This window comes from Shewanella sp. SP2S2-4, assembly GCF_031932025.1.
Classification (GTDB): domain Bacteria; phylum Pseudomonadota; class Gammaproteobacteria; order Enterobacterales; family Shewanellaceae; genus Shewanella; species Shewanella baltica.
The window spans coordinates 1-57,671 of sequence record NZ_JAUOER010000030.1 but is presented as its reverse complement, the minus strand read 5'-3'; the positions used below and the strand labels follow the sequence as shown (position 1 = coordinate 57,671).

The 57,671-nt window shown below is 45.5% G+C and carries 46 protein-coding genes (1 of these 46 running past the window's edge); 25 read left to right on the top strand and 21 right to left on the bottom strand.

Annotation, left to right across the window (positions count from 1 at the left end; all coding sequences use genetic code 11):
* Together Q4Q54_RS19245 and Q4Q54_RS19240 are read right to left on the bottom strand one after the other, a co-directional pair.
* Positions 1-132, bottom strand: the 5' end (the start) of a protein-coding gene (locus Q4Q54_RS19245) for a DUF3413 domain-containing protein (protein ID WP_311989284.1). 1,656 nt of this gene lie to the left of the window's left edge; only the first 132 of its 1,788 coding nucleotides appear in the window; the start codon lies at positions 130-132; its stop codon lies beyond the left edge, outside the window.
* Between the two features lie 66 nt (positions 133-198).
* Entirely contained in the window at positions 199-417 is a 219-nt protein-coding gene (locus Q4Q54_RS19240) for a YejL family protein (protein ID WP_011847036.1), read from the bottom strand.
* A gap of 77 nt (positions 418-494) precedes the next feature.
* Between Q4Q54_RS19240 and yejK the strand changes: the two genes are divergently transcribed.
* Positions 495-1,523, top strand: coding sequence for a nucleoid-associated protein YejK (gene yejK, locus Q4Q54_RS19235; protein ID WP_006081997.1), 1,029 nt, complete (start codon positions 495-497; stop codon positions 1,521-1,523).
* Between the two features lie 156 nt (positions 1,524-1,679).
* On the opposite strand, the gene Q4Q54_RS19230 is transcribed toward yejK, so the two are convergent.
* On the bottom strand, positions 1,680-2,678 hold the full coding sequence (locus Q4Q54_RS19230) for a cytochrome-c peroxidase (protein WP_311989283.1): 999 nt from the start codon (positions 2,676-2,678) through the stop codon (positions 1,680-1,682).
* A gap of 482 nt (positions 2,679-3,160) precedes the next feature.
* On the opposite strand from Q4Q54_RS19230, the gene Q4Q54_RS19225 reads away from it, so the two are divergent.
* Both Q4Q54_RS19225 and Q4Q54_RS19220 read left to right on the top strand, forming a co-directional pair.
* Complete coding sequence (locus Q4Q54_RS19225; protein WP_311989282.1) at positions 3,161-4,033, top strand: 6-carboxytetrahydropterin synthase; 873 nt, start codon at positions 3,161-3,163, stop codon at positions 4,031-4,033.
* 445 nt (positions 4,034-4,478) lie between these two features.
* Entirely contained in the window at positions 4,479-5,342 is an 864-nt protein-coding gene (locus Q4Q54_RS19220; RefSeq protein WP_311989281.1) for a M23 family metallopeptidase, read from the top strand.
* Between the two features lie 151 nt (positions 5,343-5,493).
* Here the strand turns inward: Q4Q54_RS19220 and Q4Q54_RS19215 are convergent, their stop codons facing one another.
* From Q4Q54_RS19215 to Q4Q54_RS19205, 3 genes are all read right to left on the bottom strand, one after another.
* Entirely contained in the window at positions 5,494-5,754 is a 261-nt protein-coding gene (locus Q4Q54_RS19215) for a DUF5062 family protein (protein WP_106650770.1), read from the bottom strand.
* Positions 5,755-6,061: 307 nt separating this feature from the next.
* Positions 6,062-6,742: a VOC family protein gene (locus tag Q4Q54_RS19210; RefSeq protein ID WP_311989280.1), complete on the bottom strand. Its 681-nt coding sequence runs from the start codon at positions 6,740-6,742 to the stop codon at positions 6,062-6,064.
* A gap of 175 nt (positions 6,743-6,917) precedes the next feature.
* Positions 6,918-7,430 carry a murein L,D-transpeptidase family protein gene (locus Q4Q54_RS19205; protein ID WP_106651838.1) on the bottom strand — a complete coding sequence of 171 codons (513 nt, stop codon included), beginning with the start codon at positions 7,428-7,430 and terminating at the stop codon, positions 6,918-6,920.
* A gap of 172 nt (positions 7,431-7,602) precedes the next feature.
* On the opposite strand from Q4Q54_RS19205, the gene Q4Q54_RS19200 reads away from it, so the two are divergent.
* A complete protein-coding gene (locus Q4Q54_RS19200; protein ID WP_311989279.1) occupies positions 7,603-8,457 on the top strand; it encodes an ion transporter in 855 nt (284 codons plus the stop codon).
* Between the two features lie 48 nt (positions 8,458-8,505).
* Positions 8,506-10,053 (top strand): MATE family efflux transporter, encoded by a 1,548-nt coding sequence (locus Q4Q54_RS19195; protein WP_311989278.1) that lies wholly within the window; start codon positions 8,506-8,508, stop codon positions 10,051-10,053.
* A 232-nt stretch (positions 10,054-10,285) separates the two neighbouring features.
* Here Q4Q54_RS19195 and Q4Q54_RS19190 read toward each other — a convergent pair whose 3' ends face one another.
* Positions 10,286-10,483 (bottom strand): DUF2986 domain-containing protein, encoded by a 198-nt coding sequence (locus Q4Q54_RS19190; RefSeq protein ID WP_106650766.1) that lies wholly within the window; start codon positions 10,481-10,483, stop codon positions 10,286-10,288.
* 365 nt (positions 10,484-10,848) lie between these two features.
* Here Q4Q54_RS19190 and yqfB point away from each other — a divergent pair, with 365 nt between their 5' ends.
* Complete coding sequence (gene yqfB / locus Q4Q54_RS19185; RefSeq protein ID WP_311989277.1) at positions 10,849-11,166, top strand: N(4)-acetylcytidine aminohydrolase; 318 nt, start codon at positions 10,849-10,851, stop codon at positions 11,164-11,166.
* A 142-nt stretch (positions 11,167-11,308) separates the two neighbouring features.
* Here yqfB and Q4Q54_RS19180 read toward each other — a convergent pair whose 3' ends face one another.
* The 4 genes from Q4Q54_RS19180 to Q4Q54_RS19165 all read right to left on the bottom strand — a co-directional run bounded on the left by Q4Q54_RS19180 (position 11,309) and on the right by Q4Q54_RS19165 (position 20,272).
* The gene (locus Q4Q54_RS19180; protein ID WP_311989276.1) at positions 11,309-14,356 is read right to left on the bottom strand and encodes an efflux RND transporter permease subunit; all 3,048 of its coding nucleotides are present in this window, start codon (positions 14,354-14,356) and stop codon (positions 11,309-11,311) included.
* Entirely contained in the window at positions 14,353-17,610 is a 3,258-nt protein-coding gene (locus Q4Q54_RS19175) for an efflux RND transporter permease subunit (protein WP_311989275.1), read from the bottom strand. The genes Q4Q54_RS19180 and Q4Q54_RS19175 overlap by 4 nt, the downstream gene beginning before the upstream one ends.
* 12 nt (positions 17,611-17,622) lie before the next feature.
* Positions 17,623-18,687 carry an efflux RND transporter periplasmic adaptor subunit gene (locus Q4Q54_RS19170; protein ID WP_006081984.1) on the bottom strand — a complete coding sequence of 355 codons (1,065 nt, stop codon included), beginning with the start codon at positions 18,685-18,687 and terminating at the stop codon, positions 17,623-17,625.
* Positions 18,688-18,985: 298 nt separating this feature from the next.
* Complete coding sequence (locus tag Q4Q54_RS19165) at positions 18,986-20,272, bottom strand: citrate synthase (RefSeq protein ID WP_006081983.1); 1,287 nt, start codon at positions 20,270-20,272, stop codon at positions 18,986-18,988.
* Between the two features lie 415 nt (positions 20,273-20,687).
* Here Q4Q54_RS19165 and sdhC point away from each other — a divergent pair, with 415 nt between their 5' ends.
* The 10 genes from sdhC (at position 20,688) to Q4Q54_RS19115 (ending at position 31,711) form a co-directional block, all read left to right on the top strand.
* On the top strand, positions 20,688-21,083 hold the full coding sequence (gene sdhC, locus Q4Q54_RS19160; protein WP_012089416.1) for a succinate dehydrogenase, cytochrome b556 subunit: 396 nt from the start codon (positions 20,688-20,690) through the stop codon (positions 21,081-21,083).
* Entirely contained in the window at positions 21,077-21,424 is a 348-nt protein-coding gene (gene sdhD, locus Q4Q54_RS19155) for a succinate dehydrogenase, hydrophobic membrane anchor protein (protein WP_220590444.1), read from the top strand. Before sdhC ends, sdhD begins: the two co-directional genes overlap by 7 nt.
* Positions 21,425-23,191 (top strand): succinate dehydrogenase flavoprotein subunit, encoded by a 1,767-nt coding sequence (sdhA, locus tag Q4Q54_RS19150; protein WP_106650760.1) that lies wholly within the window; start codon positions 21,425-21,427, stop codon positions 23,189-23,191.
* An 11-nt stretch (positions 23,192-23,202) separates the two neighbouring features.
* Complete coding sequence (locus Q4Q54_RS19145; protein WP_106650759.1) at positions 23,203-23,910, top strand: succinate dehydrogenase iron-sulfur subunit; 708 nt, start codon at positions 23,203-23,205, stop codon at positions 23,908-23,910.
* A gap of 214 nt (positions 23,911-24,124) precedes the next feature.
* Positions 24,125-26,956 carry a 2-oxoglutarate dehydrogenase E1 component gene (locus tag Q4Q54_RS19140; RefSeq protein WP_220590443.1) on the top strand — a complete coding sequence of 944 codons (2,832 nt, stop codon included), beginning with the start codon at positions 24,125-24,127 and terminating at the stop codon, positions 26,954-26,956.
* A gap of 31 nt (positions 26,957-26,987) precedes the next feature.
* Positions 26,988-28,178, top strand: coding sequence for a 2-oxoglutarate dehydrogenase complex dihydrolipoyllysine-residue succinyltransferase (gene odhB, locus Q4Q54_RS19135; RefSeq protein WP_311989274.1), 1,191 nt, complete (start codon positions 26,988-26,990; stop codon positions 28,176-28,178).
* A gap of 105 nt (positions 28,179-28,283) precedes the next feature.
* Positions 28,284-29,450 (top strand): ADP-forming succinate--CoA ligase subunit beta, encoded by a 1,167-nt coding sequence (gene sucC, locus Q4Q54_RS19130; protein WP_107947894.1) that lies wholly within the window; start codon positions 28,284-28,286, stop codon positions 29,448-29,450.
* A complete protein-coding gene (gene sucD / locus Q4Q54_RS19125) occupies positions 29,450-30,322 on the top strand; it encodes a succinate--CoA ligase subunit alpha (RefSeq protein ID WP_220590441.1) in 873 nt (290 codons plus the stop codon). Before sucC ends, sucD begins: the two co-directional genes overlap by 1 nt.
* 380 nt (positions 30,323-30,702) lie before the next feature.
* On the top strand, positions 30,703-31,110 hold the full coding sequence (gene rnk / locus Q4Q54_RS19120; protein ID WP_220590440.1) for a nucleoside diphosphate kinase regulator: 408 nt from the start codon (positions 30,703-30,705) through the stop codon (positions 31,108-31,110).
* A 103-nt stretch (positions 31,111-31,213) separates the two neighbouring features.
* On the top strand, positions 31,214-31,711 hold the full coding sequence (locus tag Q4Q54_RS19115) for a GNAT family N-acetyltransferase (RefSeq protein ID WP_311989273.1): 498 nt from the start codon (positions 31,214-31,216) through the stop codon (positions 31,709-31,711).
* Positions 31,712-31,792: 81 nt separating this feature from the next.
* On the opposite strand, the gene fur is transcribed toward Q4Q54_RS19115, so the two are convergent.
* Complete coding sequence (fur, locus tag Q4Q54_RS19110) at positions 31,793-32,224, bottom strand: ferric iron uptake transcriptional regulator (RefSeq protein ID WP_106650752.1); 432 nt, start codon at positions 32,222-32,224, stop codon at positions 31,793-31,795.
* A gap of 257 nt (positions 32,225-32,481) precedes the next feature.
* On the opposite strand from fur, the gene cobB reads away from it, so the two are divergent.
* The 4 genes from cobB to corA all read left to right on the top strand — a co-directional run bounded on the left by cobB (position 32,482) and on the right by corA (position 35,477).
* Positions 32,482-33,213 carry a Sir2 family NAD+-dependent deacetylase gene (gene cobB / locus Q4Q54_RS19105; RefSeq protein WP_220590439.1) on the top strand — a complete coding sequence of 244 codons (732 nt, stop codon included), beginning with the start codon at positions 32,482-32,484 and terminating at the stop codon, positions 33,211-33,213.
* Entirely contained in the window at positions 33,210-33,659 is a 450-nt protein-coding gene (locus tag Q4Q54_RS19100) for an ATP-binding protein (protein ID WP_220590438.1), read from the top strand. The genes cobB and Q4Q54_RS19100 overlap by 4 nt, the downstream gene beginning before the upstream one ends.
* A gap of 372 nt (positions 33,660-34,031) precedes the next feature.
* A complete protein-coding gene (locus Q4Q54_RS19095) occupies positions 34,032-34,403 on the top strand; it encodes a hypothetical protein (RefSeq protein WP_283628672.1) in 372 nt (123 codons plus the stop codon).
* 126 nt (positions 34,404-34,529) lie between these two features.
* On the top strand, positions 34,530-35,477 hold the full coding sequence (gene corA / locus Q4Q54_RS19090; RefSeq protein ID WP_311989272.1) for a magnesium/cobalt transporter CorA: 948 nt from the start codon (positions 34,530-34,532) through the stop codon (positions 35,475-35,477).
* Positions 35,478-35,673: 196 nt separating this feature from the next.
* Here the strand turns inward: corA and Q4Q54_RS19085 are convergent, their stop codons facing one another.
* On the bottom strand, positions 35,674-36,936 hold the full coding sequence (locus Q4Q54_RS19085) for a DUF3391 domain-containing protein (RefSeq protein WP_311989270.1): 1,263 nt from the start codon (positions 36,934-36,936) through the stop codon (positions 35,674-35,676).
* 117 nt (positions 36,937-37,053) lie between these two features.
* Between Q4Q54_RS19085 and Q4Q54_RS19080 the strand changes: the two genes are divergently transcribed.
* On the top strand, positions 37,054-37,749 hold the full coding sequence (locus tag Q4Q54_RS19080) for a 2OG-Fe(II) oxygenase (RefSeq protein WP_107404380.1): 696 nt from the start codon (positions 37,054-37,056) through the stop codon (positions 37,747-37,749).
* A gap of 81 nt (positions 37,750-37,830) precedes the next feature.
* Here the strand turns inward: Q4Q54_RS19080 and Q4Q54_RS19075 are convergent, their stop codons facing one another.
* The 4 genes from Q4Q54_RS19075 to Q4Q54_RS19060 all read right to left on the bottom strand — a co-directional run bounded on the left by Q4Q54_RS19075 (position 37,831) and on the right by Q4Q54_RS19060 (position 41,922).
* A complete protein-coding gene (locus Q4Q54_RS19075) occupies positions 37,831-39,180 on the bottom strand; it encodes a sensor histidine kinase (protein ID WP_311890337.1) in 1,350 nt (449 codons plus the stop codon).
* Positions 39,171-39,845 (bottom strand): response regulator, encoded by a 675-nt coding sequence (locus Q4Q54_RS19070; protein WP_106650745.1) that lies wholly within the window; start codon positions 39,843-39,845, stop codon positions 39,171-39,173. The genes Q4Q54_RS19075 and Q4Q54_RS19070 overlap by 10 nt, the downstream gene beginning before the upstream one ends.
* A 184-nt stretch (positions 39,846-40,029) precedes the next feature.
* Complete coding sequence (locus tag Q4Q54_RS19065) at positions 40,030-40,389, bottom strand: hypothetical protein (RefSeq protein ID WP_311989269.1); 360 nt, start codon at positions 40,387-40,389, stop codon at positions 40,030-40,032.
* 210 nt (positions 40,390-40,599) lie between these two features.
* Positions 40,600-41,922: a dicarboxylate/amino acid:cation symporter gene (locus Q4Q54_RS19060; RefSeq protein ID WP_259510517.1), complete on the bottom strand. Its 1,323-nt coding sequence runs from the start codon at positions 41,920-41,922 to the stop codon at positions 40,600-40,602.
* A gap of 222 nt (positions 41,923-42,144) precedes the next feature.
* Between Q4Q54_RS19060 and Q4Q54_RS19055 the strand changes: the two genes are divergently transcribed.
* Positions 42,145-45,774: an invasin gene (locus Q4Q54_RS19055; RefSeq protein ID WP_311989268.1), complete on the top strand. Its 3,630-nt coding sequence runs from the start codon at positions 42,145-42,147 to the stop codon at positions 45,772-45,774.
* A gap of 100 nt (positions 45,775-45,874) precedes the next feature.
* Here Q4Q54_RS19055 and astB read toward each other — a convergent pair whose 3' ends face one another.
* A complete protein-coding gene (gene astB, locus Q4Q54_RS19050) occupies positions 45,875-47,209 on the bottom strand; it encodes an N-succinylarginine dihydrolase (RefSeq protein ID WP_311989267.1) in 1,335 nt (444 codons plus the stop codon).
* A gap of 330 nt (positions 47,210-47,539) precedes the next feature.
* Between astB and topA the strand changes: the two genes are divergently transcribed.
* Positions 47,540-50,182 carry a type I DNA topoisomerase gene (topA, locus tag Q4Q54_RS19045; protein ID WP_006086246.1) on the top strand — a complete coding sequence of 881 codons (2,643 nt, stop codon included), beginning with the start codon at positions 47,540-47,542 and terminating at the stop codon, positions 50,180-50,182.
* A gap of 222 nt (positions 50,183-50,404) precedes the next feature.
* On the opposite strand, the gene zomB is transcribed toward topA, so the two are convergent.
* Entirely contained in the window at positions 50,405-51,184 is a 780-nt protein-coding gene (gene zomB, locus Q4Q54_RS19040; RefSeq protein WP_311989266.1) for a flagellar motor control protein ZomB, read from the bottom strand.
* Between the two features lie 228 nt (positions 51,185-51,412).
* Here zomB and cysB point away from each other — a divergent pair, with 228 nt between their 5' ends.
* On the top strand, positions 51,413-52,396 hold the full coding sequence (gene cysB, locus Q4Q54_RS19035) for an HTH-type transcriptional regulator CysB (RefSeq protein WP_106650738.1): 984 nt from the start codon (positions 51,413-51,415) through the stop codon (positions 52,394-52,396).
* 64 nt (positions 52,397-52,460) lie between these two features.
* Here cysB and Q4Q54_RS19030 read toward each other — a convergent pair whose 3' ends face one another.
* The gene (locus Q4Q54_RS19030) at positions 52,461-53,123 is read right to left on the bottom strand and encodes a response regulator transcription factor (protein WP_106650737.1); all 663 of its coding nucleotides are present in this window, start codon (positions 53,121-53,123) and stop codon (positions 52,461-52,463) included.
* A 219-nt stretch (positions 53,124-53,342) separates the two neighbouring features.
* Positions 53,343-53,807, bottom strand: a complete 465-nt coding sequence (locus tag Q4Q54_RS19025; protein ID WP_011847014.1) for an acyl-CoA thioesterase — start codon at positions 53,805-53,807, stop codon at positions 53,343-53,345.
* Positions 53,808-54,174: 367 nt separating this feature from the next.
* On the opposite strand from Q4Q54_RS19025, the gene Q4Q54_RS19020 reads away from it, so the two are divergent.
* Positions 54,175-57,558 (top strand): chitinase C-terminal domain-containing protein, encoded by a 3,384-nt coding sequence (locus tag Q4Q54_RS19020; protein WP_311989265.1) that lies wholly within the window; start codon positions 54,175-54,177, stop codon positions 57,556-57,558.
* Positions 57,559-57,671: the final 113 nt, after the last annotated feature.

Below are 57,671 nucleotides of genomic sequence, written 5' to 3'. Positions count from 1 at the left end.
ATAACCCACGCTGCCAAGATATCGGCTGCCGACTATCATGGCTAATAGGCCATTGAAGAAGGCGAACCAATGTCCCCAGTTGATGAGCCGGGAAACCCGATCGCGGCTCATTTGCTTTTTTCGCTCGACCATAGTGATCCGCTTATTCCTAAAAGACCTTGTATCTTATATTCTTTTGACGATTATTACCCAGTTAACTTACTGGGATTTAACCGATTGTGCGAGTGCTTTTGCAAATTGTTCGGCCACGGCTTGGCGCGATTCGCTTGGCACTTTACGTTCTAGCAGGTTTGTCACGCAGTTACCCAATGCCATCAGGCTCAGGTCAGTCGGTGCTTTATGCTTTTCTAACACAGCCAATATTTCGGCGATTAATGATTCAACTTGGGTGTTTGAGTATTTCGATTGGATTGCCATAATCAAAAAATGTTTCACTTTGGAATGGATTAGCGGCATATAATAGCGGATTTATCCCAGTATCACTATCAGGGCTTATGAGTATTAACATCGAACACGCAATTATTCACGAGATTTCTCAGGACAGTCAGGGGCAATTACGCTGCCGTTTGCGTCCTCAACCTCTGCTGAACGGTCAGGCGGTCGAGGTGATGCTCGACGAGTTGCATCAAACTTATACGGGAAAGGCCGGTAAAGGTTTTGGCTATTTTGGTATCCATGGCGACGACGGTGAGGCCAATCCTGCTTTTGCCAATGCGTTAACTCAATACCGTGGCGGCGATTTAGGGTTTGTGGAATTTTCTGGCCAAGCCAGTAAATTGCTGCAAGAAGAATTGTCGAAATACGATTTCAGCCAAGGCGGTTTTTTGCTGATGTCATGCTACACCAGCATCACCAGCGATTACCTGTTTGTTGCTTTATTAAGTGCTAAGTCATCGATGACTGTGCTAGACGATATGGAACTGTCGCAAAATAATCATTTGGATTTGAACAATATCCAACTGGCGGCGCGCATCGATTTAACCGAGTGGCAAGCCGATAAAGACTCGCGTAAATACATTTCCTTTATCCGCGGCCGTGCGGGACGCAAAGTTGCCGACTTTTTCCTCGACTTTATGGGCTGCGTCGAAGGCGTTAACACTAAGGCGCAAAACAAAACCTTAATGAATGCGGTTGAAGATTTTGTTGCCAGCAGTGAGCTGACGAAAGACGAGCGTCAGCAGTGCCGTAATAAAGTGTTTGAATATTGCAGTGAGCGCTTCGATGAAGGCGCTGACATCGAGATCAAAGACTTGGCCGATGAGTTAGCCGACCAAGGTATGGACTCTTTCTACGATTTTGCCCGTGGCGGCAGTTATGATCTCGATGAAGAGTTTCCGGCCGACAAATCAACCCTGCGCCAATTGAAGAAGTTTTCAGGTACTGGCGGCGGCGTGACGTTAAGTTTTGATGGCGGCCACTTAGGTCAACGGGTGATTTACGATCCCATCTCGGACACGATTTTAATCAAAGGCGTGCCAGCTAACTTGAAAGATCAGCTCGATCGTCGTCTTAAAGGCGAATAGCACTTAATTAATCCATCGTTTTTTAAGCGAACGAATAACCCAAGGCCGAGAGTTTTTACTCTCGGCCTTTTTGCTAACTAAATCACCAAATCACTAAGTGTCGCGCTGACTCAGTTTCTAAGTGAGAACTTATTAGTCAGTGACTCGTTGCCTATGTTAATTATTGGAGCTAAATGGCACTGGACGTGGCGTATCTTTATTCGATGGTGGCAAAATAGGTAGCGTGATTTGCGGCTGATCGCCCGTTAAGGACTCAAGGAAGGCGACCATTTCTTTCACTTCTTGGTCAGAGAGTTTTTGCCCTAATTGAATGTCTGCCATGGTATTCACCGCTTCTTCTAAGGTCCAGACGCTGCCATCATGGAAGTAGGGGTAGGTGAGCTCAATATTGCGTAGTGTCGGCACTTTAAACACATATTTATCAGCGTCTTTACCAGTGACGCCCTTACGACCTTCTGCTGGGTTATTGGTGTGGAACGGTTTGATGAGTCCCATTTTCATATACATGGTTCCACCGACAGCGGGGCCGTTATGGCAACTCACGCAACCTTTATCCTTGAAGAGTTGGTAACCCGCTTTGGCATTTGCGCTGATGGCATCTTGCTTGCCCAGAAGATATTGATCGAAGGGGCTATTAGGGGTGACTAAGGTTTTTTCAAAGGTGGCAATTGCATCGGTTAAACGGTCAATTGTGACTTTGTCATCGCCATAGACCTTGGCGAAGTGCGCTCTGTAGGCTGGCATAGAGGCGATAGTTTCAGTTGCGAGTTTATGGGTAAAGCCCATCTCTTTCGGGTTGGCGATAGGGCCCGCGGCTTGCTCTTTCAAATCACTGGCACGACCATCCCAAAATTGAGCCAGCATAAAGTCGGCATTTAGCACTGTGGGGGAGTTAATTGGACCTTCCTGCCAATGGTGACCAATGGATGTGGGTAGAGCATCGACACCACCAGTGGATAAATTATGGCAAGAGTTACAAGAGATAAAGCCAGATTTAGACAGTCTGGGTTCGAAGAACAGCATTTTACCTAATTCAACTTTTTCAGGTTCAGTGATCTTGGCTGCTGTGATCACTTCGATGGGTTCTGCACTGATAGCATGGGCACTGGCTAACATACCTGCGATGAAAATGGCGATAGATGTAAGTTTGGTCATCTTATTTCTCCCTATATAACCTTGGTATTTGTATGGTTTAATTGGGATGCTAGCGGTTAATAAGGCTGAGTGATAATGCTTTGTTTCGATTGGGTCTATCGCTGTTGCGGATTAAGCTTTTGCGATCTAATTCTCTGTTTTTATTCTGTTATTTTGCTAGGTTGAACTGTGTTCCTGTTAAGGCTTTATCTGTTAATCGACAAGGTCGATGCATTGTTGCTTTCTGTCTAACGACATTTGATGGTTGCAATGAGTCGAATTGCTGGATTTTCGACTACCTGATATACACATCTGATACAAACATCTGAGACAAAATATTGAACCGAGTGGATTCATTTGTCGCGACAACAGACGGAATTGATTAGAATCTCTGTTCATGTTGAGTTGACTCGTGTTGAGTGCCTCAAGTTAGCACGCTCGGCCATCGCCAAGCGGTGCTATAAAATTACATAGGTGGACTGTTTTTCTGCCGAGGAGCGTTAATGCAATTGTTTGTCAAAGATTTAACTGTGATCGATTTTTCCTATTTGTGCCCAAAGCGCGGCATGGTGGGGGAGAGTTGGATTGTCGATGTTCTGCTTGAGGGCGGATTAGACGAGCAAAACATGGTGCTCGATTTTGCTAAAGTCAAACGTACGATCAAGCAGACCATAGATGCAGTGGCCGATCATCGTTTATTAGTGCCTACGGCCTGCAGCAGTGTGCGATGGCAACAGCAGGGCGATAGAGTGTGGATGGATTTTGATAGTCAGTTAGGTGAAATTCATTTGGCCTGTCCTTCCCAAGCCTTTGCCTTAGTGCCGACCGAAGAGATTGATATTCCCAGTGTGAATGCCTTTTTACAGAAAGCGTTACGTGAAGCTTTACCTAAGAATGTCGAAGGGATCACGCTCACCTTGAGACATGAAATCCTCGATACGCCTTACTACCATTACAGCCATGGTTTACGTAAACACGATGGTAATTGTCAGCGTATCGCCCATGGACATCGTAGCCCTGTTCACGTTTATGAAAATGGCAGCCCAGCACCAAAGTGGGATGAGTATTGGACCAAGCGATGGCACGATATTTATTTGGGCAGTGAAGAGGATTTAGTTTCAGTTGACACTCTCAATCTTTCGTCGCAAACACGGATCACCGATAGCAGCCACTATGGTTTTCACTATCAAGCGCCCCAAGGGGATTTCCAATTGGCAATGCCAAAGGAATGCTGTGATTTAATTCCCCACGACACCACGGTTGAGTTGTTAGCCGATTATATTGCCACGACATTAGTCGCTAAAGTGCCTGGAAGTCAGTTTAAAGTGGTGGCGTTCGAAGGTGTAGGTAAAGGCGCGATTGTGTCTAAGGGATAAGCGCTAAGTTTGGGTAGCTAAGTTTAGGTAAATAGAGCCGAGTAAATATAAATTACTTGCTGAATGAGCCTCGGCAGATTGTCGGGGCTTTTTTGTGTCTTCATAACCTTAGATAAAGCGAGATTGCTATTGTATGCAATACATCATTAGGTATTTGCGCCGCTGTGGATCGATTTTTAGGGTGGGTTAGGTTAACGTGACGCATGGGGTTAATCGGTCAGAGTTTAGTGATTCAGTGTTAGCGATGAGTCAGTGGTGTGCTAGTGATGCGTTAGTGTCGTGCAGAACGCATTCAATGGGCATTGCCCTGAGTTGACCATCGATAAGATTTTTTGTGAAGATGTTTAGGGCTATGATGTTCGAGGCTAAGATGCCCGATAATAGAATATTAGGAACTCAGATTTTGGAAACTATTGGTTTGGGAAACGTTTCGGGAAGAAATAAGATGTTGGGAAATCGTTTAACGGCATGGTTAACCTTGGGCCTAGTGCTCATTGCGCCTCAGGTGCAAGCAGCGGTGAGTTTACAGGGTAAGTTAGAGCAAGGCGCATTAATGCGGGGTCAAGCGCCAGCGGGCACTCAGATTAGCTTAAATGGTGAAGCCATTAAGGTCACGCCTGACGGTCATTTTGCCTTTGGTTTTGATCGTGACGGAGAACTGAGTCAGCAGTTAACCTTGGTTTATCCCGATGGTTTGACTGAGGTCAAGCCTCTAACGTTAACCAAGCGTGAGTACAAGATTCAAAGTGTCAAGGGCATTAGTTCTAAGATCATGAAGCCCGATCCCGTCGCGCAGGAAAGAGCGGCGAAAGACACGGCGCAGGTAAAAGCGGCGCGGGCCACATTTAGCGAGCAAACGGCCTTTTTACAGGCGTTTATTTGGCCGCTGACTGGGCGTATTTCCGGGGTTTATGGTAGCCAACGTATTTATAATGATGTACCCGGTAATCCACACTTTGGTGTGGATGTGGCGGCGAAAACCGGCACTGTCGTGGTAGCGCCCGCCGATGGTGTGATAAGCCTTTCTGTTCCAGATATGTTTTATTCGGGTGGGACTATGGTGATCGACCATGGCTATGGCGTAAGTTCGAGCTTTTTGCACTTGAGTAAGCTGTACGTCAACGCGGGTGAAGCGGTTAAGCAAGGTCAAGCCGTGGCAGAGGTGGGCGCAACAGGTCGTGCTAATGGCCCGCATTTAGATTGGCGAGTGAACTGGTATCAAATGCGCCTCGATCCCACAACCATAGTGCCACCCATGGCAACAGTGCTAGCGAATGAGAAAGCCAGTAAAGCGGCTAAAAAGGGCTAGGTTCGATATCCAGCTCTGGCTCAATTAAATGGCGCTATGATGCGCCATTTTTTATGATTCTTATCGTTAGCACTCAACAAGTTGGATTCTTTATATTTGCTTTCACTGCCCGCTTGCAGGTAATGAGTTTCAACCGCTTAGCTCAAAAAGATTACTTCAATAATGGATGATCGGCAGGTAGCTGGCGGGTGATCCATAAAATCAGTTTGTGTTTCATGTTTGGCCCATCTTCTTTATCTTTGGCCAGTGGCTGGATTAAGTTGTCTGTGACCAATAAACGGTAAATACATTCCACTTTATCTTTGGGCGAGATGCCCTTGTCGAAGTCCGCATATCCGCGTTTTTTGGCATAGCCAATACCGATTTCCATGGCGAACTTCAATATTTGCGCTTCGTTCTTGTGTGGTTTCATTGGCGATCCTCTGTTTGCACATCGAATCCATCAAGTGGACTCGATAATGTACGTCTGATGGCATCTGCGAGTTATACGTCCTAAGTTACGCTAAATATGCTGTTTTCGAGATTTAATTTTGGCAATTTTTGACAAAACTACCAAAAAAAGGGCCTAAAGATGATCTGGATACTGAGTCTGAACACTGAACCTGATTGATATAGTCATCAACAGATTTGTTCGTTAAGACAAGTGCGGTAAGTGCCAATGGAAATCTAAGCTCAATGCTATCTTCTTGCAGATATTAAGCTCGCCTAAAATAGGCTGCCTACGTTTGCTCGCTGGCGATCACTGCTTTTATGCCATGGGGATGCACTTTAATGCACACATCATCGCGCTTAAAGGCAATCGTCGGATTGGCTAAACGCTCTTTATCCCCTTTGGGCGAGCTCATCTTAATTTTTATCCCAGCAAGGGATGCTAAGCTTTGTGAGATCAAGCCTTGTGAACTTAAGCCTTGTGAGCTTGACTGAACGGGCTCTGCAGTGTGATCTAATGGCAGTAAAGCGCTGAGTTTGGGATATAGTGCGAGTAAATCTTGGCTCAGGGTATCGCAATCTTTGGCTTTAGAATCAATGACTAGCTCTATGTGTTCCCAGCCTTCCTGCGGATAGACTTTGTCGCTGGGGTAGGGAAGTTCGACACAGGCAATGCTAAATTGCCCCAGCGTAATTGGGATATCCAGTTCGATAATCAGAATCGTACGACCATTGATGATATTGTCTGAAATGATCTTACCGACGCGGCTAAAGGCATAGCGCAGCGCATCGGCACTGGCGATGGAATTGACGCGCAGCGCGACATGATCGCAAACCAGTGCTTTATCCGCTAAGTCTAAGGTTTCAAGCAAGGCTAAAATTTGTGCTTCGAAGGCGGGCCAGCTTTGGGTTAATTGCTCATAGCTGATGTTTGTGCTCTGCGGCGTGGCAGCTTCATTGGATGATGACATATAGGCTCCAAGGCATGTGTATTGCCGTTAGTTTTTATCCTTTACACAAAATCACGGGGATAATACGGCTAACGATATGATGTAAATGGCTAAATAAAAACGCCCATTAAGCTGGGCGTGTTTGATGTTGTGACATTATCTATTCGGCGTGTTGCCATGGCTAAGTAGGCTTAGGTTACGGCCAAATTTCAATTGGCGTTCCTTCATCGACCACTTTCCACACTTCATCCATTTCGGCGTTGGTTATCGCGATACAACCGTCGGTCCAGTTGTATTGCTGGGCTTGTTCTGGCGGCAACGGCGACTTAGGGTTCTGACCGTGGATCATGATCATGCCTCCGGGTCTAATGCCTAAGGCTTTGGCTCTGAGTTTATCTTCTTCATTGGGATAGGAAATATGGATCGATTTATAATAGGCACTGTCGGGCTTTTTATAATCTAGGGTATAACGTCCCTGTGGTGTGCGTTGATCGCCTTCCTTTAATTTGTGTCCTGCGGGTAAGTCACCCATGGCAATGCGATATTGTTTGAGTATTTTGCCATCGCGCAATAAAGCCATACTGGATTCGGATTTTGTGATCACCACAAGATCCACTTTACCCATGCCTGAGGCATGTAATCCGGGTGAAACGAGTGCCGCGATAGTCACAGTGAGGGTGGTCAATGTGGAAAGTAGGGTGGCGCGCATGAATTCCTCGAAAATTAACACTAGTTGTTGGCTTTTTTCGGCATCATACCGCAATTTTATCTTGCTGTGAGTAGATAATTTTGAGCTGAATGCAATTGCATGGCAGACTCGTGGGATATTTATGATGTAATCCCAGAGTTACTCAGTTTGTTGCAAGGAAGTAAAAGCTTTTATGTCTGAAAACATTGAATCCGAAAGCCCACTAAAACGTCAATTACGCACCATTATTTTTGGCACTGATACTCCCGCTGGCCGCTATTTTGATATCGCCTTAATGGTGTGCATTGTGCTGAGTGTCGCTCTAGTGTTTCTCGATACGGTAGAAGTGTTTCATCGTGAATACGGGCAGATTATTCGCGTCTTGGAGTGGGTCTTTACGATTATATTCACCCTTGAATATGGCCTACGTTTGTATTGTGCGACTCATCCCGTGTTATATGCCCGCAGCTTTTATGGCATAGTCGATTTGTTATCTGTATTGCCAAGTTATCTGGCGTTACTGATCCCTGGTGCTAACTTTACCTTAGTCATCCGAATTCTCAGGTTATTCAGGATTTTCCGCGTACTCAAATTACTGCGTTATTTGAGTGAAGGGAATGTGTTGCTTAGAGCCATGATGCAGTCGAGTCGTAAGGTCTTTATATTTTTCTTCTCGGTCAGTTTGATCGTTATGGTGCTCAGTGCGGTAATGTATGTTGTTGAAGGGCCTGATAATGGTTTTAGTTCAATACCTAAATCTGTCTACTGGACAATTGTGACTATTACTACTGTCGGTTACGGTGATATCACCCCAAAAACGGGATTAGGTCAGGCGATTGCCGCTTTTACTATGTTGATTGGTTACTCAATTATCGCGATCCCAACTGGGATTTTAACCGCGGAAATCTCCCAAGAAGTGGGGCGCCATCGAGATTTACGCTCGTGCAATCAATGCCATAAAACCGGCCACGATCTTGATGCTATGTACTGTAGCCGCTGCGGATGCGAGTTAGATAGTCTAGATACCCCCGTTGAAAAAGGCGCTTAGTCATTGCGTTGGCGGACACTTATTATTTTTTGCAGGTAAAACACACGTATGACGCAAGCCAAGTTTGTTGATGGCCCCATATTACGCCACATCTTAGTGATGAGTTCGACCGCCGCGGTGGGGATTTCTGCCTTATTTGTGGTGGATTTACTGGATATCTTTTTCCTGAGTTTATTGGGGGAGCATGAGCTTGCGGCGGCTGTGGGGTATGCGGGCAGTATCTCCTTTTTCACTACGTCCATTGGGATAGGCTTATCAATTGCTTTAGGCGCCTTAGTGTCTCGCTCGATTGGCGCAAAAGATGTGGTGCTGGCAAAGCGGTTATTGCTCAATAGCGCAGTGGTGACAACGCTGATTAGCGTGCTGGTGGCCGGCGTGGTCACTACTTTCATCCCTGAGTTGGTTGCCTTAGTGGGCGCGAGTGGCCATACGGCTGAGCTCGCTGCCAGCTACTTGTATATCTTAGTGCCTTCCTTGCCTTTTATTTGTCTTGCGATGGCGCTCGGCGGGGCTTTGCGCGCCGTGGGTGATGCAAAGTTATCTATGATGTCGACCTTAGCGGGCGGCGGCGTTAATGCTGTACTCGACCCGATTTTTATCTTCCTGTTCGCCATGGGGATTGAAGGCGCGGCATTGGCATCCGTTTTAGCGCGGGTGGCGGTATTTTTTATTGCTGGCCGCGGCGTTGTAGTTAAGCATAAGTTGTTAGGTCATTTCGATAAGGCGCATTTTATCGCCGATCTAAAACCCATCTTTGCCATAGCGGGACCCGCGATGTTAACCAACGTGGCGACGCCTATCGGTAATGCCTTTGTGACCCGAGCCATTGCCGATTTCGGTGACGCTTACGTGGCGGGCTGGGCGGTATTAGGGCGTTTAATCCCTGTGACCTTTGGGATGATCTTTGCGCTTTCGGGTGCGATTGGCCCTATTGTTGGGCAAAATTTTGGTGCGGGACAGTTTGACCGAGTGCGCGAGAGTTTAACGCGGGCGATTCAGTTTTGTGCTGTGTATGTGCTGGTAATGTCTCTGTTGCTGTTTGCGCTTAAGTCACATTTGGTCAATGTGTTTGATATGAAGGGCGATAGCGCCGACCTTATCCACTTTTTCTGTAGTTATATTGCGGTTTTCTTTATCTTTTCGGGGATTTTATTCGTGGCTAATGCGTCCTTTAATAACCTCGGTAAGGCTAAATATTCCACCTTGTTTAATGTTGGTAAAGCCACCTTAGGCACAGTGCCCTTTGTGTATTTGGGTGCACTTTGGGGCGGGGTTTATGGCGTGTTGATTGGGCAAGTTTTAGGGTCTATTTTGTTTGGTACTTTAGGTGTGTGGGTTGCCTACCGTTTAGTGGATAAAGTGGCGGCGCAGGCCCAGTTGTCCGCGATGGCGAATGTTGGCGGCATCAATGCCGCTCCCCGTAATGTTGCGCTGAGTGAAGAGGAGGAAATCGCGAACTGTGTGGCGGAGAACCTGCCGAGTGCGACCAATCCACTTTCATCTTCTTGCGTGCAGATGGCGCAATTAGCCGAGGAGCAAGAGAGTGAGTCGGTATTGCCAATAACGTATTTAGAAGAAGGCAAAAAGCCGAACTGACTTTATCAGTTAATAGTTCACTTGTTTTAGTGACGCTCCAAACTGTCAAATAACGTTATTGAATCAAACATAAATACTCCAGCTGCTTCACCGCGCACCGTTAGGAATACTGAAAAACAAAATGCCACAAGTTTGCTTGTGGCATTTTTGTTTTAAGCGGCGTTTGCAGTTAATCGAGTCGGGTTAACAATGCAAAAATAGGCCGCTAGAAAGCGTTATTCTGCGGTACTGTTTATTCTTCAATGCTTGGCGTGTCTTTTTGGCCTTCGACTTGTTCAGTCGTGGCTTCTAATGCCGCCATTTTTGCGCGTTCGGCCTTAGAGATGTAACCTGATTTTGCTGGCGAGCCGATAGTCACTGGGTCGACTTTATTCAGTCTGGCCTTAGCGCGTTTAGCAATTTTCTTGATGATCTTTTGTTTCTTGTTCATGACGTCTCTAATTTCGTTTCGCACCCGCTATGCGCAGGAATATGAGGCCAAGGGCTCAATTGAGGGCGGATTCTAACTCAATCTGAGCGAACTGACCATGTTTTGCTGAATTGTTTTACTGAAAGCTGTCGAAAAGAACTGCAACTTTTGGGCGTCTAATAATTGGTAGTCAATTCGGCAATAGCGCGTTTGTACGGGAGTTTGACTCAATGGGCTGTACAGGGATGAGTGCAATCGATGCCGAGTATTTACCGCTATATGCTGTCAGTAGGCGTTAAAAGCCATTATATTGCCCCGCATGCTTCGTTCGATAAACTGACGCCAATGTCATTTTTTATTGCTTATGTACAATCTGAGGAAAAGCTGTGTTACTCACTAAAATCACTTTTTTCGAGCGTTTTGAACACGATATCCTAAGTGGTTCGAAAACCATTACCCTGCGCGATGCAGCCGAATCCCATGTGATAGCGGGGCAAATTCTGCCTGTGTCCACCTTCGAAACGGACCGCCGGTTTTGTGATATCCAGATTATCGATGTCACGCCAGTAAAGTTAACTGAGCTCACCGAAGTGCATGCCAAACAAGAGAATATGACTCTGCCACAGTTACGCGATGTGATTGCCGAGATTTACCCCGGTCTTGAGCAATTGTTTATGATCCGTTTTAGGATTTTGCCGCAGTAATTTGTCGCCGTAGTATGTCGCAGCAATGAGTGTTGTAAGATGTTCTGGTTCGATTCATAAATAGAAAAGGCTGCGCTGCAGCCTTTTGGTTCATTGTTTCAATGTCATTTGCTTCAAAAGCAAATTCAGTTGTGCCGGTTGACTACACTGTCCAAGGGAGCAGTTTTTGAGCTACGCGGTCGGCTTGGCCTAAACGAATAGCGGCACGATGGCGCATTCGATACAAGGCTTGGTAGCACAAAGGCACTAAGTACAAGCTAGTCAATGTCGAGAACGACAAGCCACCAATAATGGCGATTGCCATGGGGTAATATGGCGGGCCGCCGCCACCAATTTGGGTATCACCCATCGCCAGTGGAACTAAGCCCAACACTGTGGTGCCCACTGTCATCAATACTGGCCGTAAGCGCGTGATACACACGTCTCGAATGGTGGCGGACAATTTGTCGAGATCCGGCGTCATCTGGTTAATTTGATCCACCAGAACTATGCCGTTATTCACTACAATTCCCATTAAAATCAATATGCCTATCATGGCCATCACAGAAATAGGCGTGCCCGTGATAAACAGCGCCCAGAATACCCCTGTGATCGAAAATAGGATTGAAGTGATAATCGCCGTCGGCAATAACAGAGACTCAAACAGCGCCGCCATAACGATGTAAATCATCGCAACAGCCAATAGCATATTGGTTGCCATCACATTCTGATCTTCATCTTGACGCTCGAATCCACCGCGCAGTGAATAGTCGTAGCCATTAGGGAAATGGATATTTTCCATCACTTGCTTGATCTTAGTTTGCGCTTCTTCCGTGGTGAGGTTTTCTAAGTTTGCGCCAATCGACAAAGAGGTTTGGCGATTAAAGTGCTTAATGGTATCGAAGCGAGGTTGGATCTCAATCTTCGCTAAGTTATCTAAGGTGTACACCCTTTGGTCGATGCGCACTATTGGTAACTGCTTGAGTTTTTCGAGCGATTTTTGCCACTCTTTCTCATAGGCCATTTCGATGCGCAGTTCGCCATTGGGATCGTGGCGGAACGAGCGTAGCGGTGAACCGCGCAGTGCCATAGAGATACTCGAAGCGATTTCATTGAGTTTTAAATCTAACCGCGCCGCCATTTGCCTGTCGATGCGGATAACCACTTCCTGTTGCGCACCGTTAAGCTCGGAGCGAACGTCTTGCATTCCTTTGATATTTTGCAGTAAAGGGATCACTTGTTCGCTTAAGTTAATCAGCTCAGAGGTTGAGCGCCCTGTGAGCGTCACGCGCACACCAGAGTTGTCATTGCCCCAACCAAATTGTGGTTTAGCGATGGAATACTTAGGGAAGCCGCTGCGGATTTTCTTTTTCAACTCATCCAATGGCATAGGTAAGTCTTTCTTCAGCAATATCACCGATGAACCGTCGTCGGATGAATAGTAGCTGTAGACAGAATCAATATGAAATTCCTCTTTATTTTTATAAAGATACTCTTCCATTTGATTAATCATTGCCTCAGTGACATTGAGATTATGCCGACCTTCCACTTGGTAGTTAATGTAAATCCGCTCCTTGCTCTGGCTGTCTTCTTGATCCTGTTTGACCATCGACAGCGGCAGGGCGGTAGAGGCGAGAACGGCCACCGCAATCAAGCCTGAACGCCAAGGCCTCAGCAATACCCAGTTAAGTGTATTGTTGTAGAAGCGCTGTAACTTACCGGCATCCTTCTCGGGCGCGATGTCAAAGTGGAACTTAGTCAACATCAAAGGGATCAAGGTTTTAGCAACCAGTAGCGATGCCGCAAGCGAGATACAAATCGCGATGGCAACATGCTCGAGGAAAATCGTCAGTTCCACTTTCACGCCAAAAATATTGGGTAAAAATACGATGGCAGTGGTCATAGTGCCCGCCAATACGGCGAGGGACACTTTATCGACCCCAGTCATCACTGACTCTTCATTATCCTTGGGTGATTTGCCCTGTTTCTCCTGCAACACGCTCTCGGTCACTACTACAGCGTTATCAATTAACATACCAATGGCGAGTAAGAGTCCCATCATAGACAGGATATTCAAGCTATAACCGAGTAAATACATGGCGGCGAGCGTCATACCGATGGAAATCGGCACAGACGACACGACCACTAAGGTCATTTTCAAATTACGTAGGAACAAGTACAGCACCACAAAGGACAGCAGGGCACCGATTAAGCCCGAAAGTAAAAGGTCCATCAGTGACGATTTAACCCCAGAGGCTTGATCTTCCATGATAAACAGACGAATACCTTGGAATTGCTGATCTTGTTTCGCTAGTTCAATGACTTTTAGTACGCGTTCAGACACTTCGACTAAGTTAGCGCCTGATTCCTTAAACACATCTAAACCGACAGCATAGTGCTGATCTAAGTGCCGGCCTTCGATACGCTCGGGCAAAGCAAACTGCACATCTGCAACATCGCCTAAGGTCAATCCTGGGATTAGCACCAGTGCTTTGATATCTTCAAGGTTTCTAAACTCGCCCTTCGGCGACACTTGGTAAACGATGTTACTGGCCCTGAGTGTGCCTGCGCTAATCACAAAGTTTTCTCTGCCGAGGCGGGCTTGCAAGTCGGTGGCTGAAAATCCACTGGCGGCAAGACGGTCGGCATTGATACGCACTTCAATCTGCTTTTGTTCAACGCCGTATAGGCTGACCTTAGAGACACCTTCAACACGTTCAAGCGGACGCTTGAGCTGTTTATCGAGTAAATCGAATGCGCCTGACAGCTCGCGGTCGCTCGATATACGTATCGTGAGCACTGGCATGTCGGCGGTGGAGAATTGGCGGATAAAGACCCGCTCAACATCCTTTGGCAGTAAATGCCGCACCGCATCGATTTTTTCCCGCGCTTCTAGGCTCTTAGTCGCAACGTTTTCACCCCACTTCATGTTGATTTCGATTTCAGAGCCTTCTTGGGAAGATTCTGATTCGAGCTCATCAATCCCACCCATAGTGGCGAGTGATTCCTCCAGCACTTTAGTGATATCGCGCTCCACTTCAGCGGGGGTTGAGCCCTTGTAGGGCACTTGCACCACAATCTGCGGAATATCAATACCGGGGAACATTTCCAGCGGTAACAAACGACTCGAGGCGAGACCAAATAGCAAGATAGCAAAGAAGAACATGCTGGTGGTCACGGGACGCTTAATGGCTAAACGGGTGAGGTTCATGGGCGAGCCTCCTCAACGTCATGCGCGATATCTGTGGCTGCAACGTCATACACTTTACGGTCGAACAGAGCATAGAGCACCGGGAGCACAATTAAGGTCAGTAAAGTGGATAAACTCAGACCAAAGATCACCGTAATCGCCATAGGTGCACGCACCTCTGAACCATCGCCCAACCCCAGTGCCATCGGCAATAAGCCTAAGGTGGTGGTGAGCGTGGTCATCATAATGGGACGTAGGCGCGATTTAGCAGCGGCGCGAATGGCATCGAGTTTTTCAACACCTTCACTGCGCAGTTGGTTGATGCGATCCACCAAAACAATAGCGTTGTTCACTACAATACCCGCCAACATAATAAGGCCGATAAATACCACCACACTCAAATGGGTTTGGGTGATGTAAAGCCCCAGCACGCTACCCGCCAATGCCATAGGTACAGCAAACAGGATAAGCAAGGGGTGCAGTAGTGACTCAAACTGACTCGCCATCACTAAATACACTAAGAAAATCGCTAAGATAAGGGCAATTTTGAGTGACTGGAACGAGTGCTCCATTTCCTCATTTTGACCACCAAAGCGGGCTTGCACCGATGCGGGCAGCACTTGTTGCGACAGTATTTGCTGCGCCTGTGCCACAGCATCGCTTAAGTCACCGTAGGCGAGGTTCGCCGACACCAATGCCACACGTTGCTGGCTGATACGGTTAATCGCCGAGGGGCCTAATTGTAATGACACTTCGGCAACCGCGCTTAAGGCAATGGGTTGGCTGCTGTTCGGGTTGATGATTAAGGCATCGATATCGCTGATATGATCGCGCTCGGCGAGTTCACTGCGCACCAGAATATCAATCTTACGATCACGTACTGTGTATTGGCTGGCAATAGTGCCGCCAACCCGTTGGGCAATGCGATTCGCCACCGTTGGCGCGTCCATTCCGAGCGCTGCTAACCTTGCATGATCGAAACGGATACTCAGCTCAGGTTGACCATCACGCAGACTGGTATTCACATCAGCAAAACGATCTGATGCCGATAACGCTTTGACTAGACTATCGGCACTGCGCTTGAGCAAGTTCAAATCGTAGCCTGTGAGCTCAATCTCCAGTGGCGTTTTAAAGCTGAACAACTCAGGTTGCTCGATTTTCGCTTCAAGTTCAGGAATGCGGCGTGCGGTATCACGCAGCACTTGAGTGATTGCGTTATAGGCACTGTGATCTGTCAGTACCACTTGTAAGCGGCCCCAGTTTTCACCCCCGCGAGCAGTATCCGAGGTCATCAAACCACCGCTACCAGCTTGGCTATAGGCATGTTTGACTTCGGGTCTGTCCTTGATAGACAACGCGAGTTGTTGCAATACCTTATCGGTTTCGCTCACTGCAGTACCCGGTGGCAGTAGGATTTCTACATAGAATTCGCCCTGATTCATCGGTGGAATAAGCTCCATACCTAGGCGAGGTAATAGGCTAATACACGCACCTGTTATCGCAATGGTGAGCAGCAGCGTGGTCATTTGTTGACGCAGCGCCGAGGCCAGCAGCTTGTGATAAACCTTCTCGATACTGTGATAGACAAAGTTAAATCCTGAACTCAAAGGACGCATGATAAGACCGATTAGCCAGGAGAAGAAGCGGCCTAAAATCAGCACTAAGGTCAACAATGCACTTGGTAAGTAACTAAACATTAATAGAATAGGGAAGGAGAACACAGTCGCGCTATAGTGTTTAAACTTACCCATTTTAGTGGTGGGTTTATCCTTAGGTGTGGTTTTTATCAGTGCGGGTAAGGTTTTAAAGCCTTCGCGCGATGCCAGCATAGGGATAGAGGTTAAGGCGACTAATAGCGAGGCCAACAGGGCAAAGGTGACCGTCAGCGCTTGGTCAGAGAACAGAGCGCCGGCAATCCCATCGACAAATACTAAGGGCACAAACACCGCAAGGGTCGTCAGTGTGGAGGCGAAAATCGCGCCAGCTACTTCTTTCGTGCCTGTGACTGCGGCGTCTAACTTACTCATGCCTTCGCTACGACAGCGGTCAATGTTCTCTAATACCACAATGGCGTTATCGACTAATAGACCAATGGCCAGCGCGATACCACCTAATGACATGATGTTTAAGCTAATATCGGCAAAATACATCATGTTAAAGGTCGCGATAACCGAGAAGGGAATCGAGATGGAAATAATCAGCGTTGGGATGATGTTACGCAGGAATAGGTAAATCACTAGCATGGACAATAAACTGCCCATTAGCGCCGAAGAGGTGACTTCACTGACCGCACTTTCGATAAACTCGGATTGATCGTAAATCACTTCGAGTTTGTTTTGCTTAGGATCTTGATTGATTTTGACAAGTTCATCGCGCAGTTTTTTGGCGACGGCGACAGTGTTCGCATCACCTTCTTTATAAATCGCCAGTTCAATCGATTCTTGGCTACCGATGCGGGTGATATCACTGCGTTCTTTATAGGCATCCGTAATCGTAGCGACTTCGAATAAACGTACTAAGGTTTGCTCGTCGCGATAGACGATCACTTGGCCAAGTTCATCTAGTGAATTGAATTGGTTAAGTGTGCGCACTAAGTATTCGCGATCACCTTGGATCACTTTACCGGCAGAGAGGTTAATATTCTCTTCATTAATGCGACGTTTAATGTCGTCGGCATTGAGGTTAAGTTGCGATAGTTTTTCTTGATTGAGCTGAATGTGTACTTCTTGCTCTAGGCCGCCAGATAAACGCACGGCGGCGACCCCAGAAAGCGCTTCTAAGCGACGCTTAAGCTCTTCTTCTGCGTAGGTGCGCATTTGCTTAAGATCGGCTTCTGAGGCATTGGGTACAGACAACGCGAGACGCATGATCGGGTCAAGGTTGGGGTTAAAACGCAGTAATAATGGCTTTTTAACGTCCAAAGGCAGGGCGATAGTGTCGAGTTTTTCGCGCACATCTAAACTCGCCATGTCCATTGTGGTGCCCCATTCAAACTCGAGCACTACATCTGACATGCCTGAGCGCGAAATAGAACTGATTTTACGTAAGCCTTTGACCACGCCAACGGCTTCTTCAATCGGTTTAGAGACGAGCTGTTCAACTTCTACTGGCGCCGCACCGTCATACATAGTGCGGATGGTTAATGTGGGATAGCTTAAGTCTGGCAGTAACTTCACCGCTAAGCGGGAAAAGCCCACCATACCGAATAAAATCACCGCCAGCATGAACATCCATACCGTGACTGGCCGTTTAACGGAAGTGCTGATAATTGACATGAAAGGCTCCTATCAGTTCTTAGCAGAAGCAAGATCGAGTGGGGTGATCACTTCGACTAAGGATTGGTCTTTCAAGTTTTGTTGGCCGCGGGTCACGACTTGCTCACCGGGATTGATCCCTGCAATCACTTCCACAGAGTCTCCTTCACGGTAGCCAATTTCGACTTCACGGCGATTAGCATTAGTGCCATCGATAACATACAGAGCTTGCCTGTTATCTTGGTTTATCAGGGCGCTATAGGGAACGGTAATCACGTTTTCATGGGTGTCATACTTAAGCTCAACACGGGTAAACATGCCTGCTTTTAGGCGCGCCTCTTGATTCGGTACGGCTAATGTCACTTTAAACGTGCCGCTTTGTGGGTCAACAATCGGGCTTATCCGTAGCACTTTGGCATGGATAGCATTTTTACTTTGTTGATTACTGAACACTTGTGCTTCTTGGCCGAGTCTTAAGCTGGCAAGTTGTTGCTCTGGCAGATGGACTATACCGTGGAGTTCATCTTGATTGACTATGTAGAACAAGTCGCCAAATTCCTTCGCCATGTTGCCTGCTTTCACATAACGTTTAGCGACGACGCCGCTGATAGGGGACAGTACGCGGCTTTCTCTGACTTGTAGCTCGGCAAGATCTTTCTTGGCGATGGCGGCTTGCAAGTTATATTCAAGTTTGGCCATCGAATCTGCGCTGATAAATTCTTTGTTGCCCATTTTCTTCAGACGATTCAATTCCTGCTCAATGATTTTAACTTCGGCTTCTGAGCGGTCTAAATCGTATTGCTGTCTTTTGGCATCGATAACGGCGAGCACTTGGCCCTTTTGTACGCGATCACCTTCTTCAACGGCCAATGATTCAATGAGTCCAGAAATGCGGCTGACGACATTGGCTTCTTGAGGTGCTTCTAAGGTGGCCGTTGTGCTGTAGAAAGATGAAACGTTTCCTTGCATCACTGTGGTGGTTTCGACGGGAATGGCATATTTTTCTTCTTTTTTAGCCACTTCTTCCTTACCACAGGCTGCTAGCATTGAAATCATTAGCAGGGGGAGGGCGAATTTAGCAATGTTTGACTTTTCCATAAGTGTGTTACCTGTTGTCTTTATTGTGATGCCATTTAATAGCAGAAACCGTGCCAATGTTAAATGTAGCTTAATTTCATATAGTTAAGCTATATTTAAGTTAGGGCTAATGTGTGGATTTCACTAAATGTAGCTAAAAAGTTTAAAAAGTGATGAGAATAACTAAAGGCGGTTAATAGCGGTTATGCAAGTAGGCAATTGCAACAATGTATTTTGTGTAACAAGGGGAGTGTAAAAGGTGATTGTTCGATATGAAAAAAGCGCCCTCAGGCGCTTTTTAATGCGTAAGCCGTGGGACTTAGCGTTTGTCTTGTGCGACGAAATCACGTGCAGTTTCGCCAGTGTATAACTGACGTGGACGGCTGATTTTGTGGCCTGGTTGATCTAACATTTCTTTCCAGTGAGCAATCCAGCCTACAGTGCGAGCCAGTGCAAACAGCACAGTGAACATACTGGTTGGAATACCAATGGCTTTCATGATGATGCCAGAGTAGAAGTCGACGTTTGGATAGAGCTTCTTAGAAATGAAGTATTCGTCTTCAAGCGCAATGCGCTCAAGCTCCATTGCCACATCCAATAGTGGATCCTTAACTTTCAGTTCTTTCAGTACTTCGTGACAGGTTTCACGCATAACTTTGGCACGTGGGTCAAAGTTTTTGTAAACACGGTGTCCAAAGCCCATCAGACGGAATGGATCGTTCTTGTCTTTAGCACGTTCAATGAATTCAGGAATGCGGTCAACTGAACCGATTTCTTCTAACATTTGCAAACAGGCTTCGTTAGCGCCGCCGTGTGCAGGGCCCCAAAGAGACGCGATACCCGCTGCGATACACGCAAATGGGTTAGCACCTGAAGAACCCGCTAAACGTACGGTTGAAGTCGATGCGTTTTGTTCATGATCAGCATGTAAAATGAAGATCCTGTCCATTGCACGTTCAACAATAGGGTTAACTATGTATTCTTCACATGGTACAGCAAACATCATGCTTAAGAAGTTGCCCGCATAGCTTAAGTCATTACGTGGATACACGAATGGCTGGCCTGAAGAATACTTGTAGCACATGGCTGCTATCGTAGGCATTTTTGAGACTAAGCGATAAGCGGCGATTTCGCGGTGACGTGGATCGTTAACATCCAGAGAGTCTTGGTAAAATGCAGATAATGCACCCGTCACACCACATAACATGGCCATAGGATGAGCATCACGACGGAAACCTCTAAAGAAGAAGGCTAGCTGCTCGTGAACCATAGTGTGGGTTTTAACTGTATGTACAAACTCAGTATATTGCGCTTTCGTCGGCAGTTCACCGTAAAGCAGCAGATAACACAGGTCTAGGTAATCGGAGTCAACGGCTAGTTGATCGATTGGATAGCCACGGTGTAACAATATACCCAGATCACCATCAATATAGGTAATTGCAGATTCACAGGAGGCAGTCGCAAGAAAACCTGGATCAAAAGTAAAGTAACCTTTGCTGCCAAGTTTACTGATGTCGATTACGTCAAAACCAGCGGTTCCCTGCTTTACTGGCAATTCTATCGAGTCGTTCCCTGGTAATTCTAATTTGGCTTTTAAATCAGCCATACCCCGTTCTCCTTACTTAGTTCTTATCTGTGAGTGCGGCATGTCAAACCGCCATTACTTTACAGCCATTCTAGATCACATTTCAATTTAAATAAGCGTTTAAATTTGTTAGACCATGGTATAAATGCCTTTACTTTCCCATGCGGAACTGGCACTTACAGTAAAAATTCGTCAAAAAAACATAATTTGCATTCTGTGATGTTTGTATTTGACATTTGCCGCGAGTATACTTGCCTCGCCCAATAAGGGCCGCAAACAACGATTATAAAGCACCCTTTGTTTACATGTTAAATGAGTGCGTGCTCAGATAGTTAACTGTTTGTTTAAACTTTGCTTTTGTGTTTACTTTTGCCGTGATTCACATCCCAGTTTAAAGTTTGTACAAAAGCGGTTCACATAACAAAAAAAATGCTCAATGGAGCTGAGTGAGCAGAACGTGAAAAAGCAAAGACCTGTCCATTTAGATCTGCAGACCATTCGCTTTCCTGCAACAGCGATTGTGTCAATTCTTCACCGTGTTTCCGGTGTCATCATGCTGTTCGCAGTTGGCATTCTCATTTGGTTGCTAAATTCATCTTTAGCATCAGCTGAAAGTTTCGCTGGCGTACAATCTCTATTTGATAACTTCGTTATGAAGTTCATCCTGTGGGGCATTATGACTGCACTGGCGTATCACTTGTTTGGTGGCCTACGTCACTTAGTAATGGATACCGGTCGTTGGGAAGAATTGTCATCGGGTGCCGCATCAGCGAAAGCTGTATTTGCCTTAACGGTAGCCTTTTCAATCATAGCGGGGATTTGGGTATGGTAACCAATGCAGCAAGTTTTGGACGCAGTGGTGTTCATGACTTTATTCTACTACGCGCTAGTGCAGTGATCCTCGCCTGTTACACCATTTTCTTGGTTGGCTTTATTGCATGTAGTTCCCCTCTCACCTACGACGTCTGGCATGGCCTTTTTAGCGCTCTGCCAATGAAAGTGTTTACACTTCTGACGCTGGTTGCATTACTCGTACACGCTTGGATTGGTGTATGGCAAGTGCTGACAGATTACGTCAAGTGCACGTCGTTACGTGGTGTTTTACAGTTCACCTTTGTCGTTACCGTATTTTGTTATTTAGCGGCCGGCATTGTTATTGTGTGGGGTGTCTAAGTGAGTATTCCAGTACGCGAATTTGATGCTGTAGTGATCGGTGCCGGTGGCGCTGGTATGCGTGCAGCGCTGCAGATTTCCAAAGAAGGTAAAAGCTGTGCGCTTTTATCAAAAGTATTTCCAACTCGTTCTCATACCGTATCTGCGCAGGGTGGTATCACTGTTGCGTTAGGTAACGCCCATGAAGATCATTGGGAACAGCACATGTACGATACCGTGAAGGGTTCCGATTTTATCGGTGACCAAGAAGCGATTGAATTCATGTGTAAAACCGGTCCTGAAGCCGTGATTGAACTTGAGCAAATGGGGTTGCCTTTTTCTCGTTTCGAAAATGGCACGATTTACCAACGTCCGTTTGGTGGTCAATCTAAGAACTTTGGTGGCGAGCAGGCTGCACGTACTGCGGCAGCTGCCGACCGTACTGGTCATGCTTTGCTGCACTGTTTATACCAACAAAACGTGAAGCATAAGACGCAAGTCTTCTCAGAATGGTATGCATTAGATCTCGTTAAAAACGATGATGGCGCTGTTGTGGGTTGTACTGCGATTGAAATTGAAACGGGTGATATCGTTTATTTCAAAGCCAAAGCAACGATTCTAGCGACCGGTGGTGCAGGGCGTATTTACGCTTCTACTACTAACGCGCATATCAACACCGGTGACGGTGTCGGTATGGCAATGCGTGCTGGCGTGCAAATGCAAGACATGGAAATGTGGCAATTCCACCCAACTGGCATCGCCGGCGCGGGTGTACTTGTGACTGAAGGTTGTCGTGGTGAAGGCGGTTATCTGCTGAACAAAGACGGCGAGCGCTTCATGGAACGTTATGCCCCTAACGCGAAAGATTTGGCATCACGCGACGTGGTAGCACGCTCTATGATGACTGAAATCCGCGAAGGTCGTGGTTTAGACGGTCCATTAGGTCCACACTGTTTACTCAAGCTTGATCACTTAGGTAAAGAAACATTAGAAGCACGTTTACCAGGCGTGTGTGAATTGTCTCGTACCTTTGCCCATATCGATCCGGCCGATGGCCCAATTCCAGTGTTGCCAACCTGTCACTACATGATGGGCGGTCTGCCAACTAAAGTCAGTGGTCAAGTTATTCGTAAGAATGAAGACGGTACTGAACAAGATGTTATCGGTCTGTTTGCTGTGGGTGAGATTGCCTGTGTATCTGTTCACGGTGCAAACCGCTTAGGTGGTAACTCATTGCTCGATTTAGTGGTCTTTGGCCGCGCAGCGGGTCAGCATTTAGGTAAAGCTTTGGATGAGACTGACGATCCAAAAGACGCAAGCGATGCGGATATTCAAGCATCACTGGCTCGTCTGAATCGTTGGGAAAGCAACAAAGATGGCGAAGATCCAGCGCAAATCCGTAAGGATCTGCAACTGTGTATGCAATTAAACTTCTCTGTATTCCGTCGTGGCGATGCTATGGCTGAAGGTTTAGAGCAGTTGAAAGTCATCCGCGAACGTCTTGCAAAGGCGAAGTTGTCTGATAACTCTCGTGAATTCAACACTCAACGTATTGAATGTTTAGAGTTAGATAACCTAATGGCAACAGCAATCGCTACGGCCTATGCTGCTAACTTCCGTACTGAAAGTCGCGGTGCTCACTCACGTGAAGATTATTTAGAGCGTGATGATGAGAACTGGTTATGCCACAGCTTATTTGACCCTGTGACTGAAACGATGGATCGTCGTGCAGTGAACATGGCACCTAAGTTACGTGAAGCATTCCCACCGAAGAAACGTACCTACTAGGAGTTGCAAAGATGAAATTGACATTTGCAGTTTATCGCTACAATCCTGACGTAGATACTAAACCGTATATGCAGGATTACAGCTTAGAAGTAGCTGACGGCTCTGACATGATGGTGCTCGATGCACTGATTAAGTTGAAAGAGCAAGATCCGACTCTGTCATTCCGTCGCTCATGCCGTGAAGGTGTGTGTGGTTCTGACGGTGTGAACATGAATGGTAAAAATGGTCTGGCGTGTATTACCCCAATTTCAACCTTCAAAGGCAAGAAATTAGAAATACGCCCATTACCAGGTATGCCAGTTGTTCGTGACTTAGTTGTTGATTTAACTCAGTTCTATAAGCAGTATGAGAAGATCAAGCCTTACCTCATCAATGATGAGAAAGCACCAGCCCGTGAACACTTACAATCACCTGAAGAGCGTGCTCATTTAGATGGTCTGTACGAATGTATCATGTGTGCCTGTTGTTCTACGGCTTGCCCATCATTCTGGTGGAATCCTGATAAGTTTATCGGTCCAAGCGGTCTGCTTCACGCATATCGTTTCTTGATCGACAGTCGCGATACAGCAACAGAAGAACGTCTTTCTGAGCTGGACGACGCCTATAGCGTGTTCCGTTGCCACGGCATCATGAACTGCGTTGACGTGTGTCCAAAAGGTCTTAATCCGACTAAAGCAATTGGTCATATTAAGTCCATGCTGTTGAAGCGAGCAGTGTAATGCGAGAACCCGAGCTGAAACCAATAATAATATAGCTCTTGAAGAGTCACTTTCTGGTAGCAGAAGGTGACTCTTTTGCGTATGTAATGGAAGACAACGCGCCGTATATCTGGACATCTAGGGGCGGCAGAAATTATGCGTCGAAGGTAATCTCTACAGACTGCATATTTAATACTATGGCTAAGCACGTGTATAAAGTTTGAAAGGAATAGAAATGCACCAAGGCATCATGAAAGCCTGGCTCGAATCATCTCACTTAAGTGGTGCAAATTCGACCTACGTAGAAGAGATGTATGAAGCCTATCAAGAAAACCCACAGTCAGTCGCTGATGATTGGCGTGCGGTATTTGATAATCTCCCTCCTGTGAACGGTGCCTCTGTTGATGCGCCTGAAGCTGCTCACTCAAAAGTACGTGATTATTTTCGCAGTTTAGCGTTAGAAGGACGCCATAAGAGCTCTGCTCGTGTGACGGATCCTGAACTGGATGCTAAGCAAGTTAAAGTCCTGCAGTTAATTAACGCCCATCGTTTCCGTGGTCATCAAGGTGCTAACCTTGACCCCCTAGAACTGTGGAAACGCGAACCTGTGGCCGATTTAGATCCTGCCTTCCACGGCCTGACTAAAGAAGACATGGATCGTGAGTTTAATACAGGTTCTTTTGCTCATGGTGGCGAAACCATGAAGCTCGCGGATTTGGTAAAAGCGCTGAAAGCCACCTACTGTGGTTCTATCGGTGCTGAATATATGCACATTACCGATACCGATGAGAAACGCTGGATCCAACAACGTCTCGAACCTTCCTTAGGTAAAGCTAACTACGATAAAAGTGTTAAGACACGCATTCTTGAAGGCTTAAACGCCGCAGAAGGCATTGAAAAATACTTAGGTGCTAAATTCCCTGGTGCGAAGCGTTTCTCGTTAGAAGGCGGTGATGCGTTAGTGCCTATGATGCGCGAAATTATTTATCGTGCAGGTGAAGCGGGTACTAAAGAAATCGTCGTTGGTATGGCTCACCGTGGTCGTCTAAACGTACTGGTTAACGTATTAGGTAAGCGTCCTGCTGAACTGTTTGATGAGTTCGCGGGTAAGCATGCTGATACCCACGGTTCGGGTGACGTTAAGTACCACCAAGGTTTCTCCTCTGATTTCGAAACGCCGGGCGGCAATGTGCATTTAGCACTGGCCTTTAACCCATCGCACCTTGAAATCGTTAACCCTGTGGTCATTGGTTCGGTACGTGCCCGCCAAGACCGTCGCGGTTGTAAGGATGGCTTACAAGTCATGCCTATTACTATTCACGGTGACTCAGCCATTGCGGGTCAAGGGATAGTACAAGAGACATTCAACATGTCTCAAACCCGCGGTTTTAAAGTGGGCGGCAGCATTCGCATCGTAGTGAACAACCAAGTGGGTTTCACTACGTCTAACCATGCGGACGTGCGTTCAACGGAATATTGTACTGACATCGCTAAGATGGTTCAGGCGCCGATTTTCCACGTTAACTCTGACGATCCCGAAGCGGTTGCATTTGTATCGCAGTTAGCCGTTGATTATCGTAACGAGTTCAAACGTGATGTGGTGGTTGAATTAGTCTGTTATCGCCGTCATGGCCATAACGAAGCCGATGAGCCAAGTGCAACTCAACCGCTGATGTATGCCAAGATCAAGAAACACCCAACGCCACGTAAGATTTATGCAGACAAGTTAATCGCTGAAAACGTGATTGCTGCCGATGAGGTGACTGGTCTTATCAATAATTACCGTGACGCATTAGATCAGGGTGATTGTGTGGTGAAAGAATGGCGTCCAATGACGCTGCATTCTGTTGACTGGACACCTTATATTGGTCGTGAGTGGGACGAAGCGTTCGAATCTGCGATGTCGGCAGAACGTTTACAAAACCTTGCGGACAAATTGAGCTACGTTCCTGAAAGCCATCCATTACAATCCCGTGTTGCTAAGATTTATGGCGACCGTGTTGCTATGGCAAAAGGTGAGAAACCACTCGATTGGGGCTTTGCAGAAACCTTGGCTTATGCCTCGATTCTGGAAGACAACAAGCGCGTTCGTATCACAGGTCAAGATTCTGGCCGTGGCACTTTCTTCCATCGTCATGCGGTGTTGCACAATCAAAACGATGGCACGACTTACATGCCACTACGCAACATTGCCGATGAGCAAGGTCCGATTGATATTACTGACTCAGTGTTATCTGAAGCCTCAGTATTGGCATTTGAATACGGCTATGCGACGGCAGAACCTGGCGGCCTGACCATTTGGGAAGCCCAGTTTGGTGACTTTGCCAACTGTGCGCAAGTGGTTATTGATCAGTTCTTGTCATCGGGTGAACAAAAGTGGGGCCGTTTATGTGGTCTGACTATGTTGTTGCCCCATGGTTATGAAGGTCAAGGCCCAGAGCACTCAAGCGCCCGTTTAGAGCGTTTCTTGCAAATGTGTGCTAACCACAACATGCAAGTGTGTGTGCCTTCAACACCTGCACAGGTTTACCATATGTTGCGCCGTCAAGTGGTGCGCCCAATGCGTCGACCACTTATCGTGATGTCGCCTAAATCATTGCTGCGTCATCCATTAGCCGTGTCGAGTTTGGAAGAATTGGCCAATGGTAGTTTCCAAAATGTGATCGGTGAAATCGATACCTTGGAAGCAAGCAAAGTGGATCGCGTTGTTTTCTGTAGTGGTAAAGTTTACTTCGAACTACTGGAAAAACGTCGTAAAGAAAACATCACTAACGTAGCGTTAATTCGTGTTGAACAGTTATATCCGTTCCCACATGATGAAATGATCGTTGCTTTGGCTGATTACCAACATGTTAAAGATTTTGTTTGGTGTCAGGAAGAGCCACAGAACCAAGGTGCTTGGTACTCGAGTCAACACCATTTCTGGGCCGCGATTCCTGCAGGTGCACAGTTAACTTATGCCGGCCGTGAAGCGTCAGCTGCGCCAGCATGTGGTTACCCTGAGTTGCATACACATCAGCAAGAATCTTTAGTGAACAGTGCCCTGAAACTTACAATCACACTGTAGTAATAGACATTTTATAAAAGGATAGTTTTTCATGAGTATCGAAATCAAGGTACCTGTACTACCAGAATCTGTTGCCGATGCCACGATTGCCACTTGGCATGTGAAAGTGGGCGAGCAAGTTTCTCGTGATCAAAACCTGGTTGATATTGAAACCGATAAAGTGGTTCTTGAAGTGGTTGCGCCAGAAGATGGCCACATTGGCGAGTTTTTGTTTGAAGAAGGCGCCACTGTTCTAGGTGAACAAGTGATCGCTAAGTTCATCGCTGGTGCAGTTTCTGGCCAAGAAGTGACTAAAGCTGAAGCAGAAGCGGCAACGCCAGCAGTTGCGACAAGTGACGAATCTAATGATGCGTTAAGCCCATCAGTACGCCGTTTGCTGGCCGAGCACAATGTTGATGCTAGCAAAGTAAAAGGCACGGGTGTGGGTGGTCGTATTACGAAAGAAGACGTTGAAGCTTTTGTTAAGTCTGCCCCTAAAGCAGCGGCGCCAGCAGCACCTGCTGTGGCTCCGTTAGCGGCTGGCCGTAGCGAGAAGCGCGTGCCAATGACACGTCTGCGTAAGACAATCGCTAACCGCTTGTTAGAAGCGAAAAACTCTACCGCTATGCTCACGACATTTAACGAAGTGAACATGAAGCCCATCATGGATATCCGTAAGCAATACCAAGATATCTTTGAAAAGCGCCACGGTATCCGTTTAGGCTTTATGTCTTTCTACATCAAAGCAGTGACTGAAGCGCTGAAACGTTTCCCAGAAGTTAACGCGTCTATTGATGGCGATGATATCGTTTATCACAACTACTTCGACATCAGCATCGCAGTATCAACACCACGTGGTCTGGTAACACCAGTGTTACGTGACACAGATACCATGAACTTAGCTGAAATCGAAAAAGCGGTTCGTGATTTAGCCATCAAAGGCCGTGACGGTAAGCTGACTGTGGCAGATATGACTGGCGGTAACTTCACTGTGACTAACGGTGGTGTTTTCGGTTCACTGATGTCTACACCGATCCTTAACCTGCCACAAAGTGCGATTTTAGGCATGCATGCCATTAAAGATCGCCCAATGGCAGTCAATGGTCAGGTTGAAATCCTGCCCATGATGTACCTAGCACTCTCATATGACCATCGTATTGTTGATGGCCGTGAGTCTGTTGGTTTCTTGGTTGCGATTAAAGACTTCCTAGAAGACCCAACTCGTCTGCTGCTTGATCTGTAACACAACTCGATAAGAGATTGCGCTTAAAGAAATAGCCAGACATACCCTCGTGACTGGCCCAAACGGGCCAGTTGGATTTGATTAGAAGTATACGGATAGATCATCATGAATTTGCATGAGTATCAGGCAAAATCCTTATTTGCCGAATATGGTTTACCAGTGTCAGAAGGTTTTGCATGTGATACAGCCCAAGAAGCTGTAGAAGCGGCAGGCCATATTGGCGGAAATTTATGGGTTGTTAAGTGTCAAGTGCACGCAGGCGGCCGCGGTAAAGCGGGTGGCGTTAAAGTCACTGGCGATAAAGAAGAAATCAGAGCCTTTGCCGAACACTGGTTAGGCAAAAATCTGGTGACTTATCAAACTGATGAGAAAGGTCAGCCAGTTGCTAAAATTTTAGTAGAAAGCTGTACCGACATCGCTAACGAACTGTACCTTGGTGCCGTTGTTGACCGCGCGACTCGTCGCGTTGTGTTCATGGCGTCGACTGAAGGTGGTGTTGAAATTGAGAAAGTGGCAGAAGAAACGCCAGAACTCATCCACACTGCAATCATCGATCCTTTGACTGGCCCACAAGGTTATCAAGCTCGCGATCTTGGCTTCAAGTTAGGTTTAAACCCAACGCAAATGAAGCAGTTCACTAAGATTTTTATGGGTCTGGCGACTATGTTCGTTGATCATGATTTCGCACTATTAGAAATCAACCCACTGGTTATTACCACTGAAGGCAACCTACACTGCCTAGATGGTAAAATCGGTATCGACGGTAACGCACTGTTCCGTCAACCAAAAATCAAAGGCATGCACGATCCATCACAGGATGACGCGCGTGAAGCTCACGCGGCTAAGTTCGAACTGAACTACGTAGCATTAGACGGTAACGTTGGCTGTATGGTGAACGGTGCTGGTCTGGCTATGGGTACTATGGATATCGTTAACTTGCACGGTGGCAAGCCAGCGAACTTCCTAGACGTAGGCGGCGGCGCGACTAAAGAACGTGTAGCAGAAGCGTTTAAAATCATTCTGTCTGACAGCAATGTGAAAGCGGTTCTGGTTAACATTTTCGGCGGTATCGTACGTTGTGACATGATCGCAGAAGGTATTATCGGCGCTGTTAAAGAAGTGGGCGTTAAAGTACCTGTTGTGGTTCGTTTAGAAGGTACTAACGCTGAACTTGGCCGTGAAGTATTAGCTAAATCAGGTCTTGATATCATTGCAGCTACCAGTCTGACTGACGCGGCTGAGCAAGTAGTTAAAGCTGCGGAGGGCAAATAATGTCTGTCTTAATCAATAAAGATACCAAGGTAATTTGCCAAGGTTTCACTGGCGGTCAAGGTACATTCCACTCACAACAAGCTATCGATTACGGTACGCAAATGGTGGGTGGTGTGTCTCCTGGTAAAGGTGGCCAAACTCACTTAGGTCTGCCAGTGTTTAACACGGTAAAAGACGCTGTTGCTGCAACTGGCGCAACGGCAACTGTGATCTATGTACCGGCACCATTTTGTAAAGACGCCATCCTTGAAGCTATCGACGGTGGCATCGAGCTTATCGTTTGTATCACTGAAGGCATTCCTACACTGGACATGCTGCAAGTTAAAGTGAAGCTTGAAGAAACTGGCGTTCGCATGATTGGCCCTAACTGCCCAGGTGTTATCACCCCAGGTGAATGTAAGATCGGCATCATGCCAGGTCACATCCACTTAAAAGGCAAAGTGGGTATCGTTTCACGTTCAGGTACTCTGACCTATGAAGCGGTTAAGCAAACGACTGATGAAGGTTTCGGCCAATCTACTTGCGTAGGTATCGGTGGTGACCCAATCCCAGGTACTAACTTCATCGACGTATTGGAAATGTTCCAAAACGATCCACAGACTGAAGCGATTGTAATGATCGGTGAAATCGGTGGTAACGCTGAAGAAGATGCGGCTGCTTACATCAAAGCACACGTAACTAAGCCTGTTGTGTCTTACATTGCTGGTGTAACTGCACCTGCTGGTAAGCGTATGGGCCACGCTGGCGCGATCATCGCTGGCGGTAAAGGTACTGCAGAAGACAAATTTGCTGCATTAGAAGCAGCTGGCGTGACAACTGTCCGCTCGCTAGCTGATATCGGCAAAGCGCTGCGTACTCGTACTGGTTGGTAAGCTAAACCGTTCGATACTAAAAGGCGCCTAAGGCGCCTTTTTTATTGGCTGTATAAGACAGGAATGGGATTGAGCTAACACCATGAAGACTAGATATTTTTTCTTCTACGGGTTAGATTGATGCTTCTCTACTCAGCAGTCGCCTGCGCCATGGGCGAGCATAGCGTGATGAGAGCCATTAACCATGAGCTAAGTGCTTATGGCTTCAGTGCTGTTTCTGCAAAATATCTTGAATTCAAATTTTTATCACACGGTTGCAGCCTATCGCTGCGAGCGTATTTGTATTATGGGGCTTACTGCATTGGGGGAGGGTAAGCCACTGAGTCGATGTTAGCCTGAGTCACGGCTTGAACATCACGTTTCTTTACGAGGGAAAGACTGTGAAAACACCTAAAATCATTATTTCGGAAATCGATTTAGAAAGACTAGAGCGATTATTGGAGTCACTGCCGGCAAATGCGTTTCCGGGCAAAGCGGCATTGGAGGCTGAATTAGACAGGGCCGATATCGTGCCTGCATCTCAGATGCCAGCAAATGTGGTGACCATGAATTCGGAAGTGAAGTTTAGCGTTTCATCCAGTAATGAAACCTTCTGTTTACGGTTAGTGTATCCAAAAGACATCAATGGCGCGGGCACGATTTCTATTTTGGCGCCGGTGGGGAGTGCATTATTAGGGTTGTCTCAAGGCGATGAGATTGAATGGCCAGGCCCTGGTGGTTCTATGGTAAAAGTGCGTATTGAAGAAATCCTGTATCAGCCTGAGCGCAGTGGTGATTACCACCGTTAAGCTTAAGCTTAAGGTTCTGGCGTAGTGTCGTTGACGTTACGCCAATAGTAACCATTTATCGATAGGCTGATGTATTAAGCGATCCATTTTTGAAGGAGTAAAGATGATAACCCAAACTGAACGATTAATTATTCGGCCATTTACTGAGCAAGATTGTGAAGCCCTGTATTTGATGAACAGTAATCCGGCGATGCTGAAATACATTCCCACTGCTGCTTTTACGTCTCGTGAGCAGGCGGTTGAGTTATTTCACCAGGTGATCCAAGCCGATTATCAGCAACATGGTTTTGGTCGCTGGGCGGTAGAGCATAAAGCCGATAAACGTGTGATCGGTTTTTGTGGCCCGAAATTCATTGCAGAATTTAATGAAGTCGAACTGGGTTATCGTTATTTCCCTGAGTATTGGGGCACAGGGATTGGCACTGAGGCCGCATCTGCTGCATTAGCCGAATTTAAGCGTTTTGGCATAGAGCAGACAATTGCACTTATCTTAGAAGGGAATCTCGGTTCAGAAGGCGTGGCTAAGCGAGTGGGGATGCACTGGCGCGAGAAAAATGAGTTTATGGGCCATAAAGTGAATATCTACGCCAAGCTATTATAACGATTTGCCGATTAACATCATCCAATAAAAAAACCAGCCTAAAGCTGGTTTTTGTGTCTCGGCGATGAAAGCTGAAGTCGACTAAGCGTCGTTATGCTCACAGGTATCATTGGTGCAAGTGCCGTACAAATATAAGCTGTGATTCGTCAGCTTAATGTTGTGTTTCATGGCAATTTCATCTTGACGACGTTCGATAACTTCATCTGAAAACTCAATCACTTTGCCACACGACAGGCAAACTAAGTGATCATGGTGATGCTGAGTTGAGAGTTCGAAAACAGCTTTACCGCTTTCAAAATGGTGACGACTGACAATGCCAGCATCATCAAATTGGTTTAACACACGGTAGACGGTGGCTAGACCAATTTCTTCACCCAAATCCAGCAGCTTCTTGTACAAATCTTCTGCACTGATATGTTGGTTTTCAGGTCCTTGCATCAGTTCTAGGATCTTGACTCGTGGCAGGGTAATTTTCAAACCCGCTTTTTTTAGCGCTTGATTTCCATCTGTCATTGCTAATCTCTTGATTGCAGAACCAATAGGTTCATCCGTGGATAGTGTTTGCCATTATAGGGGCTCAGGTTGAAAACTTAAACCTTTGTTCTGGCTTTATAGCGCGATATGCAGATAAATTGTGTCAATAGGCGTTAAATCACAATATTTTGCGGCAATTCAAGCATAGTTTTTGTATGGTTATACCAAGGAATAATATTCACGGCTGCCAAAGTCAGTAAGAATAATTCAAATAAATAAAATAATAAGGAATCGGCATGTACCAGCAAATTGTGGTGTTAACCGGCGCGGGGATCTCTGCGGAATCGGGATTACGCACCTTTCGCGATCAAGATGGTTTGTGGGAAGAACATCATATTGAAGACGTTGCCACACCTGAAGGGTATGAACGTGATGCTGAACTTGTGGAACGCTTTTACAATAGTCGTTGGCAGCAATTGCACAGTGGTACGGTTGAGCCCAATGCCGCGCACCTTGCCTTGGCAAAGTTAGAGGCAGAATTTCAAGGTCAGTTATTGGTCGTGACCCAGAATATTGATGATCTGCATGAGCGTGCGGGTTCACGTCGATTGCTGCACATGCATGGCGAACTATCCAAAGGCCGTTGTCCGCGTTCGCGTCAGACTTTTATTTTACGTGAGCCTTTTGGTGCCGATAACTGTTGTACCTGCTGTATTCCTGCCCAGCGTTTGCGCCCCCATGTGGTGTGGTTCGGTGAAATGCCCTTAGGGATGGATCGAATTCACGATGCGCTCGATAACTGCGACTTGTTTATTGCCATTGGCACCTCTGGTACTGTTTATCCTGCCGCAGGCTTTGTCGATACCGCTAATCATCACGGAGCGCAAACGGTTGAAGTGAATATGATGGCACCCGATAGACACAGTCAGTTTCAATACCATCTCACGGGCAAAGCGGGGGAGTTAGTGCCTCAGTTGGTCGAGACTATTTTAGCGGGTAGAGTGATTGGCAGTGAGTCGAACGCATGAGTGATAAAATCGCGATTATTATGCGTGGCTTACCGGGCAGTGGTAAGTCACATTGGGTTGAAACTTATATTCTTTCCCTTGCTTTAGAAAAAGCCATTGGCGTGCGCCAACGCGGTGTCTTTTCGACCGATAGCTTTTTCTACCATCAAGATGAATACCGTTTTGATGCTAAGAGGTTGCCTGAGTATCATCAATGTAATCTGACGGGGTTTATTCAGGCACTGTCTTCAGGCGAGCCCGTGGTCATTTGTGACAACACTAATCTGTGCCGCTGGGAATACATGGCCTATGAAGCGGCGGCAAAAGCCTTAGGTTATCAAGTTAGAATTGTGCTTGTGGGCGAACCGAGTAATCCTGCCCATCAGTTGGAATGCGCCAAACGGAATCGCCATGGCGTACCTTTGGCGCAAATTCAACGTATGGCAAAGGTATTTGAAGATTTTTAATCTAAGTGGCTGAGTCATCATGAGTGTTGTGACGCTTTTGTCGCGGTAAATCTGATTAGGCCTTTGCCTTTTATTTTACCTATGGCCCGCGATGTTTTCGTCCTGTCATTTTTCGTCCTGCCACATTGTAGTAGTACTCTGTTTCGAATCATTGCTTTTGTGTAATGCCATTTGCCATTTGCCATTTGCCATTTGCCATTTGTCTTATCTCTTCGACCGTGAGCGTTAAGCTTGATCCCAAAGACAGTTTATCCACTTGAGTCAGCGTATAATGGCCTTTAGATAATGTGTGGCACTGACGGGTTAATGCTCGATTGCAGCATGTGTTATATCGTTGACTGCGCGTAGGCGAAGTACATCAAAGGAAGAGCCATGCTCACTAAAGTTTTACTGACATTCTTAATCATGGCTGGTGCTTGGTTTTTGCTGATGAAGCGCCAGCGACATATTGTGCCTCAGGCCGCGAATATCAGCACTAAACGTTTAAGTGAACCCCTGTGGCGTCGTTATCTGCTCACTGGCGTGTTTGTGGTGCTCGGACTGAGTGTACTCAGTTATAGCGTTTGGTATTGGCGCGACCAGCACACAATAGTCACGGTAAGAATCGTGTCACCCAATGCTGACAACAATGGTGAGTATCGCGTGCGCAAAGGCGATATTTCAGATTCGAAAATGGTGACGATCGATGGCATCCATATTCGCTTTTCGACCCAAGAACGGCTGACGATCATCGAGACCGATTAAGGCATATTTATTTTACTAAATTATCCTTCGCGCCTTTTCATTGCCAACTTATGCGGTAAACTAGCGACAATTTTTTAGCCTGCACTTAAGTGGGATCGTTAACTTAAGTTTTTTTCAGGAGGACAAATGATTACTGCTTATGTGTATGAAAATCGTCACCTTACTGTGACAGAGCTCGGCATACTGGACAGTATTCCCGCGTCGACCATTTGGTTAGATCTGTATAAACCCGATGATGCGGAGCGAGAATGGTTAAGTCATTTTTCTGTTGAAGAAGTGCCTGACGAAGAAGATATCAATGAAATTGAGGCCTCTGCACGTTTTTATCAAAACAGCGACGGCTTGCACATCAATTCGTTATTTCCCCAGCGTGTCGGCCAAGATGTGCGTGGTGTTAACGTGTCCTTCAACCTTCGGGCCAATTTTTTACTGACAATCCGTGAAGAAGACGTCGGTCTTATCCGCTTGCTACGTAACTATTTACGTTTGGGCCGGTTAGACGTGTCGACGCCGCAGGAATTATTTCTCGAATTATTTAATCTGAAAGTGGATTATCTGTCTGACTTAATCGAAGACGTTTACACTGTTCTCGAAAATGTCGGTGAGCAAGTGTTTGATAACGATGAGCTTGACGATGTATTTAAGCTCATCACTCTGCAAGAAGACTCCAATGGTAAAATCCGTTTGAGTTTGCTCGATACCCAGCGTTCACTGCGTTATATGCAGCGTTACTATCGTGGTCAGCTATCCGATGAGCACTTGAAGGATTTGCGGGAAATGTTATCGGATATCGAGTCGCTGATGCCCCACAGTCAATTTATTTTCGATAAATTAAACTTCTTGCTTGATGCGGCCATGGGTTTCAGTGGCCTGCAACAGAACAAAATCATTAAAATCTTCTCGGTTGCCGCTGTGGTGTTTCTGCCGCCAACCTTGATTGCCAGTAGTTATGGGATGAACTTTACCAGTATGCCTGAGCTTGAGTGGCAATACGGTTACCCTATGGCGATTATGATGATGTTAGCCAGTGCCGCCGGTACTTACTTCTTCTTTAAACGTAAACATTGGTTATAAGTCAGCCGCTAGACGTGTTGGTTTTGTCGAATAAAAGAATAAGGGTCGAATATTATATTCGACCCTTATTCTTATCACTGTGATTTAATCACTTCACTTGATTTAATGAGCTTTATGTCACGAGTCTAACTCTATGACTTTGATTAAATCAGTGCCGCCAGTTATGCACCAACTGTAAGGCTATTTAACTCAGTCATCATTTACGACTGTCACCACCAAAGTAGTAACTCACTCGTTCGCGGGGATTCAAGTACTCGTGAACTTTTTCAGGAAGCGCCGCAGGCGGTAAGCAGCGCACTATGCTTATCCCTTCAATCTCTAAATCAACGATAGGCGCTTGATCTTTAGGGACTAACGCATCGTAAACCAATATCTTAGGGCATAGCAGTTTAGTTAAGTTAACCGACATCACCATGGCATATTGTCCGCTGGATAATTCCACCACACTGCCGGGAGGATAAATGCCGAGCATCTTGATCATCTTGCCAATGTATTCTTGATTAAGCTTAGTTTTGTATTGCTTGTATAAATGTCCCAGAGCGGCATAGGGCATTCTGGCTTTGCCCTGTTGGCTTGGATAACACAGGGAGTCATATTCGTTCACTACCGCAATCAATTGCGAAACTTTATCGAGAGCCTCTTCCTTTAGGCCTTTGGGATAACCACTGCCATCGAGACACTCGTGATGATTGGTGATGGGAGCCAAGGCCGCTTGGGGGAAATTATCGGCTAATTTGAGCAGTTCAATCCCAAGTAACGGATGCTGCTTGATGAAATTAAGCTCTGGCGCCGACCAAGGAGTCGATTTTTTAAGAATTTGGGGTGGAATTTTTAATTTACCCACATCGTGGAATAGGGCACTGAGACCCACAGTTTCAATCTCACTTCTATCCCATTCCAGTTCTTTAGCGATCAGCATAGAAAGAATCGCGACGTTCAAAGAATGGTAATAAATACTTTCGTCTTGCTTGGCATCGCTCATTAAATGCAGCACTAAGTTATCTGAATTAAGCAGCTGTTCGACGATGGAGTGTACTAAATCTTTGGCGTCATCGACCGCATTTAAGGGGCGATTACGCAGCTTAGAGATGAGGCTGCGCATCATGGCTACCGAACGGGTAAAGTTTTGCTCGGTTTTATGAATATCGCGGCGTAATTTTTTTTGCACTTCGATTTGTTCGGCCTTGTACTGATCCATGTCGTTTTTAAGCACATTGATCTCAGCACTTGGCGGTAATTTGATTGGGTTGACCGCATCAGCATGTAACGGGGCGACGTCGCTACGTTCTAAATCGACGATGACATGTTCTATGCCCAGATTTTTAATCAACTCGATTTGCGCAGCTTGTTTAATATGAAAGCTACTGAATAAAAAGGGATGATCTTTCCAAGCCACGGGCAAACGCACAAAGTTGCCGACTTGAAGTTGATGGACTGAGACTTTACAGCTTTTTTTCATATTCTTGTTATCGTGAAGCCTAATGTGGTTATTTTATCTCAATGATGCTGCTTTACAATTACTTAACTAACATGTCAGCATAGTAAGCCTAGAAAGTAGCCAATCCATTGAGGAAGTATGGACTTTATTGAAGTATACCCTAATGCGTTGCCAAACGACTTGTGTGACCGTCTCATTCTGGCATTTGAGCAACATGCTGGCGTTGTCGACGGACAAACGGGCAATGGCGTTGATCTGGAGAAGAAGATCAGCCGCGATTTGACCTTAGATAGTTTCGCCGACTTGCAGCCCCTCAGAAACGAACTCTTAGGTTATACCTTAAAGGGCGCGGTAGATTATTTCACAAAGTATTCAATGGCGTTAATGGGCGCGGTCGCTGTGTCTGTGAGTGATGAACAAGGCCAACCCGCGACGCTAACCCCTGCTAATTTTGCAGCGCTGGGTGCGCCTAGAGCCGATGGTTTAGTCAAGTATTTGTATCGCAGTGGCAGTATTAATGTTCAAAAGTATCAGCAGAATAAAGGCGGTTATCCCCACTGGCATTCGGAGCAATTCCCGCAAAATGGTCACAATGAAGCCTTGCATCGCGTCGTGCTTTATATGTTTTATTTAAATGATGTGGAAGCGGGCGGTGAAACCGAATTTTATTATCAGCAGCGTAAAATTTCCCCGAAAAAAGGCACTATGGTGATAGCACCAGCGGGATTCACTCATACGCATAGGGGCAATAAACCCGTGAGTGGTGACAAATACATTGCCACCTCTTGGATCATGTTTAATCGAGCTGAGCAGTTATACGCTGTGATTGCCTGATAAAGTTCACTATTCACACATAGTTACACATCCTTGTTTTAACTATTTGTATTTAGCCTTTGTTGTGAGCTATCCCTGTCCTTAAACAGGGATACTGATCCTAAAGAGTGCACCTTCTAAGCGGCTTTCCTCAATTTTTAAACTACCACCGTAGCTGTGAACGATTTCATCACATACGGCTAATCCGATACCTTGTCCTGGTGACTGGGTATCGGCTCGCACGCCGCGTTGGATAATCTTCTGTCTAAGGCTTTCTTCGACACCTGGGCCATCATCTTCGACGATAAGTTCAAACTCACCTTGTGAATTAATCTTAGCCAATACATGTACTTGGCTGATACATAAGCGGAAAGCGTTTTCCATCAGGTTACCACACAGCTCCATCAAGTCGCCCTTGTTGCCGGGGAACATTAAGGAAGGGGGAATGCTCGCTGAGAACTGCACTTGCTTATCGCGGTAAATTTTAAATAACATTTGCGCTAATTGATCGACTAAGGGCGCAATCACAGTCTGTTCTTGCTTCAGGCCTTGGCGGCCTAACATGGCGCGTTTTAATTGATATTTGACCAGCTGATCCATCTGGCTGACCTGTTCCATGATTTTTTCGCTCGCCGATTGTTTACTCAAACTGGCGTCATCTGTGATGGCATGCACAGCGGCTAAGCGGGTCTTAAGGCTGTGTGCTAAGTCATTCATGGCATTTTGATAGCGCTGTTGTTGGGCGCTCGATTGTTGCAGCATTTGGTTGAGTGCTTGAGTTACGCCTTCGAGTTCAACAGGATAACCCTCAGAAAGTGATTTACTCTTACCTTGGTTAATCGATTGCAGTTCATTCTGCATCCGTACTAAGGGGCGCATTCCCCAATAGGCGGCGCTGACCAATAGAATTAACGCTAAGGCTAATACCATGGCGAGTCGAATATAAGTGCGTTTACTGAACTTACTGTATTCCTGCTCGAGCTTGGCGGCATCTTTGAGGACGAGCAGGTTGTAATGTACGCTAGCAATTTCCACCGCGAGCAAATAGACGAAGTAACCTCTGTCATCGGCCATAGTAAGATAATAGGGCGGTGAGTCGTTGCGAATTTCGTTAAAACGCTCGCAAGTATCAAATAAGCCACGGTCTACCGCGAGGGATGAAGTCCAAACCTGTTTGAATTTTTCATCACAACTCGCAATCACATAGCGTTCTTGCTTATTATTTTCCTCTAGCCACGCACTGGTATCTGGGATGAGATCGTGCTCCCGTAATTCGGCGGCGACTTGGGGGATTTCGGCAATGAGTTGTGCGGTTTCTTCGTTATAACTATTCTGCGCATGCAGGATATTGACCATCCATGCGAGCCCAAAACCCACTAAGGCAATAATCGATAGTGAGGTGAGAAACATCCGCGTCAGCAGACGTTTCTTAAATTTTAATCTTAATTGCATGGCAGGTTAAATTTATATCCTTGGCCGCGAATGGTGACGATGGGATTATCAATGCCATCGCGGGTCAGTTTTTTGCGCAGCCGGCTGACCATGACTTCAATGGTGTTTGGATCGCCTTCTTTATCGCCATATATCACATCGAGCAAACGTTGTTTGGCAACTACCTCGTGGCAATGACGCATTAAATATTCGAGGATTAAATATTCAAAGGCCGTGACTTCCATGATTTCATCACTCAAGGTGACTTGTTTGGCGGCGAGATCGAGCTTCAATTCCCCACTGCAAATTACCGGTTTAACAAAGCCTGCACTGCGGCGTACTAAGGCATCTAACCTAGCGACGAGTTCTTCTTTTTGAAAGGGCTTAACTAAATAGTCATCGGCTCCGGCATTTAGGCCTTCGACCTTATCCTGCCAATTGACACGTGCGGTGAGGATTAATATCGGCGCTTTAAGATCGGCTTCTCTGAGTTGTTCAATTAAGCTAATGCCATCTTGGTCGGGTAATCCTAAATCGACAATTGCGACATCGATCGGGTAATTTGTGGCCTGATAGAAACCTTCTTTGGCTGTGAGCGCCACTTGAACTTGATTGCCGAGATCGCTTAATTGCACTTTTAAGTGGTGGGATAAAATAGGATCGTCTTCAACAACCAAAATTCTCATAATATACATGCCTTAATGTGGATGATCTAAGCCTTAGCAAAGCAGTCTACGCAAAATCACACTGATAACCAAATAGAGTCTTAGCATATCTTAGTCGAACTTAACCTTTGCTGACCGAGCGGAACTTGTGGTCAAAATAAGAACTTATTTATTGTTGAATAAGAAAGTATTACCGCAAAAAGTATTAGCGTATCGGTGAATTCCCCCAAGGAGACTTTTGTCTTCTGATCCGCAAAATGCCGTTACCACAGATAATTGCACCTAAGGTAAATAGCATCACCGCCATCATAATAAAAGATAATCTCAACCAAGGCGCTTCTTGCGCTAAACGCATTTGTATCGCTTCAATCGTGGTGACACCCCAGACGGTAAAGACACTCACAAATAATAGAACTTGTAATAAACGCAGTAAATAAACCGAATTAAAGCATAAAGCTAAGGGGGCTATTGCAAAGGGGATAGCAAAGTTGATTTGTTCATAACGTACTAAGTGGGCACACAATAGCCAGCACGCTATCAGGATCCAAAGACTTCTCCACCACATTTGTTCAACTCCAATTAACGTATCAAAATAGTAAACATAATGTATCTAAAAACAAACTTCCGTACTATTGGCATGTTCACATTTTGCTAATTTTAGAAAAATGAATTGGCATCATTAATGTAAACAAACAGCGCAGGTTTAAGTGTGAACAAAAAATATAAATAAAAACGCCCAACACAGAGGCTGGGCGTGATGGGTATTTAACTAAGGCTAGTTAGATTTATCTGAATGATGAACTTGCTCATCAAAACTTCTAGCAGCCTTACCCGCTTGTGTGTTGTTAAACACTTGCTCGTTAAATTCACCTTCAGATTTCGCAATAATCACTGTTGCGACACAGTCGCCCGTCACGTTAACTGCGGTACGTACCATGTCGAGTAGGCGATCAACACCGATAATCAATGCAATACCTTCAACCGGTAAGCCAACTTGATTCAATACCATGGCCAGCATGATAAGTCCAACACCCGGAACGCCAGCTGTACCAATGGATGCCAATGTTGCTGTCACCACAACGGCGGCATAATCGGTGAGCGAGAGTTCAATGCCAAAAACCTGGGCGATAAATACAGTGGCCACACCTTGCATAATTGCAGTGCCATCCATATTAATGGTCGCACCTAAGGGGAGCGTGAAGGCAGCAATCTTATTATCGACACCTAATCTATGCTCAGAGGCTTCTATGGTAATAGGTAAAGTGGCATTTGAACTTGCTGTTGAGAAGGCAAACAATTGCACATCGCGCATTTTACGAATAAATATGAATGGATTGAGGCCTGAGAAGAGTTTTAGAAGTGTCGGATAAACAATAAACGCATGGACCAGTAATACACCGAGAACTACGAAGAAATATTTAACTACGCTACCAAAGGTCTCTAAACCGAGCGTTAATGCTAGTTTTGCCATCAGCGCAAACACACCATAAGGTGCCAATTGCATAATCAGTGTCACGACGCGCATTATGACTTCATTTAAATCTTCAAACAAAGCCGCAACTCGTTTACCTCGCTCACCAATATGGGCAATAGCAAAGCCAAAAATAACCGCAAAAATAATGATTTGCAGCATATTTCCTTCACTCAATGCCTGCATCGGATTGGTGGGGACTATATTGATAATCACGCTTGAAAGACTGGGCGCTTCTTTGGCAATGTATTCCATTTTTTCTGAAGCGAGTGAAGCGTTCCCAGGATGTATAAGGACGGCACTGACAATCGCAACTACGAGAGCAATTGCGGTGGTGAATAAATAGAAAGCAAGGGTTTTGCCCCCTAAACGGCCTAATTTTGAAGGCTCACTCAGTGAGCAAGTGCCACAAACTAATGAAATAAAGACTAAAGGAACAACTAACATTTTTAAGCTGGAGATGAAAATGGTACCGATAACATGTAAAAAACCTTCGGTAATATAGTCTTTTACGATATCGCTTTCTGGAAAGGCATTGCGGAGTATGAGACCTAAGACAATACCTGTTCCCATACCGATCAGAATTTTACTTGTAAGGCCGAGTTTATTTTTTATCGAAATTGCCATGGGGAGTCCTGTGTGTTTTTTATACATTCTATTTTTTGGCGCTCACAAGACTAGCAAGAAAACGGCGAAGATGAAATGACAGATAGCGTTAAAGTATTTGTGTTATTTGTGAAATAAAATAAGGTTGTAGCGAGTAAAATTGGTGAAAATTGTGTAATGTTAGCCTATAAGTAATAAGCGTCTAGCTTAAGTATCATCATCAGAGTAACAGGGAGCCTGACAATGAAGTCAGCGTATAAGGTTTTTCTCGCAGGATTGTGTTCACTTTTTTTAATTGCATGTGGTGGTGGAGGCAGCATCTCCGATGATGGAGGGACAACGCCTACACCGGGTGTTGTTACTGTCACTCTCAGTATTTCTAATAGCGATAGTGTTTCTGTCGCTACCCCTGCGGAAGTAAAAGCAACGGTTGTGGATTCTAAGACTGGACCTCTAGCAGGTGTAGTTGTTTCATTTAAATTAGATAACGACGCTTTAGGCTCATTTACTCCCTCAACTGGGACGCAATTAACGGACTCATCTGGCGTTGCAACGGTTAAGCTAGATACTGCAACTTTAGCTGGTGCTGGAAATGTAACGGCGAGTGTTGCGAGTGGGGCCTCCATAACCAAGGGTTTTTATTCAAAAGGTGATGGTGTAGTTCAGCCTGGAACGGGCAATAAACTTAAACTATCATTACAAAATGCCCAAGGACAAACTATAACAAAAATTAGTTCTGCGGTACCTGGTACCGTTAGTGCTATATATACTAATGGTTTAGATGAACCATTAGTTGGGAAGGTGATAACTTTCACTTCAAACTTAGGTAAATTTTCACCGCTATCAGGCACTGCACTTACCAATGCTCAAGGACTTGCTAAAATAGCAATTACAGCTGGTTCAGTTGCTGGAGCTGGTAATATTATTGCTAAAGTTGATGAAAATACTGAATCGCTTGGATTTGAGACATCGGGTGATGAAGTTGTTATTAAGCCAATTGATGCGTATAGCATTGCGCTAACAATTTCTGATTCACAGGGCCAAGAGTTAAGAAATATCAGCCATGTTGTTCCAGGAACTGTAATTGCGACTTTATTGAAAGACGGTATTCCGACAAGCTATCAAACAGTCGTATTCAATTTGACTGGACAAGGTACATTAAATCCTTCTTCAGGAACGGCATTAACAGACCTAAATGGTCATGCATCTGTAACGTTAATTACTGGAACAAATGCTGGTGCTGGAACGGTTACAGCTAGCTTCTCCCTTGATAATGAAACAATAACGGATAGCTTTAACTTTGAAGTCGCTGGCGATGCACCTGGTGGAAATGGCGAGGCTAATTCCTTATCAATTCAATTGACAAATAGCCAGACGGGATTACCAACTACTAATGTCAGTGCGGCACAACCGAGCAAAGTAACAGTTACTTTAGTTGATAAAGATACCACTCCATTAGTTGGTAAAGTAGTGAGCTTTAGTAGTTCCTTAGGTAACTTCCTTCCAACGAAAGGAACTGCTTTAACAGATGCAATTGGCCGAGCTTCTATTACTTTAACTGCTGGTAGTGTTGAAGGTGCAGGTGAAGTCACTGCAAGTTATGGTACTGCGAAGGCTATTGTCGGTTTTGTAACCGCTGGTGATGATATAGACCCTATAGAAGCAAGCCCAGAAATCAGTTTTGATATATATGATTGTAATGGTGTGGTTGCATGGGATAAGGCACTAAAGAACTTTGAAGTTTGTAAGATAACAGACAATATTACAAACGATAAACCCGGTATTATTGGTGTTAAAGTTACGCGTTCTGGTAGTACGCAAGCTCTACAGCAAGTACTTGTTACTGCCGCAACAACCTTAGGAGCTATTAGCCCTAATTCGGGGACAGCCATCACGAATGCTGATGGTAAAGCTATTCTTGATTTGTACGCAAATGGTAACGTAGGGGCTGGCGAAGTCTCTTTAAAAGTGAAAGATGCTACCTCAACTAAAGCGTTTGAAATTGGTAGAGTAAATATTAGCCTCGATATAAAAACAAGTGTAGGCAATAAATCTTTACCAGCAGGTGGGTCTACCATTGTCGAAGTTACGGTTTTCAATCCTGATGGTTCATTATCGACAGGTCAACCTTTCACTCTAGAATTTTCATCAGAATGTGTTGCTGCTGGTAAAGCTGTCATTGATTCGCCTATAGTCACTAATGCTGGTAAAGGTTATTCGACTTATCGTTCAACAGGATGTAGTGGATTAGATACAATATCTGTTTCAGCTGTTACTGGTGGCGGCTCAGTGTCTAAGACAACTCAAATTACAGTTGATACAGTAAAAGTTGGAGCTATTGAGTTTATTTCTGCAACACCTAATCAGTTGGCTCTGAGTGGCACTGGTGGAATTGCAGGAGTAGGCGCACGTAGTGAGACGTCTGTTGTTCAATTCAAGTTATTAAATGAAATTGGTCAACCTGCTAGCCAGCAAAGAGTTTGTTTTGAATTGAGTACCGAAGTAGGAGGCATGACATTATCACCATCACCTCTTGCTGAGGATTATCTAGCATGTAGCAATATGCCTCAACCTGGAGATGCTGAGTACCCTTCAGATCTGAGCCTACCGAATAAATATGCTGTGGCTTACACGGATGCATTTGGCCAAGTTTCAGTTACGGTAAAAGCTGGTGATATTCCTACACCTGTAAAAGTATTTGCTTTATGGTCTGGTAGTACTGGCAACGGTCATGATGCAACTATTTCTAATATTTCAGATGAGTTAGTTGTATCTACAGGACTTGCTGATAATGATAGTTTCTCTTTATCTGCAACTATTCTTAATCCTGAAGGATGGGATCACGACAATGAGCAATCAATAATTAATGTTTTAGCTGCAGATCATTTTAACAACCTTGTTCCTTCTGGTACTCGAATCAGTTTTAGAACGGAGGGAGGTGGTATTGATAGTTCATGTGTTACTGGCTCCAAGGATAATGGTGCAGGTATATTAATTCCTAATGGCGGTTGCTCTGTGACTTGGCGAAGTCAAGATTCACGTCCTTTCAAAGGGACTACAGTGATTTGCCCTAATGGTGGGTTTAATGGAATTATCACTCCCCCATGTACAGGTAATAGTTATGCTCGCTATCTTGACGGTACTAATTCAGTTATTGCAGAACCACGTCCGGGTAGAACGACAATTACGGCTTACGCGATTGGAGAAGAGAGTTTTGTTGATTTAAATGGAAATGGGTTATTTGATGAAGGTGAAGATTTTAGTGATTTATCTGAAGCGTTCACAGATCATAACGAAGATGGTAAATATCGAGGTTCACCATTACCTGCAGGTGCGGTTAAAGAAGAATTTGTTGATTATAATATAAGCGGTTCTTTTGATGTTGCAGATGGTAAGTATACTGGTTTACTTTGTGCGCAAGGCTCTGAGGCAAAATGTACTGATACTGGGAGTGATAATTTTAAAGCTCAGTTGAATGTATTTAGAAATCTTCCATTAGTCATGTCTGGCAGTACTCCCTTCATGAGACTGGTGAATATAGATGCAGTAACTGGAAGTATTACCCCTGTGCAACCGATTGATTTAACTGTCGATGCACCACAAACTGTTTATTTATTCCTTTCAGATATAAATAATAATACGCTTCCATTTGGAACCACGATAACAGGGACTGCAGATAATGGTGTATTAAGTTCAGTAACCTCAACTTATACAATAGGAAATAATACCTCTAATAAACCATTGCTATATCCTTTTACTATTGGTTTAGAAACCTCTCCAAACAAGAAAACAATTGGACAATTAACTATTACGGTTAAAACCCCTTTGGGTGAACCATTAGCTGTGTCTGTAAACGTGATAGATGCTGGTTGATGATTTATTTTGGTTAGTACAGAGAAAACGCCCGACTATCATTCGGGCGTTTTTCTTCGTAATGTTTGCTTAGTGTGAAATATAAATTGCCAGCGTTATTCTAACGCTGGAACTGATACACGCTACCTAGTTTCATGATTTGCGTGAGCTCATCTAATGCAGTGCGTGATTCGATGATTAGCTGAGGGTCAGCAAGATCTTGGGTGGTCAATCTGTCACGGTAATGTTTGTCTACCCAAAGGTTTAAACGTGCAAATAAGGCATCATTCATCAGAGTGTGTTGATTTACGGCCGCGACTTCCATCTCATTCATTGCAACACGCAAACGCAGGCAGGCGGGGCCGCCGCCGTTTTGCATGCTTTGTTTTACGTCGAAGTAAAGCACTTGCTTAATGGGGGTGTTTAGTGTCAGTAGTTCATTCAAATAGGCAAATACTGCCGGATTTTCTTGGCAATCGGTTGGGGCAATAATGGCCATTTCACCAGAAGGAAGCGTAATAATCTGGGTATTGAATAAATAGCTTTTGACGGCGTCGTTAATCGCCACTTTAGTGGTGGGCACTTCAATGAAATACAGTTCGGTATCGAGCTTACGTTTAATTTCATCAATTTTATGTTGGGTATTTAAGAAGGCTTGTTCATGGTAGAACAGCACATTTTGGTTACCGACTGCGATAACATCGTTATGGAATACACCTTGATCAATTACATCAGGATTCTGCTGGATGAAGACGCAATTATCCTCTTCAAGCTGATGTAAGCGTGCCACTGCCATCGATGCCTCTAAGGTTTGTCTAGCTGGATATTTTTGCGGTTTAGGGGCATTGGGATTGGTGGCTTCTTGCCCATAAACGAACAATTCTACACCGGCATGGCCGTACTCGTTGCATAGCCTAGTGTGGTTCGCCGCACCTTCATCACCGAAGCTATTATGTTCAGGTAAGTGACTATGGTGATGAAAAAAGTGGGGATCACTGAAAGTTGCTGTTAATATGCGCCCCGTTGTGAGGGGCTCGATGCTGCGATGCAGTTTATCGACTAAATTTGCTGGGGTGAAATGCAGTTTGCCGTCACGCGTATCTGCACTGGGTGAGACAGTTGCGGCATTGGCAGTCCACATACTGGATGCACTGCAGCAGGCATTAAGCAGCATAGGCGCTTCTTTCGCGGCCTGTATTAATACATTGGCGTCAGAGCCGGAAAATCCAATTCGGCGCAATGTATAGAGGTCTGGGCGCTCTTGAGGGGCTAACATACCTTGAACCATGCCCATATCGGCAAGTGCTTTGGCTTTTTGGAGTCCTTGTTTTGCAGCAGCTTTGGGGTTGGAAACTAAGGCGGCATTGCTGAGAGAGGCGACATTGCCAAAAGACAACCCTGCGTAATTGTGTGTTGGTCCAACGAGTCCATCAAAATTCGCTTCAAAGTGCTTCATTGCTTATCCTTGTGATAGGGAAAGTTATTATTTGTTCATATGGTCCCTGAGGGAACCCAGTATACTGAAGCTTTTCGAGTGCACAAGCGGACGGTTTTGTGCTCAAAGCGACTTTTTCACGATAAATGCATAACTATTTCTTGCTTGCTGGCAAATAATGAAATATTAGTTTTTAATTACGCATATTATATTTTTACATTTTTTCAACTTTGATTAAAAAGTGACTCGCTGGTACATATAAAAGAGGGATTAACTTGAAACTATCAGTACAACCCTCTATATATGGTGCCAATTTCCACCTTCTTGAGATTTTTTGGCGCAAATTAAACTATGGGTAAATCGCTAGTTATTGTCGAATCACCGGCCAAAGCTAAGACTATTAATAAATATCTTGGCAAAGAATTCATCGTTAAATCGAGCGTAGGTCACATCCGTGATCTGCCGACATCATCGACTTCAGAAGGCAATGAAAAGGTTAAATCCGCTGCCGAAGTTAAGAAAATGTCGCCAGAAGAAAAAGCTCAATATAAAAAGGTGAAAGATCAGCAAGCGCTGGTGTCTCGCATGGGCGTAAACCCTGAAAAGGGCTGGGCGGCTAAGTATCAAATTTTGCCGGGCAAAGAAAAGGTCGTTAAAGAGCTACAGGCACTTGCCGATTCCGCCGACCAAATCTATCTCGCAACCGACTTAGACCGTGAGGGAGAAGCTATCGCCTGGCATTTGCAAGAGGTGATTGGCGGTGATCCTTCACGGTATCAACGTGTAGTTTTCAACGAAATTACTAAGTCTGCGATTCAAGATGCCTTTAGCAAGCCGTCGACACTCGACACTAACATGGTTAATGCCCAGCAAGCTCGTCGCTTCTTAGACAGAGTTGTCGGTTTTATGGTGTCGCCACTGCTGTGGAAAAAAGTCGCTCGCGGTTTATCCGCTGGACGAGTGCAGTCGGTTGCCGTTCGCTTAGTGGTTGAACGTGAAAGCGAAATTAAAGCCTTTGTACCGGAAGAGTTCTGGGATGTACATGCAGAGCTGAGTACGCCCGCTCAAGAAGCCTTGCGGATGGAAGTGGTTAAGCATTTAGATGCGGCCTTTAATCCTATCAATGAACAGCAAGCGATGGCGGCGGTTCAAGCGTTATCCGCGGCGAGTTTTACCGTGCTGGCCCGCGAAGACAAAGCGACCCAAAGCAAACCTTCTGCGCCTTTTATTACATCGACATTGCAACAGGCGGCGAGTACGCGCTTAGGTTTCGGTGTGAAGAAGACCATGATGATGGCTCAGCGACTTTATGAAGCTGGTCATATTACTTATATGCGTACCGACTCGACCAATTTGAGTCAAGAAGCCGTTGAAAACTTGCGTGATATGATTGCCAAAGAATTTGGTGATAAATATCTACCCGCTGAACCCATTCGTTATGGTTCTAAGGAAGGCGCACAAGAGGCTCACGAAGCGATTCGTCCATCGAACGTTCATGTCCAAGCGGCGACCTTATCGGACATGGAGCGTGACGCTCAGCGCTTATATGAGCTGATTTGGCGACAGTTTGTCTCGTGTCAGATGACGCCAGCCCAATATGATGCCACTAAGTTGACCGTAAAAGCGGGTGACTATGAGCTCAAAGCAACGGGACGTACTTTACGTTTTGATGGTTGGACTCGCGTGCAAACAGCACTCAAGAAGAAAAACGAAGAAGACAATACGTTGCCATTTGTGGCACAAGGCGATGTATTAGCGTTAAAAGAGTTGCAACCTAAACAACACTTTACTAAACCGCCTGCACGATACAGCGAAGCTTCTTTAGTTAAAGAATTAGAAAAACGCGGTATTGGCCGCCCATCGACCTATGCAACTATTATTTCAACGATTCAAGATCGGGGTTATGTAAAAGTTGAGAATCGTCGTTTCTATGCCGAAAAAATGGGTGAAATTGTCAGCGAGCGATTAGTCGGCAGTTTTGCTGATTTAATGAGCTATGACTTTACCGCCAGCATGGAGCAAACATTAGATGATGTGGCCCGCGGTGAATTAGATTGGAAAAAAGTGCTCGATGGTTTCTATGCTGACTTTACTAAGCAATTAGAAAAAGCGGAGCTCGATCCCGAAGAAGGTGGCATGCGTCTTAACCAAATGGTAATGACGGATATCAAGTGCCCAACCTGTGGTCGCCCTATGGGTATTCGTACAGGAACAACTGGTGTTTTCCTTGGTTGCTCTGGTTACGAATTACCTCCCAAAGAGCGCTGTAAGACAACGATGAACCTTACGCCTGGCGTTGAGGCGATTAGCGAAAACAGTGAAGATGCCGAGACTGATGCACTGCGTGCGAAGCACCGCTGTAGTATTTGCGGCACAGCGATGGACAGTTACCTAATTGATGAGAAGCGTAAGCTACACGTCTGTGGTAACAACCCGATTTGTGAAGGCTATGAAGTCGAAGAAGGCCAATTCAAGATCAAAGGCTATGAAGGTCCGCTGATTGAGTGTGATCGCTGTGGCCACGACATGGAACTGAAAAACGGCCGTTTTGGTAAGTATTTTGGTTGTACCAATAGCGAATGTAAAAATACCCGTAAATTACTGAAGAACGGTGAGGCTGCGCCACCAAAAGAAGATCCTATCTATTTGCCTGATCTGAAATGCAGCAAATCGGATGCCCATTTCGTATTACGTGATGGTGCAGCAGGGATCTTCTTAGCAGCCAGCACTTTCCCTAAATCACGGGAAACCCGCGCACCTCTGGTTGAAGAGCTGGTTCAATACCGTGAGCTACTGTGGCCTAAATACCAGTATTTAGCCGATGCCCCCGTCACTGATGACGAAGGCAATAAAGCTGCGGTGAAGTTTAGCCGTAAGACGAAAGAGCAATACGTTGCGACTGAAGTCGACGGTAAAGCTACTGGTTGGTCAGCGCATTACGTCAATGGCAAGTGGGTGAGTGAGACTACCAAGAAAGCCAAGAAAAGCGCATAGCGGCGGATTGAGTTAGCTTAACGGCAAGAGAATAAAAAAGCCAAATCAATGATGACTTGGCTTTTTTGTTTCGATTTCTTTAGAGACTGATTTGATGCTGTAGACGATGAGCCAAAAATGTTGTTCGCTTGATTCGTACTCACTCACCACGCCCGATAACGCTGAAGAAGGAGTGGAAAGCGTGCCGCTAATTCAACTTAAAAGTCAGCAAATAGGAACTGATCACCATTTCTTTTTCGGTTGAAACAGCATGTCGATATCATCTTCTTCATTTTTAGGTCTTGGTGCACTGGGTTCAGATTGTTTCTGCGCGCCCATAATCTCATCAAGTAATTGTTTAGCCTCATCCACTTTACGACCAATGAAAGGGTCATTCGGTGTTTGTGCCTTAATCGCGTGCAATGTCGATAGGGCTTTAGTCACCATTTGTTTTGATGAACCATATTGCTTCATAAAACTGGCTGCTCTGGCTCGGGAAAGCATGGAATCAACATTGATCCTCAGCTGTAAACTGTCGATACGATTTTCTTCCTGAGCAAAAATGCTTGGGTCGACTTTACCTTTATTATGCTCAGCTCTGAGTATTGCCTTGAGCTTTTTCAAGGTTTGAACTAGCGCTAAAATTTGTTTGTCGTTATCGGGTAGTCTGAAATTCTCAATCGGTGGTGATTGAGGTTGACCAGACTGTAGGGTTGTTATTTGATTATTAATATCGGCTAGGCGGCGCTGATAATCAGACTGTTGCTGGCTAGAACTAATAGCTGTCGCAGCCTGTAAGGCATCTTGCACACGGCGGTACAAAACTAACACAATATTCGTGCTACAAGGTATCATCCCTGTGTTTGATAACACAGCTTCGGTTTCATCGATAATTGCTCTTTGACGGGCAAATTCAATGCGCCGCTCAGCCTCTACGCGTTCTTTTTGTTGTTGTAATACGTTAATTCCGATAACAAGCAGTAAAAGCGCACCGATGAGGATCAGAACCAAGGTGAATGACATAGATGTTCCATTATTTATCCAATTGAGCTAATGCTACAATAAATCAATAAACTAGCATAGTTATCTTAGCCTAGGTTATCATTTCTGTCGTATGAATCTGCAGACTTGTGCTCTATATTCCTATTTGCTTTAAATTTTACTATATACTATAACGATTGATTATAGCTGAGAGTGCTTTGAGGGCTCAGTTGTTAATGGCATTTTGCGTGTTTGGGACAAGGAAATAAGATGAAACTGCAACAACTCAGGTATATTGCTGAGGTCGTAAAACATAACCTCAATGTGTCGGCAACCGCTGAAAACTTGTATACCTCTCAACCAGGGATCAGCAAACAAGTTCGCATGCTTGAAGATGAGTTGGGTATCCAAATATTTGGTCGTAGCGGTAAGCACTTAACCCATGTTACACCCGCAGGTTTGCAAGTGATCAGCATTGCCAATGATATTTTAGGTAAAGTTGAGAGCATTAAGAAAGTTTCTGAGGAATATACTAAGCCCGATCAAGGCGAGTTGAATATTTCCACGACAGACACTCAGGCGCGCTATGCATTGCCGACGATCATTCGCCAGTTTATAGATCGTTACCCTAAAGTGAATTTACACATGCACCAAGGGACGCCGGCGCAGATCAGCGAACAGGCCGCGCGCGGTGATGCGGATTTCGCCATTGCGACCGAAGCAATGCATTTGTATTCCGACTTGATTATGCTGCCATGTTATCACTGGAATCGCTCCATCGTGGTGCCTAAAGATCATCCCCTTGCGACTCGTAGCTTAAATAATCCGATTAGCATCGAAGAGTTAGCGCGCTTCCCCTTAGTGACCTATGTGTTCGGTTTTGACCGAGCCTCTGAAATTGAGAAAGCCTTTAATCGTGCCAATTTAGAGCCGCGTGTCGTCTTTAGTGCGACCAGCGCCGATGTGCTGAAGACCTATGTCCGTTTGGGATTAGGTGTGGGCGTTATCGCCTCTATGGCGATTGACCCTAATATTGATAAAGATCTAGTGGCGATTGATGCTGGCCATTTGTTTGCTCACAGTACGACTAAAATTGGCTTCAGGAAGGGCAGCTTCTTGCGTAGTTATATGTATGATTTTATTCAGCACTTTGCGCCGCATTTAACCCGTGACGTAGTGGAGAAAGCCGTCGCCTTACGGGACCAGCAGCTTATCGATGAAATGTTTGCTGATAAAAATTTGCCAATGCGTTAATTGGCGACGAGTTGCCGACATAAAAATGCCGCTAATTTAAGCGGCATTTTTGTGAGATGAGCGATTAAGATAAATCGACTTTATCCATTTCAAGTTGAGCAAGTGCTATAACAGCTTGGGTACGGTTGCGAACGCCCAGTTTTCTAAAAATGGCAGTCGCGTGCGCCTTGATGGTCGCTTCTGAAACGCCAAGATCGTAGGCAATTTGCTTATTTAACAAACCCTCGGCAAACATCTGCAGCACTTTATATTGCTGCGGCGTGAGATCGGATAATTTACTGGCCATTTTATCAACGGCATCGTCATCGATATCAATAATCTCAGTGCCTTTAGGTAACCAAATATCCCCGAATAACACTGCACTTAGCGCCTCTTTGAGGGTTTCCATCGAGGCCGATTTAGGGATAAAACCACTGCTGCCATAATGAATTGCACGGCTAATGGTATTGATATCCTCGTGGGCTGATATCACTACAACGGGTAGTTCGGGATAATGTGAGCGAAGATGGATAAGGGTGGAGTAGCCGTGTGATCCTGGCATCTGCAGATCCAACAGTACAAGATCGTAGTCGACACTACGGACATCCAATACAGATTGCAGTGCGTCAGCACTGTCGGCTTCAAACCATTGTGCATGTTCAAACGCTGTGGTCAGCGCTTGACGTAGTGCATTTCTGAACAATGGGTGATCGTCTGCGATAATAATATTTAAGTTTTCTAGCTTCATGGCTTTTATGATTATGTTCGGTGCGCGTGAAGATTGAACTCAATGTAACAGAAAAGTAATCAAGGATCCTATTGCTTTATTCATGAATTAGGACAAAATTTTGATATGTTTCTGGTTGTTAGACTTTGGTCGGTGTTATAAAAAACATATTTAAATTGCAAAGTCGCGATGAAAAGCCCGAGATGACGGGCGGTTTAGTGTCTTTCAATCGCCTAAAAACTATTCGTATGTCCACACTTGAGTGGGATTTCGTTGTTCGTCAACTGCGACAAAGGTGAACACACCACGTATGGCATGCTCTCGATGGTCTTGATACATGTCTTCGACATAGATGTTCACTTCAACTTTCAATGAAGTGTTACCGACATGGATCACCCGCGCGATCAGTTCGGCTAATGTGCCTGCGGGGATAGGTTTTTTAAAATCGATTCTATCAGAACTCACAGTTACTAAGGTTTTACGGCAAAAACGAGTTGCAGCAATAAAGGCCGTTTCATCCATCCACGCTAAAGCTTCGCCACCAAATAACGTATTGTGATGGTTGGTGATGGATGGAAATACCGCTTTGATTACCCGCGCTTCTGAGGAATCGATTCGCGTTTGAATCGCTTCTGGGAATTGTGCTTCAGAGTTTTCGGTTCGTGAGGTATTTTCGGTGTTTGGAGAAATGGGCGTAAGCGACATACAGCAACCTAAGGTAATGCAGCAAATAAGGCTGAATTATAGAGATTTTTAATTCTTAAAGATAGAAAACCACTTCACTTTGAGCCTCTAGCAGATTTTATTGTCGGTTTATTACTAACCTTTTAAGCGGCTATGCATAGCAGATAATATTTAAAACTCATTATTTAAGTATAAGCCATTAAAAGTAAAGTGATTTTTAAAATTTGTCATATCTAGTTATTTAATATAACACTTTAAAGGTTAACAAATTACTTACATTGAGCTACCTTGAATATTCCGCAGTAACCCCTTTGTTGTCATCTGACGTTGTATGTGCTCGTGTAAAGGACTATTTCGGTAACATACTATAATAAAAGAGGATTTCAACATGATCTGTAATATACCTTGGGTAATGAAGCAACAGCGATTCGCGTGGTTAATGGCCACAGCTATGGCGGGTTTCAGTTATTCTCAAACGGCTGCAGCAGTGAGTTGCCAAGACATAGCAGCTTGGAACAGTAGCCAAATCTATGCAACCGTCACGCCTGTAACCTACGATAATTATCTCTATCAAAATAAGTGGTGGACCCAGAATGAAAACCCTAGCCAAACAGGGCAGTGGGGCGTATGGGAAAACAAAGGCGTGTGTGATGGAGCGCAAAACCAAGCCCCTACACTGGTTATCTTGCAGCCGCAAAACAATGTGAGTGTGAATTTAGGGGATGTTGTCGTGCTGCAGGCCGATGCATCTGATGTTGACGGTACCGTTTCGAGCGTAAATTGGTTTGCCAATGGTCAGGCGGTAACGAGCCCTTGGACGACTAATGCGATCGGCAGTGTTCAGCTTAAAGCGGTAGCGACCGATGACAAAGGTGCGACGACCGAGAAAAGTGTTGTGCTAACCGTTATCAATGCTACGAGTGAAAACTTACCGCCTTCGACAGAAATTTTGTCACCTCTAAATGACAGCGCTGTCACTGTTGGCGACTCAGTAACCATTAGCGCGAATGCGAGCGATCCTGATACGGGTGATAGCATTACTAAAGTTGAGTTTTATCTTGATAGTCAATTGATTGCGACTGATAACAGTGAACCCTATTCGGCAACGTGGCAGGCCGTTGGAGTCGGTGAGCATCAAATACAAACCCGTGCCTACGATAGTCACAATGCCAGTGGCTTGTCGGCAATCATCAAACTCAATGTTGCCGCAGCTAATCAAGCGCCGAGCGTGACTTTAACCGCGCCGCAGGCCAACTTTCAAACAGATTTAGGCACGGTGTTATCACTCGCAGCAACTGCGACTGACAGTGATGGCGATGTGGCCAGCGTGCGCTTTTATGCTAACGGTGTGCTCGTTGCTGAAGATGCAACCGCGCCATACAGTGCACAATGGACTGCCATTGAAAACGGCGACATTCGTTTCACCGCTGAGGCTATCGATAATCTTGGCCTGACAACATTATCAACCGCTGTCATCGGCCGAGTAGGTCAAGCACCAACCGATAATGAGGCTTGCCGTCCTGAAGGCTTAGTGGGTGATTCAGTCTATTGCGATGTGTACGATCAACAGGGCCGCGAAAAAATGGGTAGCGATCACGCCCGCCGCGTTATCGGTTACTTTACTTCGTGGCGCACGGGTAAAAATGGCCAGCCGAGTTATCTCGCAAGTGATATTCCGTGGGATAAAATTACTCACATCAATTATGCATTTGCGCATATTGATTCGAATAATAAGGTCTCTATTGGCGACCCCAATAGTGTCACGAACGCGGCAACAGGATTAGAGTGGCCGGGCGTTGCAGGCGCTGAGATGGATCCCGAGTTTAATTACAAAGGCCATTTTAACTTACTCAATAAGTATAAAAAACGCCATCCAAACGTTAAGACTTTAATCTCGATTGGTGGCTGGGCTGAAACGGGCGGTTATTTTGATGATAACGGCAATCGTGTTGCCAGTGGTGGTTTCTATGAGATGACTCAGACGACGCAAGGGATTGAAACCTTTGCCGATTCTGTGGTGACGTTCTTACGTACTTACAGCTTTGATGGGGCGGATATCGACTATGAGTACGCGACATCAATGGCTAAATCCGGTAATCCTGATGATTTTTCGATGTCAGAGCCAAAGCGTGCGACCTTGTTTAAACAGTACGAACTGTTGATGAAAACTCTGCGTGAAAAACTCGATGCAGCTAGCAAGCAAGATGGTAAGCACTATATGTTGACCGTTGCTGCGCCAGCATCGGGCTATTTATTACGTGGGATGGAGGCGTATCAGATGACTCGTTATCTCGATTACGTCAATATTATGAGCTATGACTTGCACGGCGCGTGGAATGATTTTGTCGGTCACAATGCGGCGCTGTTTGACACTGGTACAGATGCAGAGCTTGCGCATTGGGATGTTTATAGTACGGCGCAATATGGCGGCATTGGTTATCTCAATACCGATTGGGCATACCATTATTTCCGCGGTTCTATGCCAGCAGGGCGGATCAATATCGGTATTCCTTACTATACGCGTGGTTGGCAAAATGTCAGTGGTGGCACTAACGGCCTATGGGGCTTGGCGGCATATCCGGATCAAACGGCTTGTCCTGTGGGTACGGGTGATGGGGCGTCAAACTGTGGTTACGGTGCTCAAGGAATTGATAACCTCTGGCACGATAGTGATGTACGTGGCGATGAGATGTTCGCAGGCTCAAACCCTATGTGGCACGCTAAAAACTTGGAGCACGGTATCAGCGGCAGTTATTTAAGCCTTTATGGATTAGATCCGCAAACGAATGTCGCCGATCAACTTACGGGCACCTATGAGCGCCATTATGACGCAGTGGCGGAATCTTCATGGTTATGGAACCCTATAAAAAAGGTATATCTGTCTACTGAAGACGAGCAAGCTATGACGCGCAAAGTGCAATATGTGGTCGATAACGGCATTGGTGGCGTCATGTTCTGGGAATTAGCAGGTGACTTCGGCTGGTATCCTGAACGGAACAATGGTCAGGGTGAGTTCTTTGTCGGTGAGACTATGACCAGCATTGCGTACAATGGATTTGCGCAAGCAACCCCGTATGGCAATCGCACCAGCAATCAGGTAATGCCATCACAAACATTGGCCTTAACTGCAAGCTTATCTGGCTATAAAGTGGGCGACAGTAACTATCCGATTACGCCAACTTTGACCATCACCAATAATAGCCAAGTGACTATACCCGGCGGTGCTGAGTTTGAATTTGATATTTCGACTTCAACTTCAGCCGAAATTGCCGATCAATCGGGTATGGGCTTAACTGTGGTAACGGATGGTTCCAATGTGGCAGGAAATAACGTGGGCGGGTTGGAGAATGATTTCCACCATGTTCGCTTTATCTTGCCAACCTGGAAAAGTCTCGCGCCTGGGGCAACGTTTGACGGCACGATTAAGTACTATTTGCCTGTCTCTATGCCATCAAACTTTACTGTGAGTTTTAATGGCACTCGATATGGATTTGGTGCGGCGAGTTCCGTTGTTCCACCTGTGGATTGTGCTGCAAATCCAAGTTTACCTGAATGCCAAGTACCTGTGGTGGATAGCTGTGAAGCGACGAGTGTCGATACTGTGGGTATTCCTGCTTATCCAAATTTCCCGCAAAAGGACTATCAGGGAAATCCAAGTCATGCAGCAACGGGCGATAGGATGAAAAACAGTCGCGCTGTTTACCAAGCTAAGTGGTGGACCAACGCGGCACCTGGAGCTTCTGCTGATTGGGCGTTTGTGTGTAATCTATAACATTGTTTATGCACTTAAAAGCGTGCAAAGTCGTCAGCAGCAGTGTGTTGCTGACGGCTATCAATACAATGGGTATTAAACCGCTGTTAATAAAAAAACCGATCTAAGATCGG

Excerpts from the sequence above, each read along its gene's own strand:
- Q4Q54_RS19240 (WP_011847036.1), bottom strand. The coding sequence starts at position 417 with ATGGCAATCCAATCGAAATACTCAAACACCCAAGTTGAATCATTAATC.
- yejK (WP_006081997.1), top strand. The coding sequence starts at position 495 with ATGAGTATTAACATCGAACACGCAATTATTCACGAGATTTCTCAGGAC.
- Q4Q54_RS19230 (WP_311989283.1), bottom strand. The coding sequence starts at position 2,678 with ATGACCAAACTTACATCTATCGCCATTTTCATCGCAGGTATGTTAGCC.
- Q4Q54_RS19225 (WP_311989282.1), top strand. The coding sequence starts at position 3,161 with ATGCAATTGTTTGTCAAAGATTTAACTGTGATCGATTTTTCCTATTTG.
- Q4Q54_RS19220 (WP_311989281.1), top strand. The coding sequence starts at position 4,479 with ATGTTGGGAAATCGTTTAACGGCATGGTTAACCTTGGGCCTAGTGCTC.
- Q4Q54_RS19215 (WP_106650770.1), bottom strand. The coding sequence starts at position 5,754 with ATGAAACCACACAAGAACGAAGCGCAAATATTGAAGTTCGCCATGGAA.
- Q4Q54_RS19210 (WP_311989280.1), bottom strand. The coding sequence starts at position 6,742 with ATGTCATCATCCAATGAAGCTGCCACGCCGCAGAGCACAAACATCAGC.
- Q4Q54_RS19205 (WP_106651838.1), bottom strand. The coding sequence starts at position 7,430 with ATGCGCGCCACCCTACTTTCCACATTGACCACCCTCACTGTGACTATC.
- Q4Q54_RS19200 (WP_311989279.1), top strand. The coding sequence starts at position 7,603 with ATGTCTGAAAACATTGAATCCGAAAGCCCACTAAAACGTCAATTACGC.
- Q4Q54_RS19195 (WP_311989278.1), top strand. The coding sequence starts at position 8,506 with ATGACGCAAGCCAAGTTTGTTGATGGCCCCATATTACGCCACATCTTA.
- Q4Q54_RS19190 (WP_106650766.1), bottom strand. The coding sequence starts at position 10,483 with ATGAACAAGAAACAAAAGATCATCAAGAAAATTGCTAAACGCGCTAAG.
- Q4Q54_RS19180 (WP_311989276.1), bottom strand. The coding sequence starts at position 14,356 with ATGAACCTCACCCGTTTAGCCATTAAGCGTCCCGTGACCACCAGCATG.
- Q4Q54_RS19175 (WP_311989275.1), bottom strand. The coding sequence starts at position 17,610 with ATGTCAATTATCAGCACTTCCGTTAAACGGCCAGTCACGGTATGGATG.
- Q4Q54_RS19170 (WP_006081984.1), bottom strand. The coding sequence starts at position 18,687 with ATGGAAAAGTCAAACATTGCTAAATTCGCCCTCCCCCTGCTAATGATT.
- Q4Q54_RS19165 (WP_006081983.1), bottom strand. The coding sequence starts at position 20,272 with ATGGCTGATTTAAAAGCCAAATTAGAATTACCAGGGAACGACTCGATA.
- sdhC (WP_012089416.1), top strand. The coding sequence starts at position 20,688 with ATGGAGCTGAGTGAGCAGAACGTGAAAAAGCAAAGACCTGTCCATTTA.
- sdhD (WP_220590444.1), top strand. The coding sequence starts at position 21,077 with ATGGTAACCAATGCAGCAAGTTTTGGACGCAGTGGTGTTCATGACTTT.
- Q4Q54_RS19145 (WP_106650759.1), top strand. The coding sequence starts at position 23,203 with ATGAAATTGACATTTGCAGTTTATCGCTACAATCCTGACGTAGATACT.
- Q4Q54_RS19140 (WP_220590443.1), top strand. The coding sequence starts at position 24,125 with ATGCACCAAGGCATCATGAAAGCCTGGCTCGAATCATCTCACTTAAGT.
- odhB (WP_311989274.1), top strand. The coding sequence starts at position 26,988 with ATGAGTATCGAAATCAAGGTACCTGTACTACCAGAATCTGTTGCCGAT.
- sucC (WP_107947894.1), top strand. The coding sequence starts at position 28,284 with ATGAATTTGCATGAGTATCAGGCAAAATCCTTATTTGCCGAATATGGT.
- sucD (WP_220590441.1), top strand. The coding sequence starts at position 29,450 with ATGTCTGTCTTAATCAATAAAGATACCAAGGTAATTTGCCAAGGTTTC.
- Q4Q54_RS19115 (WP_311989273.1), top strand. The coding sequence starts at position 31,214 with ATGATAACCCAAACTGAACGATTAATTATTCGGCCATTTACTGAGCAA.
- fur (WP_106650752.1), bottom strand. The coding sequence starts at position 32,224 with ATGACAGATGGAAATCAAGCGCTAAAAAAAGCGGGTTTGAAAATTACC.
- cobB (WP_220590439.1), top strand. The coding sequence starts at position 32,482 with ATGTACCAGCAAATTGTGGTGTTAACCGGCGCGGGGATCTCTGCGGAA.
- Q4Q54_RS19100 (WP_220590438.1), top strand. The coding sequence starts at position 33,210 with ATGAGTGATAAAATCGCGATTATTATGCGTGGCTTACCGGGCAGTGGT.
- Q4Q54_RS19095 (WP_283628672.1), top strand. The coding sequence starts at position 34,032 with ATGCTCACTAAAGTTTTACTGACATTCTTAATCATGGCTGGTGCTTGG.
- corA (WP_311989272.1), top strand. The coding sequence starts at position 34,530 with ATGATTACTGCTTATGTGTATGAAAATCGTCACCTTACTGTGACAGAG.
- Q4Q54_RS19085 (WP_311989270.1), bottom strand. The coding sequence starts at position 36,936 with ATGAAAAAAAGCTGTAAAGTCTCAGTCCATCAACTTCAAGTCGGCAAC.
- Q4Q54_RS19080 (WP_107404380.1), top strand. The coding sequence starts at position 37,054 with ATGGACTTTATTGAAGTATACCCTAATGCGTTGCCAAACGACTTGTGT.
- Q4Q54_RS19075 (WP_311890337.1), bottom strand. The coding sequence starts at position 39,180 with ATGCAATTAAGATTAAAATTTAAGAAACGTCTGCTGACGCGGATGTTT.
- Q4Q54_RS19070 (WP_106650745.1), bottom strand. The coding sequence starts at position 39,845 with ATGAGAATTTTGGTTGTTGAAGACGATCCTATTTTATCCCACCACTTA.
- Q4Q54_RS19065 (WP_311989269.1), bottom strand. The coding sequence starts at position 40,389 with ATGTGGTGGAGAAGTCTTTGGATCCTGATAGCGTGCTGGCTATTGTGT.
- Q4Q54_RS19060 (WP_259510517.1), bottom strand. The coding sequence starts at position 41,922 with ATGGCAATTTCGATAAAAAATAAACTCGGCCTTACAAGTAAAATTCTG.
- Q4Q54_RS19055 (WP_311989268.1), top strand. The coding sequence starts at position 42,145 with ATGAAGTCAGCGTATAAGGTTTTTCTCGCAGGATTGTGTTCACTTTTT.
- astB (WP_311989267.1), bottom strand. The coding sequence starts at position 47,209 with ATGAAGCACTTTGAAGCGAATTTTGATGGACTCGTTGGACCAACACAC.
- topA (WP_006086246.1), top strand. The coding sequence starts at position 47,540 with ATGGGTAAATCGCTAGTTATTGTCGAATCACCGGCCAAAGCTAAGACT.
- zomB (WP_311989266.1), bottom strand. The coding sequence starts at position 51,184 with ATGTCATTCACCTTGGTTCTGATCCTCATCGGTGCGCTTTTACTGCTT.
- cysB (WP_106650738.1), top strand. The coding sequence starts at position 51,413 with ATGAAACTGCAACAACTCAGGTATATTGCTGAGGTCGTAAAACATAAC.
- Q4Q54_RS19030 (WP_106650737.1), bottom strand. The coding sequence starts at position 53,123 with ATGAAGCTAGAAAACTTAAATATTATTATCGCAGACGATCACCCATTG.
- Q4Q54_RS19025 (WP_011847014.1), bottom strand. The coding sequence starts at position 53,807 with ATGTCGCTTACGCCCATTTCTCCAAACACCGAAAATACCTCACGAACC.
- Q4Q54_RS19020 (WP_311989265.1), top strand. The coding sequence starts at position 54,175 with ATGATCTGTAATATACCTTGGGTAATGAAGCAACAGCGATTCGCGTGG.